Source organism: Hymenobacter sp. IS2118, assembly GCF_000715495.1.
In the GTDB taxonomy this organism is placed as follows: Bacteria; Bacteroidota; Bacteroidia; order Cytophagales; family Hymenobacteraceae; genus Hymenobacter.
The window spans coordinates 1-56262 of record NZ_JNLX01000149.1 but is presented as its reverse complement, the minus strand read 5'-3'; the positions used below and the strand labels follow the sequence as shown (position 1 = coordinate 56262).

General features: G+C 64.0%; 56 protein-coding genes and 1 tRNA gene. 25 read left to right on the top strand and 32 right to left on the bottom strand.

The window, feature by feature from the left end; all coding sequences use genetic code 11:
- Positions 1-57 precede the first annotated feature (57 nt).
- The 9 genes from GM79_RS15040 to GM79_RS15000 form a co-directional block, all read right to left on the bottom strand.
- Positions 58-666, bottom strand: a complete 609-nt coding sequence (locus tag GM79_RS15040; RefSeq protein WP_035565361.1) for a hypothetical protein — start codon at positions 664-666, stop codon at positions 58-60.
- The gene (locus GM79_RS15035; RefSeq protein WP_051718947.1) at positions 666-1493 is read right to left on the bottom strand and encodes a metallophosphoesterase family protein; all 828 of its coding nucleotides are present in this window, start codon (positions 1491-1493) and stop codon (positions 666-668) included. Before GM79_RS15035 ends, GM79_RS15040 begins: the two co-directional genes overlap by 1 nt.
- 150 nt (positions 1494-1643) lie before the next feature.
- Positions 1644-2432, bottom strand: a complete 789-nt coding sequence (locus tag GM79_RS15030; RefSeq protein ID WP_035565356.1) for an SIMPL domain-containing protein — start codon at positions 2430-2432, stop codon at positions 1644-1646.
- Between the two features lie 37 nt (positions 2433-2469).
- Positions 2470-3318, bottom strand: a complete 849-nt coding sequence (locus tag GM79_RS15025) for a maleylpyruvate isomerase N-terminal domain-containing protein (RefSeq protein WP_035565353.1) — start codon at positions 3316-3318, stop codon at positions 2470-2472.
- 48 nt (positions 3319-3366) lie between these two features.
- Positions 3367-4113 (bottom strand): LytR/AlgR family response regulator transcription factor, encoded by a 747-nt coding sequence (locus tag GM79_RS15020; protein WP_035565350.1) that lies wholly within the window; start codon positions 4111-4113, stop codon positions 3367-3369.
- Positions 4110-5267, bottom strand: coding sequence for a sensor histidine kinase (locus GM79_RS15015; RefSeq protein WP_051718933.1), 1158 nt, complete (start codon positions 5265-5267; stop codon positions 4110-4112). The genes GM79_RS15020 and GM79_RS15015 overlap by 4 nt, the downstream gene beginning before the upstream one ends.
- Entirely contained in the window at positions 5264-5851 is a 588-nt protein-coding gene (locus GM79_RS15010; protein WP_035565348.1) for a DUF7010 family protein, read from the bottom strand. The genes GM79_RS15015 and GM79_RS15010 overlap by 4 nt, the downstream gene beginning before the upstream one ends.
- 36 nt (positions 5852-5887) lie before the next feature.
- Positions 5888-6841: an alpha/beta fold hydrolase gene (locus tag GM79_RS15005; RefSeq protein ID WP_035565345.1), complete on the bottom strand. Its 954-nt coding sequence runs from the start codon at positions 6839-6841 to the stop codon at positions 5888-5890.
- A gap of 292 nt (positions 6842-7133) precedes the next feature.
- Positions 7134-8273 (bottom strand): cystathionine gamma-synthase, encoded by a 1140-nt coding sequence (locus GM79_RS15000; RefSeq protein WP_035565343.1) that lies wholly within the window; start codon positions 8271-8273, stop codon positions 7134-7136.
- Between the two features lie 289 nt (positions 8274-8562).
- On the opposite strand from GM79_RS15000, the gene GM79_RS14995 reads away from it, so the two are divergent.
- A complete protein-coding gene (locus GM79_RS14995; RefSeq protein ID WP_035565340.1) occupies positions 8563-9285 on the top strand; it encodes a TVP38/TMEM64 family protein in 723 nt (240 codons plus the stop codon).
- A gap of 108 nt (positions 9286-9393) precedes the next feature.
- Positions 9394-9467: transfer RNA gene (locus GM79_RS14990), tRNA-Arg, on the top strand.
- Between the two features lie 312 nt (positions 9468-9779).
- On the opposite strand, the gene GM79_RS14985 is transcribed toward GM79_RS14990, so the two are convergent.
- The gene (locus GM79_RS14985) at positions 9780-9974 is read right to left on the bottom strand and encodes a hypothetical protein (protein ID WP_035565337.1); all 195 of its coding nucleotides are present in this window, start codon (positions 9972-9974) and stop codon (positions 9780-9782) included.
- A 364-nt stretch (positions 9975-10338) separates the two neighbouring features.
- Between GM79_RS14985 and GM79_RS14980 the strand changes: the two genes are divergently transcribed.
- The gene (locus tag GM79_RS14980) at positions 10339-11085 is read left to right on the top strand and encodes a hypothetical protein (protein ID WP_035565335.1); all 747 of its coding nucleotides are present in this window, start codon (positions 10339-10341) and stop codon (positions 11083-11085) included.
- A 153-nt stretch (positions 11086-11238) separates the two neighbouring features.
- Entirely contained in the window at positions 11239-11685 is a 447-nt protein-coding gene (locus tag GM79_RS14975; protein ID WP_035565334.1) for a hypothetical protein, read from the top strand.
- Between the two features lie 81 nt (positions 11686-11766).
- Here GM79_RS14975 and GM79_RS14970 read toward each other — a convergent pair whose 3' ends face one another.
- The 9 genes from GM79_RS14970 to GM79_RS14930 form a co-directional block, all read right to left on the bottom strand.
- Complete coding sequence (locus GM79_RS14970; RefSeq protein WP_035565332.1) at positions 11767-12087, bottom strand: YegP family protein; 321 nt, start codon at positions 12085-12087, stop codon at positions 11767-11769.
- Between the two features lie 35 nt (positions 12088-12122).
- A complete protein-coding gene (locus GM79_RS14965) occupies positions 12123-12821 on the bottom strand; it encodes a PD-(D/E)XK nuclease-like domain-containing protein (protein ID WP_035565328.1) in 699 nt (232 codons plus the stop codon).
- Positions 12822-12852: 31 nt separating this feature from the next.
- Complete coding sequence (locus tag GM79_RS14960) at positions 12853-13101, bottom strand: hypothetical protein (RefSeq protein ID WP_035565325.1); 249 nt, start codon at positions 13099-13101, stop codon at positions 12853-12855.
- 63 nt (positions 13102-13164) lie between these two features.
- Entirely contained in the window at positions 13165-13884 is a 720-nt protein-coding gene (locus GM79_RS14955) for a hypothetical protein (RefSeq protein ID WP_035565323.1), read from the bottom strand.
- A 249-nt stretch (positions 13885-14133) separates the two neighbouring features.
- The gene (locus GM79_RS14950) at positions 14134-15198 is read right to left on the bottom strand and encodes an IS110 family transposase (protein ID WP_035565321.1); all 1065 of its coding nucleotides are present in this window, start codon (positions 15196-15198) and stop codon (positions 14134-14136) included.
- A 224-nt stretch (positions 15199-15422) separates the two neighbouring features.
- Positions 15423-15680, bottom strand: coding sequence for a hypothetical protein (locus tag GM79_RS14945; protein WP_081867791.1), 258 nt, complete (start codon positions 15678-15680; stop codon positions 15423-15425).
- 72 nt (positions 15681-15752) lie between these two features.
- Complete coding sequence (locus GM79_RS14940; protein ID WP_035565318.1) at positions 15753-15968, bottom strand: hypothetical protein; 216 nt, start codon at positions 15966-15968, stop codon at positions 15753-15755.
- 49 nt (positions 15969-16017) lie between these two features.
- Positions 16018-16413 carry a hypothetical protein gene (locus tag GM79_RS14935; RefSeq protein WP_035565316.1) on the bottom strand — a complete coding sequence of 132 codons (396 nt, stop codon included), beginning with the start codon at positions 16411-16413 and terminating at the stop codon, positions 16018-16020.
- On the bottom strand, positions 16406-16726 hold the full coding sequence (locus tag GM79_RS14930) for a hypothetical protein (RefSeq protein WP_152560014.1): 321 nt from the start codon (positions 16724-16726) through the stop codon (positions 16406-16408). The genes GM79_RS14935 and GM79_RS14930 overlap by 8 nt, the downstream gene beginning before the upstream one ends.
- 191 nt (positions 16727-16917) lie before the next feature.
- Between GM79_RS14930 and GM79_RS14925 the strand changes: the two genes are divergently transcribed.
- The 3 genes from GM79_RS14925 to GM79_RS23210 all read left to right on the top strand — a co-directional run bounded on the left by GM79_RS14925 (position 16918) and on the right by GM79_RS23210 (position 18967).
- On the top strand, positions 16918-17286 hold the full coding sequence (locus GM79_RS14925; protein WP_035565312.1) for an SLOG family protein: 369 nt from the start codon (positions 16918-16920) through the stop codon (positions 17284-17286).
- A 942-nt stretch (positions 17287-18228) separates the two neighbouring features.
- Complete coding sequence (locus tag GM79_RS14920; RefSeq protein ID WP_035565309.1) at positions 18229-18513, top strand: hypothetical protein; 285 nt, start codon at positions 18229-18231, stop codon at positions 18511-18513.
- Positions 18497-18967 (top strand): M15 family metallopeptidase, encoded by a 471-nt coding sequence (locus GM79_RS23210; protein WP_051718932.1) that lies wholly within the window; start codon positions 18497-18499, stop codon positions 18965-18967. The genes GM79_RS14920 and GM79_RS23210 overlap by 17 nt, the downstream gene beginning before the upstream one ends.
- Positions 18968-19040: 73 nt before the next feature.
- Here the strand turns inward: GM79_RS23210 and GM79_RS14910 are convergent, their stop codons facing one another.
- Positions 19041-19463 (bottom strand): response regulator, encoded by a 423-nt coding sequence (locus tag GM79_RS14910; protein ID WP_035565307.1) that lies wholly within the window; start codon positions 19461-19463, stop codon positions 19041-19043.
- 281 nt (positions 19464-19744) lie between these two features.
- Between GM79_RS14910 and GM79_RS14905 the strand changes: the two genes are divergently transcribed.
- The 12 genes from GM79_RS14905 (at position 19745) to GM79_RS14850 (ending at position 30315) form a co-directional block, all read left to right on the top strand.
- Entirely contained in the window at positions 19745-20968 is a 1224-nt protein-coding gene (locus tag GM79_RS14905; RefSeq protein ID WP_035565305.1) for a PAS domain-containing sensor histidine kinase, read from the top strand.
- A 285-nt stretch (positions 20969-21253) separates the two neighbouring features.
- Positions 21254-21445: a hypothetical protein gene (locus tag GM79_RS14900; protein ID WP_035565303.1), complete on the top strand. Its 192-nt coding sequence runs from the start codon at positions 21254-21256 to the stop codon at positions 21443-21445.
- A 133-nt stretch (positions 21446-21578) separates the two neighbouring features.
- Complete coding sequence (locus GM79_RS14895; RefSeq protein WP_035565300.1) at positions 21579-23525, top strand: PAS domain S-box protein; 1947 nt, start codon at positions 21579-21581, stop codon at positions 23523-23525.
- A gap of 2 nt (positions 23526-23527) precedes the next feature.
- Positions 23528-24175, top strand: a complete 648-nt coding sequence (locus GM79_RS14890) for a response regulator (protein WP_035565298.1) — start codon at positions 23528-23530, stop codon at positions 24173-24175.
- Positions 24176-24487: 312 nt separating this feature from the next.
- The gene (locus GM79_RS14885) at positions 24488-24790 is read left to right on the top strand and encodes an STAS domain-containing protein (RefSeq protein ID WP_152560013.1); all 303 of its coding nucleotides are present in this window, start codon (positions 24488-24490) and stop codon (positions 24788-24790) included.
- Between the two features lie 70 nt (positions 24791-24860).
- A complete protein-coding gene (locus tag GM79_RS14880; protein WP_035565291.1) occupies positions 24861-25919 on the top strand; it encodes a chemotaxis protein CheB in 1059 nt (352 codons plus the stop codon).
- Positions 25920-25959: 40 nt separating this feature from the next.
- Positions 25960-26223 carry a hypothetical protein gene (locus GM79_RS14875; protein WP_035565288.1) on the top strand — a complete coding sequence of 88 codons (264 nt, stop codon included), beginning with the start codon at positions 25960-25962 and terminating at the stop codon, positions 26221-26223.
- An 86-nt stretch (positions 26224-26309) separates the two neighbouring features.
- Positions 26310-27383, top strand: a complete 1074-nt coding sequence (locus GM79_RS14870; RefSeq protein ID WP_081867789.1) for a sensor histidine kinase — start codon at positions 26310-26312, stop codon at positions 27381-27383.
- An 11-nt stretch (positions 27384-27394) separates the two neighbouring features.
- Positions 27395-27790 carry a response regulator gene (locus GM79_RS14865; protein WP_051718931.1) on the top strand — a complete coding sequence of 132 codons (396 nt, stop codon included), beginning with the start codon at positions 27395-27397 and terminating at the stop codon, positions 27788-27790.
- A gap of 287 nt (positions 27791-28077) precedes the next feature.
- Complete coding sequence (locus GM79_RS14860; RefSeq protein ID WP_051718930.1) at positions 28078-28668, top strand: RNA polymerase sigma factor; 591 nt, start codon at positions 28078-28080, stop codon at positions 28666-28668.
- Positions 28669-28809: 141 nt separating this feature from the next.
- On the top strand, positions 28810-29487 hold the full coding sequence (locus tag GM79_RS14855; RefSeq protein ID WP_035565283.1) for a ferritin-like domain-containing protein: 678 nt from the start codon (positions 28810-28812) through the stop codon (positions 29485-29487).
- 15 nt (positions 29488-29502) lie between these two features.
- Complete coding sequence (locus GM79_RS14850; RefSeq protein ID WP_035565280.1) at positions 29503-30315, top strand: ferritin-like domain-containing protein; 813 nt, start codon at positions 29503-29505, stop codon at positions 30313-30315.
- Between the two features lie 356 nt (positions 30316-30671).
- Here the strand turns inward: GM79_RS14850 and GM79_RS14845 are convergent, their stop codons facing one another.
- From GM79_RS14845 to GM79_RS14835, 3 genes are all read right to left on the bottom strand, one after another.
- Positions 30672-31085 (bottom strand): response regulator, encoded by a 414-nt coding sequence (locus GM79_RS14845; RefSeq protein WP_035565278.1) that lies wholly within the window; start codon positions 31083-31085, stop codon positions 30672-30674.
- Between the two features lie 76 nt (positions 31086-31161).
- Complete coding sequence (locus tag GM79_RS23205) at positions 31162-34449, bottom strand: PAS domain-containing protein (protein WP_051718928.1); 3288 nt, start codon at positions 34447-34449, stop codon at positions 31162-31164.
- 508 nt (positions 34450-34957) lie between these two features.
- Positions 34958-35317 (bottom strand): hypothetical protein, encoded by a 360-nt coding sequence (locus tag GM79_RS14835; RefSeq protein WP_035565275.1) that lies wholly within the window; start codon positions 35315-35317, stop codon positions 34958-34960.
- Between the two features lie 300 nt (positions 35318-35617).
- Between GM79_RS14835 and GM79_RS14830 the strand changes: the two genes are divergently transcribed.
- The 3 genes from GM79_RS14830 (at position 35618) to GM79_RS14820 (ending at position 41085) form a co-directional block, all read left to right on the top strand.
- Positions 35618-39088: a class I SAM-dependent DNA methyltransferase gene (locus GM79_RS14830; protein WP_035565273.1), complete on the top strand. Its 3471-nt coding sequence runs from the start codon at positions 35618-35620 to the stop codon at positions 39086-39088.
- Between the two features lie 285 nt (positions 39089-39373).
- Positions 39374-40165 (top strand): HipA family kinase, encoded by a 792-nt coding sequence (locus GM79_RS14825; protein ID WP_161787187.1) that lies wholly within the window; start codon positions 39374-39376, stop codon positions 40163-40165.
- A 2-nt stretch (positions 40166-40167) separates the two neighbouring features.
- Positions 40168-41085: a hypothetical protein gene (locus GM79_RS14820; RefSeq protein WP_035565269.1), complete on the top strand. Its 918-nt coding sequence runs from the start codon at positions 40168-40170 to the stop codon at positions 41083-41085.
- 115 nt (positions 41086-41200) lie between these two features.
- On the opposite strand, the gene GM79_RS14815 is transcribed toward GM79_RS14820, so the two are convergent.
- The 5 genes from GM79_RS14815 to GM79_RS14790 form a co-directional block, all read right to left on the bottom strand.
- Positions 41201-41611: a VRR-NUC domain-containing protein gene (locus GM79_RS14815; protein WP_035565266.1), complete on the bottom strand. Its 411-nt coding sequence runs from the start codon at positions 41609-41611 to the stop codon at positions 41201-41203.
- On the bottom strand, positions 41608-42450 hold the full coding sequence (locus GM79_RS14810; protein WP_235184077.1) for a hypothetical protein: 843 nt from the start codon (positions 42448-42450) through the stop codon (positions 41608-41610). Before GM79_RS14810 ends, GM79_RS14815 begins: the two co-directional genes overlap by 4 nt.
- On the bottom strand, positions 42338-43369 hold the full coding sequence (locus GM79_RS24330) for a hypothetical protein (protein ID WP_081867788.1): 1032 nt from the start codon (positions 43367-43369) through the stop codon (positions 42338-42340). The genes GM79_RS14810 and GM79_RS24330 overlap by 113 nt, the downstream gene beginning before the upstream one ends.
- 9 nt (positions 43370-43378) lie before the next feature.
- Positions 43379-43966, bottom strand: coding sequence for a hypothetical protein (locus tag GM79_RS14795; RefSeq protein ID WP_035565256.1), 588 nt, complete (start codon positions 43964-43966; stop codon positions 43379-43381).
- Positions 43967-44061: 95 nt separating this feature from the next.
- On the bottom strand, positions 44062-44382 hold the full coding sequence (locus GM79_RS14790) for a hypothetical protein (protein WP_152560012.1): 321 nt from the start codon (positions 44380-44382) through the stop codon (positions 44062-44064).
- Positions 44383-44502: 120 nt separating this feature from the next.
- Between GM79_RS14790 and GM79_RS14785 the strand changes: the two genes are divergently transcribed.
- Positions 44503-45378, top strand: coding sequence for a S24 family peptidase (locus GM79_RS14785; RefSeq protein ID WP_035565252.1), 876 nt, complete (start codon positions 44503-44505; stop codon positions 45376-45378).
- A 2-nt stretch (positions 45379-45380) separates the two neighbouring features.
- Here GM79_RS14785 and GM79_RS14780 read toward each other — a convergent pair whose 3' ends face one another.
- The 4 genes from GM79_RS14780 to GM79_RS14765 all read right to left on the bottom strand — a co-directional run bounded on the left by GM79_RS14780 (position 45381) and on the right by GM79_RS14765 (position 50290).
- Positions 45381-45701 (bottom strand): helix-turn-helix domain-containing protein, encoded by a 321-nt coding sequence (locus tag GM79_RS14780; RefSeq protein ID WP_035565251.1) that lies wholly within the window; start codon positions 45699-45701, stop codon positions 45381-45383.
- Positions 45702-45827: 126 nt separating this feature from the next.
- The gene (locus tag GM79_RS14775; RefSeq protein ID WP_035565250.1) at positions 45828-46820 is read right to left on the bottom strand and encodes a hypothetical protein; all 993 of its coding nucleotides are present in this window, start codon (positions 46818-46820) and stop codon (positions 45828-45830) included.
- 48 nt (positions 46821-46868) lie between these two features.
- Positions 46869-48119 carry a site-specific integrase gene (locus GM79_RS14770; protein ID WP_035565248.1) on the bottom strand — a complete coding sequence of 417 codons (1251 nt, stop codon included), beginning with the start codon at positions 48117-48119 and terminating at the stop codon, positions 46869-46871.
- A 608-nt stretch (positions 48120-48727) separates the two neighbouring features.
- Complete coding sequence (locus GM79_RS14765; protein WP_035565246.1) at positions 48728-50290, bottom strand: FAD-dependent oxidoreductase; 1563 nt, start codon at positions 50288-50290, stop codon at positions 48728-48730.
- 708 nt (positions 50291-50998) lie between these two features.
- Between GM79_RS14765 and GM79_RS14760 the strand changes: the two genes are divergently transcribed.
- On the top strand, positions 50999-54478 hold the full coding sequence (locus GM79_RS14760; protein ID WP_200875616.1) for a class I SAM-dependent DNA methyltransferase: 3480 nt from the start codon (positions 50999-51001) through the stop codon (positions 54476-54478).
- Between the two features lie 165 nt (positions 54479-54643).
- Positions 54644-56262: DUF4011 domain-containing protein (locus tag GM79_RS14755; RefSeq protein ID WP_152560011.1), on the top strand; the 1619-nt coding region annotated here is incomplete at its 3' end.

Genomic DNA, 56262 nt, shown 5'->3' with positions numbered 1-56262 from the left:
GCCCCCGGCCGGACGCCAGCGGCCCAGACCGGTGGCCCCAAATGCCCGGCGCCAAAGCTAAAAATCCACCTTCACGCCCAGGGCCAGCGTTACGAGCTGGCCCACGCCAATGGCGCCGCCGCGGTTGGTGAGGTAGGTGGCCACGTACAGGTCATTGGTGCCCAGCTCGTAGCAGAAGGCCAGCTTGCGGGGCTGCCCGGTAGCCGCCAGCGGGGCCATCAGACAGGCCACCCGCCCGCCCAGCAGCGCCCCGTAGCGGGTGTCGGTCGAAAACCAGTAGTAGTCTCTCGGGTACTGGCCCTTTTGCCCGTCGTTGAGGGTGCCGTGGGTGTAGCTGAGGTAGCCGCCCAGCGTGACCGGTACCACCCGCACCCGTTCGGCCACGCGCAGCTGCCACGGCGAGTACATCACCTTCAGCGAGACCAGCGCGAGCGCGGAGCCGGCGTAGCGCCGGGGCACGTAGCCGATGAGCAGGTCGGTTTCGAGGCGGTTTTTGAGGAGGACGTAGCCCGCGCCGCCGGCCACCATGCCCAGGCCGCCGCCGGTTTGCAGCACCACGTGACGGGGGCGGAACCACGGGCGCGGCGGCCGGGCAGTGGTATCGGGCGGGGCGGCGTGGGCCGCGCCCGTGGCCAGCAGCAGGGCAGCAAGCAATGGCGCTTTCATTAAAAAGCGACTTGTTTGATGCGGAACTCCCGGTCGCCCCACACGGTGACCACCATGTAGCGACGCTCCGAAAACGCACTGGAATTGACGTAGGTCACGCCGTCGTTGAAGGGCTGGCCGATGGTGGACTGGTGGTTGTGGCCGTTCATCTCGAATACCAAACCCGGCGCGTCGCGCAGGGCCTGCGCGTAGGGCAGGCGCAGGGCGGGGTCGAAATCGGAATTGGTGGGCGGCACGTGCGAGACGACGACCTGCCGCCGGGCCCCGTCGAGGGTGGCCAGCTGGGGCCGCAGCCAGCCCAGGTCGGGCACCTGCCCGTTGAAATTATACTCGCGGCCGTTGGTATCGACTAGAATAAACTTGGTGTCGCCATACACGAACGAGTAATTCAGGGCGCCAAAAACGTGCTGATAGGCCGCGCGGCCGTTGCCCACCAAATCGTGGTTGCCCACCACGGTGAGATAGGGCACGGTTAGCTTCCGCAGCTTCTCGTCCACCCAGCGCATTTCGCGGGCCAGGCCAAAATCGGAAATATCGCCGGCCACCAGCAGCAGCGCGATGCCGGGCTGCTGGTTCACGCTGGCCACCAGGGCTTCGGCTTCGTCGTAAAATTGCTGCGAGTCGCCGGTGAACACGAACCGCAGGGTGTCGGCGGCGGCCAACGGCCGGGCTTGCAGCCGGGCCAGGTTTTTCTGGGTGAGGTCGGTGAATTCCTCTGGCACGCGGTGGTCGTTGGGGCTGAATTCCAGCCGGTCGCAGCCAGTTAGCAGCAAGGCCGCCACGGGCGCTACACGGCCCCAGTGCCATAGCTTAAATAGTGGTGACATGAATATCATTGGTGTGCGGCCGGCCTTAGCAAACAACCGTTAAACTGGTATCGATAACGGTTGGTTGGCTGGCACAGCCGGATTAGCACCGAAAGCGGCGGCAATATTCCGCCGAAAACTGACAACCGAATGTGCGAAAAATCAAAAGCGCTACTTCACTTCAAACACCACGTCGTACACCGCCTGCACCTTGATTTTGCGCAGGTTGGGAGTCGGTATTTGCGCCTGATTTTCAGACGCTTTGTACTTATCAGAACCCATTTTCCGATAGCCTTCCAGCAGCTCTTCACTCAGCGTCGTCCCCGGAATAACCTCCACGGCTGCTACCACGCTGCCCAGCTGCCCGCCGGCTTGCTTCACCACGATTTGCGCTTTCTGACGGGCGGCGGCGGCGGCCCGGCCGGCCACCTCCAGCCGGGTGGCGTCCATGCGGCTGCTTTCCAGGTTCACCACCCGCAGGTTATCAGCGCCGGTTTGCACCAGTCGGGGAATCAGGCTGTTCAGGATTTTGGGGTTATCGAGCGTCAGCCGGTACACTTTGGTGAGGGCTACGGTGGCGTTGACGGTTTTCGACATGCCGCCGTAGCCGCTGGCACTCAGGTCTTCGAGCACCAGTTTTTCGGGCGCGATGCCCGCCTGTTTCAGCACTTGCTGCAGGCCCAGTTCCTGCTCCTGCGTGCGGCCACTCTCCTTCACGTTGTCCGAAAACCGGTACGTGAGCAGCAAATCCAGCTTCTCAGGGTCCAGCTCCTGCTCGGCCGTGCCGCGTACTAAGATGGTATGAGCCAGCGAAGGCGCCACCGCCTGAGCGGCCGAAAGATGAGCGAGCGGCAGAAGCAGCAGAAAAAGGCAGCGCATGTCAAATGTGGAATTAGGCGTGAAGTCGGGGCCGAATATAAAAGCCAGGGCCGTTGACAACGGCAGCCCGGCGCGTTTCATATAAACCCGGTTCGCAAATCCCCCCTGATACCGCCGCTCAGGCCATCACAGCCAGCAAGTGCAGCGCGGCTTCACCGAGCCGAGGCTGGCCCCGAAGCTGAACCCGGCCGCGCGCCTGGTCCGGGTTCATTCCATTGGTAAACAGCTGCCAGGCCACCTCAGGAGGTAATATCACTTCGGCGGTGGCACCGGGGCCGGGGCCGGAGTCGCGCAGTCGCCACTCCTGGGCCGCGCGCTCCAGCTGCCACATGCCGCCCACGACTGTTTCTATTGTTACCTGAACCACCGTGCCCACCGGCGCCGCCACGTCGCGGTAAGCGTGGGGCAAGCCTTGCACGCACGTTGAGGCGAAAGGCCGAAACAGCTCTGGGGTCACCAGTCCCGGCCCACCCACTGCGGCGTGAATTTGCTGCTGGTGGTGCCACTTCTCGGTGTAGTCGCGGGCAATGTGGAACCAGTTCCGTGACTCCGTCTCGCCGGCCCAGGCCACGGCGAAGGCGGCCGGCGCCCACGGGTCGAGGGTATTGAGGTAGGCGGTGTACTCGGCCCCGGACTGCTCCAGCAGCTCGATGAGTACCGCCGGACTCAGACGACGGGCGGCGCGCACCCAGTCGGCGTTCAGGCGGTTGAGGTAGCTCACCAGCCCGCCGTAGGTGGCCGGGTCTTCGGGCGGGCTCTCCCCAAAATACCCGTCGCGCAGCATCGACAAGGTGCGCAGGTTGCCGTCGAGCAGGTGCGCGGCCACGTCCTTCACCGTCCAGAGCCGGGCCAGAGTGGGCCGCTGCCAGTCGGCAGGACTCAGGGAGCGCAACAGTTCCAGGAGGCGCTGGTCGAGCACCGGAAACAGCGGCAGGACTTCGATGGGTACGGGCGGCCGGGGCGTCATGCCCAATAATACTACGAAAGCCGGCCGCCGGCTGCACTCCTCCCAAGGCTACAGGCTCAGCAGCTCCCGGAAGCGCACCGACTGCTGGCGCGACACCTCCACCACTTCGGCGCCGCCGCGCAACGTCAGGCGCAGGCTGTGGCTGAACCAAGGCTCCACGCCGGCCACGAAGCTCAGGTTGATAATCTGCTGGCGGTTGGCCCGGAAGAATAATTTTGGGTCGAGGCGGGCTTCGAGCTGGGCCAGCGTGCGCGGAATGAGCGGGCGGTGCTGGTCGAAGTAAATCCGGGTGTAGCTGCCGTTGATTTCGAAGAGGCGCACCTCGCTCAGCCGCACAAACCAGCACCGCTCGCCATCCTTCACAAACACCTGGTCGTGCCCGCTGAGCGGAGCAACGGGCGCGGCCATGACGACAGGCGCGGCAACGGGAGCCTGCAGGTCACCCGGCAGTTGCGCGCGCACCTTGTCCAGGGCAGCGGTGAGGCGCGCCTCCTGCACGGGCTTCAGCAGGTAGTCAAGAGCGTTGACCTCGAAGGCGCGCAGGGCGTGGGCATCGTAGGCCGTGGTGAACACCACCGGGGGCGCGGCTTCCAGCGAGGCCAGCAGCTCAAAGCCGGTTTCGCCGGGCATGTGAATATCGAGCAGCAGCAAATCGACCGGCTGGGCCGCGAGCAGCGCCCGGGCCTCGTCGGCGTTGCGGGCTTCGCCGGCCACCACCACGTCGGGAAAAGCCGCCAGCAGGCGGCGCAGCTCGGCCCGGGCCAGGCGCGAATCATCAACGAGCAGCACTCTCATTGGGGAATGGATGAATGAGCGAATGGGTGAATGGAGGCCGCCGACAATTCGGCTTTGGGGGCGGGCAGGCGCAGGGTAGCCAGCACGGCATCAGGCGCGGCGGGGTCGTTGGCCAGCTCAAACTCAGCGGCCGGGCCAAAAGCCTGGGTGAGGCGCTCGCGCAAGCCGCGCAGGCCCAGGCCGCTGCCCGCCGCCGCCGAGGCGGGACTGAAGCGGCCGGGGCTGCGCACGACCAGGCAGAGCCAACCGGCCGCGTCGAGCTGCGCGGTGAGGGCCACCGAGCCGCCGGCCGGCCGCGGGGCCACGCCGTGCTTAATGGCGTTTTCGACCAGCAGCTGCACCGTGAGCGGCGGCAGCGGCACGGCCCGGGCGGCGGGGTCCACGTCGAGGGAATAGTGCAGCCGGTCTTCCAGCTGCAGGGCCTCCAGGGCCAGGTAATCGGCCACAATTTCCAGCTCCTGCCCCAGCGGCACGAGCGGCGTGGCGCTGTGCTGCATCACGTAGCGCAGCAGTTCGGCCAAGTGCGCCAGGGCCTGCCGGGCGCGGGCCGGGTCCTCGCTCACCAGCCCGCGAATGTTGTTGAGGCCATTGAAGAGAAAATGCGGGTTGAGCTGGGCGCGCAGCGTGTTCAGCTCGGCCTCGCGCACGGCCGCCGTCAGCCGCCACTTCTCTACCTCGGCCTGACGCGAGCGCTGCAGGTAGTGCCAGCCCACGTAGGCCGCCGCCCACAGCCAGAGCATGATGTTCATGTTCAGGGCGTAGCCCACGTACTGCAGCCAGCCCTGCGGGCTTTGGCTGGCCGCCGGCCGCGGCAGCAGCAGCCAGGCCAGCAGGCCAATAACCACCTCGCTGCCCACGGCCAGCAGCGCATTGGCCAGCAGCAGGCGGCCCAGCAGCGCCAGCGGCGGCTTGCTCAGCCAGCCCCGGCCCCGCACCAGCTGGCGCAGCAAGTGCGAGGCGCCCAGCAGCGCGGCGGCAATCACCCCGCTCATCACCCAGGCCCAGGCACCGGCCGCTTTGCCCGCGAATACCTTGAACAAAATCAGGTTGAACACCGCGTAGGCGCTCCAGCTCAGCAGCTGGGTGCGCCAGTAGTAGCGGCTGGGCGGTGGCACGGCCAGCGTGGGTTGGGGGCGGATTGGCTCTGTATTCATGAGGCCACGGGCTGATAGGCGCGCTGGTTCTGGCGGTAAGAATGCACGAGCAGCGCCGCCAGCACGGCCAGGCACGCGGCTACAAAAGCGGGAATCAGGTAGAGCTGGCCGGGCGCAAGCCGCAGCCCCAGCCCCAGGCAGCCCCCGCTGATTACCCCGGCCATGACGGCGAAGGCCGGAGCCCGGTAAAACCAGGCGTACGGGAAGAAATGCGCGCCAGTAATAATGCCGTAAGCCATGATGAAGTGCTGCGGATAACGCCCGAACATAAACATCAGCAGGGGAAAGTAGAAGAGCTGGGCAAAATTCAGCCACAGCCCCAACGGCTGCAGCGGGTTGTGCGGCAACGTCCAGGTGGTGCGCAGCGGCCGCGAGAGCAGCCGGGCCAGCGGCAGCATCAGCGCGCCCACGAAGAACGTGATGAAGCTATTGCGGCTGGCCGGGTTGGGCAGCAACCACACGCCCGCAATGGCCGACCACACCACCAGCGCGGCCAGAATAAAGTCAAGGCCATTCTTGGCCTTCACCGACAGCTCCAACCGGAGCTGATTCAAAAAATAGGCGGGCGTGGGGGCAGCAGACATAGCTTAGCAGAAAAGAAGTGAGAAAAGCAAAAGCAGTTACTTGCGGGCCGGGTAGTTAGCCTGTAAAAAGGCATCAGTCTGCTGAAAAAACCACGCCGTGTCGTCGTACATCAAAAAGTGCTTGCCCGCCTCCGACATCTCGATGCGATGCTGTGGCAGCCGGGCGTACTGCGCCGCGAAGATGGCGCGCGTCGATTCCATGGTGGAGCCGTAGGGTTTGTAGGCGGCCCAGGCCCCCAGCACCAACGCGGGCTGCTTGATGGTACTCAGGTCGGCGCGCAGGTCGGTGGTGTACATCTCGTACATGGCCTGCGCCACGCGGGCGGGCTCCGAGGCCTGGCCCCAGCGGGCCAGCAAGCGCTGGCAGGCCGTGTCGGTTGCCATGCCGGCCACCATCTGCTGCTGCTGGGCGGCGGGCATGCGGCCGGCGCTCATTTGCTGGCGCATGCCGTCGGCCATGGGTTTGGCGGCCTCGGCCGTCATGGTCGGGTTTTGAATGGCGGCCAGGAAAGGCAGCGAATCCACGATTACGAGCGGGCCGATGGCGTCGGGCTGCGCGGTGCTCAGCCACAGCCCCATAAAGCCGCCCAGGCTGTGGCCGATGATGGCGGGCCGGTCCAACCGCTGGGTTTTGATGTAGGCCAGTAGCTCGGCGCGCACTTCGGGTAGGAAATCGGCCCCGACGGTGGTACTGGCCGGGGCCGGCACCCCGCCAAAACCGGCCAGGCTTAGCACGTGGCACTGGTAGCGGCTGGCGTAGCGGGCCACGGTTTCGTCCCACACCGCGCCGGGGCAGGTCAGGCCCGGAATCAGAATCACCGGCCGGCCCTTGCCCACCACCCGCACCACGAAGCTGGGGTGAGCGGCGGGATTATCGGCGGTGAAAGTGGCGGGCGAAACGGCAGCCAGGGTATTGGCAGCAGCCGGCTGGGCCAGGGCGGTACCCAAGAGCAGGGCGGCAAAAGCACGGCGGAGGGCAGCGTATTTCATGGGGTTAGGGACGGTTAGGAGTGAATGATGGCTCAAACCTACCCCTCCCTTTTCCGGCCCCAAAGGCAATTCCTGCCAACGGGGATTCTGCCCCGCGAACGGGCGCAAACCCCGCCGAACCGGAAGGCCTAATGGCACAACCTGGTGCGGGACCCCATCCCCTAGCCCCTTCCCCTCCGGGTGAAGGGGGACTAGTTTTTATCCCTAGTTTTAAAGCAGACAGAGTTTTGAAGCTAAGAACTAGCTCTAGTTCCCCTTCCCCCGGAGGGGAAGGGGCTAGGGGATGGGGTAGCTACCCAATGGCCTGCGCCAAATCCTCAATCAGGTCTTCGGCGTCCTCAATGCCCACGCTCAGGCGGATGAGCGAGTCCGAGAGGCCGGACTTGCGGCGCTGCTCGGCCGGAATGCTGGCGTGCGTCATGCTGGCGGGGTGGCCGCTGAGGCTTTCCACGCCGCCCAGGCTTTCGGCCAGGGTGAAGTACTGGAACTTCTCGAGCACGGCAATGGCATCTTCTTTCTTGTCACCTTTGAGCACGAAGGAAATCATGCCGCCGAAGTCGCGCATCTGCTTGGCCGCGATGGCGTGATTGGGGTGGTTCTCGAAACCGGGCCAGTACACTTTTTCCACTTTGGGGTGCTGGCGCAGGTACTCGGCCACGGCGCGGCCGTTTTCGCAGTGTCGCTGCATCCGAATGTGCAGGGTTTTGAGGCCGCGCAGCACCAGGAAGCAGTCTTGGGGGCCGGGCGTGCCGCCGCAGGCGTTCTGGTAGAAGCTGAGGCGCTCGTGCAGCTCGTCGTCATTCACCACCAGGGCGCCCATCACGGTGTCGGAGTGGCCGGCCATGTACTTGGTCAGCGAGTACATCACGATGTCGGCGCCCAGGTCCATGGGGGTTTGCAGGTAGGGCGTGCTGAAGGTGTTGTCCACGGCCAGCAGGGCGCCGCACTCCTTAGCCACGGCCGCAGCGGCGGCAATGTCGATGACGTTGAGTAGCGGGTTGGTGGGGGTTTCCACCCAAATGAGCTTGGTTTTGGGGCCGGCCACGGCGCGCACGGCTTCCATGTCGTGCATGGGCACAAAGTGGAATTTGATGCCCAGCGGCTCGTACACTTTGGTAAAAATGCGGTAGCTGCCGCCGTACAGGTCGTTGGTCGAAATCACTTCGTCGCCGGGCTGCAGCAGCTTGGCCACGCAGTCGATGGCGGCCATGCCGGTGGCGAAGGCCAGGCCGTGCTTGCCGTTGTCGAGGGCCGCCACGGCGTTTTGCAGCTGGGTGCGGGTGGGGTTGTGGGTGCGCGAGTACTCGTAGCCTTTGTGCTGGCCGGGGGAAGTCTGCACGTAGGTCGAGGTCTGGTAAATGGGCGTCATGATGGCGCCGGTGGCGGGGTCGGGGTGCACGCCGGCGTGAATGGCTTTGGTGGCGAATTTCATAGGAAACGAAGCGGAAATTTGACAGGAAACAGCAGGGCGACCGGGCTGGGCCAGCCGCCTTGGGCCGGCAAGTTACGGCGGCCCGCTAAGGCAAAGCCCAAACGCGGGGCGAAGGTTATGCCCGGCCTCGGGGCTGGTGGCAGGGTGCGCCAACGCGCAGGTCGCCTTCCGCCTTTCCCCCCCCGCCAGGCAGCCAACAAGCCCCACGGTGCGTACAGGTCCGGGACGGGCCGCCCGCCGGGGCGCTTTCCGGCTCCGGTGGGGCGGCCCGCCCCTACTTTTGTTGCCTATGAAATTCCTGCGCGAGCTTTTCCAAAAGAACTTTTCCACCCTGCTGTCCATGCTGCTGCTGGTGGCGGTGCCCCTGGTGGGCAGCTCGTCGCTCACGTTCATCCTCTACCAGAACCAGCAGTTTCTCGAAAACCTCACCACCGGCCAGAGCCTGCTCTACTTCGTGCTGGTGGGCGTGGCCATGGCTTTTTCGCTGGTTAATACCACAGCCGTGGTGCTGGTGACGGGCTTTTACCTGGGCTGGAGCGGCTTTCCGGGCATGGTGGTGGCCTACGCCCTGGCGGCCCTCACCGGCTACCAGATTGCCACCCTGCTCGACCACGGCAAGATGCTGGGCTTCCTCAGCCACTTCCCCAAGGTAGACGCCGTGATGAAGGAGCTGAAAACCGACAGCTGGCAGCTCATCTTCCTCACCCGCGTGTCGCCCGTCACGCCGTTTGCCCTCATGACGTTCGTGCTGGCCATTATGCGGGTGCGGCGCGGGCCGTTTCTGCTGGCTTCCATTGCGGGCATGCTGCCGCGCAGCGTGTTTTTCTACTGGCTCGGCACCAAGGCGCAGGATGTGTTCACGCTGCTCAAAGACCCCGACACCGGCACCACCGGCAAGCTGCTGCTCATCGGGCTGGTGGCCGCCTCGTTCTTTGGGCTCTACTACTTATTCAACAAGGCCCTGAAACGCGCCCTGAGCAAAGGCGCCGCCAACGCGGCAGACCACGCCTGATTTAGAGGGCGTTGCGGGCTCCGTGAAAAAATATTCACGAAAAAGATGCTCCCAGCTTGCGTAGCCGCATTTTTGCCGCTTACCTTTGCACTCCCAACACGGGAAAATGGTTGTGTAGCTCAATTGGATAGAGCATCTGACTACGAATCAGAAGGTTTAAGGTTCGACTCCTTACACGACCACGAAAAACCCCATTCACAGCTTGTGAATGGGGTTTTTGCTTTTATATCGGACAGAATATCGGACAGTCGGGCTTGACCGGGCTAGAAAAGGAAAGATATTTCTGGCTTATTCTACGCTGATTATACTTTTGCTTTTGCCGAGGGACATCAGTTGCCAACCTATCTTTTCGGCACTTGGGGTCACTTCCTGGCTGGGAGTGGCTCTTTTTCGTGGGATTGGCTGCTAGCGCTTTCGCCAAAGGGCGGCGGGTGCGGCCTCGCTCCCACTGCTGATAGGCTTCCGCTACGGTCGCGCCCCGGTGCAGCGGCGGCTTATTTAGCGTTGAGGGCAGCGCGCACTTCTTGCTCGGGCAGGTGGGTGTAGGCGCAAAATTCCTGGATGGAAACCAGGGCGCGGGTGGGCTTGCCGAGTTGCACCCGGATGCGCTGCAAGAGGCGCTTGCCGGCCTGGTACCCGTTGCCGGTGACGGCCGCCGCTTCCTTGGGATAGATACAAACCTGGGGCATAGTGGGTACTAGTGGGGTATAGTTGGCTAGACAAATATACAACCCTCCTCGTGGGGCCGTAGGTTCGGGGCATGAAATTTTTACGGATTGCTCGGCTGATTGCGCGGGTGCTGCTCCTGCTGATGGGTAGCGGCGCAGCGGTGGTCGGCGTGGCCCAACTGGCCCCACGGGGCTGCACGGTGCGGGCACATGAGCGGCCGGATACGGAGCGTGCGGCGCGGCCAGCCGATAAGCCAGCGGCGCAAACTCAACGACAAAAACCAGCGGCGTTACGGGGTGGGCTGCACCTGGTAGCAAGGTCGCATAAGCGCAAGCAGCCAACGACGAAAACGAATCTATAACCTCTTAACAACGACCTTTTATAATGGCACGTCAGACAGGTATTTTAGGCATTCAGGGCACCGTGGGTGGCTTGGTGTTCAACAAAAATGGCAACATTTCGCAGAAGCCGCAAAGCAACAAAGCAGCTTTTGCCAGCGCCCCAAGCCGGGCCCGTACGCGTGAAAATGCGGCTGAATTTGGCTTGGCTGCCAAGTATAGCAAACTGCTCCGCGACTCGCTGCGCGTGGCCATTGCCTCGGCCAGCGACAGCCGCCTGGCCGCACGGCTCACGAAGGTGATGCGCGAAGTCATCGGTCTCGACGACACCAACGACCGGGGCCAGCGCGTCTTTGACGCCAGCAACTCGGCCCCGCTGCTCGGGTTTGACTTCAACGGGGCTTCGGGCATCGGCCAGACCATGTACTTCCCCTATGAAGTGACGGGGGCCGGCGCGGAGGTGACGATGAGCATTCCGGCGCTGAATCCGGCTTCGGACATTGCCGCTCCGCAGGGCGCTACCCACTTTGAGGTGGTGTTTGCCGCGTCGGAGCTGGACATGGAGACGCTGACTTACACCAACGCCGTGGTGGCCGCGCCGCTGGGCATTCTGCCCCTCAACAGCGTGCCGCTGGCCAACCAGGCGGTGGTGGCCACCTTCCCGGCGGCTCCGGCGGCCGCTTCGCTGGTAGTGGGTGTGGTGGGCATCAACTTCTACCAGCAGATTAACGGCAAGTTCTACGCTCTCAATAACAACAGCACGAACCCGCTGGCCATTGAGTACGTGGCCTAAACCGACCCGCGATTGAGAATGAGGAATTAGGAATGAAGAATTGCCGCTGGACAATCTAGGGCAACCGTTTCTAATTCCTCATTCTTCATTTCTCATTCTTTATTCAGCAATATCATGGCACTTACGGCCTATCAAACCCAATTTAAGCGGCGCATGAAGCGCGCTATTAAGCTGCGCGCCAAAGCCGACCAAAAGGCGCGGCGCTATACCCAACTGCTGGCCGATGCCATTGGCGCGGCCGAAGACGCGGCCACGCAGATGAACGCACTGAACCAGCTCTACAACGTGGACGTGAGCACCTACACGCTGCTCACGCAGGCGCTGCACGCCAACAGCGGGCAGGAGGTACTGGAGGACCATTTGGCGCAAAGCACGCCCGGTGAGGAAGTGGTACTGTTCAACCAGGTCCCGGATGGCAACGGCGGGCAGCCCCTGCCTAATGACCCACTTTTTGGGGAGTTGGTGATGGGTACGCCGATTGTGCTGCCCGCGCAGGCTGCAAAGGCACTGGTACCGAATGCTGCGCCCGCACAGGACGTGGCACCAGTGCCGAAGACGGTAACTAGCGCGTCGATGCTGCGTGAGGAAGCAAGCGAGTAGTACCCTAAAGGGATTTGTTTAGAGCCTAAAGAGCCCGCTGACAAGCTGTCAGCGGGCTCTTTTATGTGCAATGGCTTGGTATTAGGCTATGTCCTGAACGTGGGCCTCGGGAGCTTCGCGCATGACGACTTGGAGGCCGTGGTCGCGGGCCTGGGCGGTGGTGTACTTCTCGCTACGGCCGATGATTTCGCCATTGGCGGCTATCTGGTTGAAGCCGTACTGGCCAGCGTTGAAGAAAGAATCGAAGCGCTGGGGATGGCAGTTGGCTTTGACGCTCTGGATACCGGTTTCGCAGCTGACCTTGCTGGTGTAGCCCTCGCCGGATTGAACAATTTCGCCATTGTCAGCACGCAGGTGGTACCAGTACTGGCCGCTGGTGCGGGAAATTTGGAAAGTTGCCATTTAGAAAAAGAGTGGGTGAAATGAATAGCAGCAAGTTAAGCGGCCAGCGCCAACGGCGCGGGCGTTTCAAACGGCGCGGGGGCTTCGGGCAGCTGGTGGGCTTGCCGGGCGTGGTGGCGCAGCAGGGTGTTGTACTTCTTGCGGCCCTGCTCGATGAGGCCGGGCGTAGCGGTCAGCTCGACGCGCCACACTTCGTGCGGGGCCTTCTTCTGCACGCCGATGATGAGGAAGCGGGTGGCCCCAAGTACGTCCAGATACAGGGCGGCCTGGCGGTCGTAGTCGTACTTCTCGATGGTAGCCAGGAAGTGGGCCAGGTCGGGGCTGCTGGTGGTTTTGAAGTCGATGAGCGTGAGCTGGCGGCCGGCGCGGCTGCGTACCAGCAGGTCGGGGCGCAGCTTTACCCCTACCCCCGTGGCCGTGTGGGTGGCGGTGTAGGATTGTTCGGCTTGGCCCCGATACAGCAGGTCGCGGCAGTAGCGTTGGCGGCGTACCTGGCGGGCCAGCTGCTCCAGGTCGGCCCACTTGATGCCGCGCTCCTCGGTGCGGGCGTAGTGCAAGGGCTCCAGCACGGCGGTGTGGAAGTGGGAGCCGTAGGCCAGGGCCACGGGGTTGAGCCGGCGGGTGAGGCCTAACAGCTCGTTTTTTAGGTTGCTCAGGTCCGTGTTGCTGACGTGGGGTAAGGCGCGGTGCTGGGCCTGGGTCAGGGCGGGGTGGTGCTGGACATTGGTAAACATGAGACGGGGCGTTTAATGGCGGCAAAAGGATTTACTGATGGCGGTCGAGGACGCAGGCCAGGCGCTGGGGCTCGTCGGCGCGGTGCAGCCAGATGTGGGAGCCGCCGCAGCCGACTTCATAGGCTGGTTCGGGGAAGAGCTGGCGCACAGCGGGCACGAGGTCGCGCAGGTCGGCCAGCGGGGCGGTGGTGGCGAGGAGTTGGGCCAGCTCGGTCAGGCGGGCGGCTTCTTCGGGCGTGCCGGCGGGCAGTTCCTGGCGGAGTTCGGGGAGTTGCAGCATGGAGTGGGATAAATGGCTAGCCCGCCCGCCACGAAGCGCGGCGGGCGGGCGGCCGGTGATTGATTAGGCGGCTTGGCTGATGCTTTCCTTGAGTTCGGTTTCCTGCCCCAAGCGCGGGGCCGGCGCGTCGGGTTGGGGCACGGTGTAGCCCTGGGCCAGCTTCACATCGGCCAGGCCGGTGTAGGTTTCGGCGCGCCACAGCTCAAAGTCGCGGGCAAAGTCCTTGCGGGCTTGGGCCTCGGCGGCGTCGGCGGCGGTGTAGCTGAATCCGGCGATGAAATAGGTGGCTTTCTTGCCTTCTTTGGTCGTCTCCTTCTTGGCGGCCGTGACGGTTACCACCACGTCGGCCAGGGTCAGGTCGTCGTAAAACAGCGGCTCAATCAGGCGGTACAGGTTTTCAACCGAGTAACCGTGGAACAGCACGGCGCAAACCGCGCCTTTGTCGTCGGCGAAATACAGCTCGGCCCACGTCTTGCGGCCCATGTTCAGAATGTCGTCCTGAAAAATGCGCCACGCCAAGGGAATGAAGCTAATCGAGCTGCCCAACGGCACGGTGCCGTTGATGTTGAACTGGCCGGCCTTCGCGTCGAAACGCACTTGGCGGGGGTGGCCGGGCAGGTAGCGGAAGCGGTTCGACCAGGTTTCTTCGCCGGTGCTTTCGTCCACGCTGGCCACGAGGTAGGCCGGACGGGCGCTGGCGGTGAGGGTAGCGGCCGACTCGGTAACGAGGGCGGCGGGAGCGGCCTTGGCGGCCTGTTTGGGGGTTGTGGTGGCGGTTGCCATAATGAGAAATGGGTTGGGGAGTGAAAAAAGTGGGGCCAGTTGGCGGCCGGCCCCGTCGCCGTTGGGGTTTAGCGGAATTGCTTGTCGTGGCAGACGATGGCGCGGCCCACGATGCTATCGTGGCCACGGGCGGCAGGCTGGTGCTGGTACCAGATACTGTGATAAAAAGCAAGACTTCGGAGGACGTTTCTTACTTTTGGACCTCCTCAAGGAGGGCCCGGTGGGTTCATCCTGCGTAGCCTCGGCCGGTCAAGCGGCTGGGGCTACTTCATTTTTGACCAGGTGGGCCGGGTGGAACCGCGGGTCGTAAGGCCGGTCGTTTTTCCAGAGTGAATAGCAGAGCAGCAACAGCTTGCGCATCACGGCAATCACGCCGGGCTTGCCGTTGGGCTGGCGGGCCCGCAACCGGGCGTAAAAGGCTATTTGCTGCGGATTATAGCGCAGGCTGCTCATGGCCGGCATGTACAGGGCAGTGCGCAGGCGCACGTTGCCCCGGTGCGAGATGCGCGTTGCGCGCGCAAGGCTGCCGCTTTGCCGCTGGGCCACGTCCAACCCGGCGTAAGAGGCCAGCTGGCGCTCGTTCTCCACTAAGACGAAGCCATTCGTTTCGGCCACAATCACAATGGCCGTCGCCGGGCCAATGCCTGGCACACTCGTCAAGTGCGCCAGCTTGCGGGCCAGTTCGGGTTCGTCGGCCAGCAGCGTGGCCAGGTCCTGGTCCACCCCGCGCTGCTGGTCCTTGAGCAGGGCTTGCTGGGCGACCAGGCGTTCCATCGTGCGCGCCTCGGGCGCGTAGCTGTGGCGGTAGGCGTGCAGCCGCGCTTTGAGCCGGGTCGCCTGCTCGGTCAGCGTCTGCCGCTCCCGCGCCAGGGCCCGCAAGCGCCGCAGCGCCGGCGTCGGAGGCTGCCAGGCCGGCAACTGCCGTTCCAGGCCCAAGCGGCAGAGCAGGCGGGCATCGAGCTGGTCCGTCTTGCTCTTTAGCTCGGTGCTTTGGGCGAAATGCTTCGCCTTGTTGGGCAAAAGCACGCTCAGGGCCTGCTGCTGGTCGGCCAGAAAGTACGCCAATCCTTCGTAATAAACGCCCGTGGCCTCCACTACGAACCACAGGGGCACTTCTTCCTGCTGCTGCTGGGCCGTCCAGTGGAGCAGGCCCGCGAAACCCGCGGGCGTGTTGTCGAACGTGGTCTGTTTGCCGAAGCGCAGCTGCTGCTGGGCATCGAGCTGGCCAAAGCAGGCCACGAAGGTGTCCTTGGCGATGTCAATGCCAACGACGTATTTTAAGGATGGGTAATGGGGACGGGGGCTTGGGCGCATAACCGACAAGAAAAAAGGGTGGACAAAACAGCCAGTCAGGCTTTTACCGCAACTAGTCTCGTACAATGCGGGATGCCGGCGGCCCGGGGCCGGGGCTCCCTCCATACTGTGCAGTCTTCGGGCAAAAACGGGAGGCAGGTCACCGTATCTGGTACTCAAGGTCAGCGCCGTAGGGGCCGCCTTTAGAGGTAAGTGGTGCCCCTGCCTCCTTTTCTGGCTGCCTTTCACGGAAAGGCGCTGCAATCATACGAGAGGTAGGTGGCCAGCAGATTGAGGTAGGCCGGGTGCTTGAACTTGCCCTCGTCGTCGATTATCAAAATCAGCTCCTCGGTGAGGCGCACCACGTCGACGGTCTGGCAATCCAGCAGGGCGTACAACTCGGCCAGCTTGAAGCTGCGGCCGTTTTTGGGCGTGACCGGCTGCGGGTTGCCGCTGTGCGGGTCGAGCAAATGCGGCTGGTAGGAAGTAGCGGTTTTAGGCATGATGGAGGCTTGTCTGTGGGGCCACCCGGCGGGGCGGCCTCTGGTGAAGGAATGGGTTGGGTAAGGCGGGCGCTAATAGCCTTCGACCTCGAAAATCATCTGCTCGTATTCGCCCTCTTCCCACGCTTCCTGCTCTTGCTCGTGGTGGTAGTGGGCCTGGCGCTCCCACTCCTCCTGCTGCTCGTAGAAAGCGGCCTGGCCTTCATCAGCGGCCATTTCATCGCCGCTGAGGCCGTTTAGCTCGGCCTCGGTTGATTGGCTTGCGCCGTCCTTCGGGTCGTATTGCATTGCTGGCGGGGCTTAGTGACCCGCGCCGATGTGGGCGCGGGCCGGGTGGCTAAAAGCGGGGGTATTTGGCGCGGGCGGCCTGCAAAGCGGCTCCGGCGGGGCTGGCGTGGAAAGCGGCGGCAGCGGTTGCGTATGCGGCGCGGGCCTGCTGGTAGCGGATGATGGCAGCGCGCAACCGGGCAAAGCGGCCGGGCTGAGGGCGGTAATCATCCCGAAGGGCATACTTGGCAGCGCGGGCGTCGAACATGGTGGAGTGGGCACGGGCCAGCGCGTGGCGGGCAGCAACGGCTGCCGGGTCGATGGGCGTGGGTGCGGGCTGGAGTGCTGGCCGGGGGCGGGGCGGAAACATGGCCTCCAGCCGGGCAAGAGTGGCGTGCAGGGTGGCCAGCTTGCCGGCAGCCGCGCCCACCATGGGCGCGGCTGGGGCAGTGGCGACGCTAGGCATGAGTGGGGATGCCGGCAAAATCATCCTCGGCCTTGATAACCTGCCACACGGCCGCGAAGGCAAAGCCGGGGTGCGCGGCCCGCATGGCGCGGAAAGCCAGGCGCAGCGCCTCAAACGGGCAGGGCGAAGAGCCGGCGAAGCCCCCCGAGGGCTGGCACTCCGGCCGTTGGGCCAGGCTGAGCATGACGTGCCAGCTGGTGCCGCCCTTGCCATAGGTGGTGGCGGACTGCGCAATGTAAATGCCCGAGAACGAGCATAGGGCGGGGCCTTTCCAGGCGGCAGCGGCGAGCTGCAAAAGTTGGTTGGGTTGCATGGCTGTATGTGTTAGCCGTGGGGGTGCTGTGTGACCGGGCCCTGCCGCACTGCGGGCGTCCGGGCCTATCCCGGACTACTATACAAATATACGTTATAACGCTTGAATTGCTGTACATATAAGCAACATATTTTCTTTTATTTTGCGCAGGTTGTTGTTCTTTTATACGCTAATTATTCGTATCTTTAAGCATGGAAAAAGATAAAAAGCACAGCGTGGCAGTAGTAGGCAGCCGAAGCGTAGCCAGCTGCCCCGCCCTACTGGTGCGCCTGGATGCGCTGCTGGCGGCTGGGGAACTGGACCAGGTGGTGAGCGGCGGGGCGGCGGGCGTGGACACGCTGGCGGCCGGGTGGGCGCGGCGGGCCGGCGTGGCGCTGCTGGAACTACGGCCCGACTATGCCGCCCACGGGGCCGCTGCGCCGCATGTGCGCAACGCCGAAATAGTGAGCCGGGCCGGCCGGGTGCTGCTGGTGTGGGACTGGCGCAGCAAGGGCACCCTGAGCGCCTACCGGGCAGCGCGGCGGCTGGGGCGGCCCTGCGAGCTGCTGCCGCTGAACTGAGGCGGCACTAAGCGGGATAGAGTTGGCGGCCAGCGCGGGCGACCTGACAGAACACCCTATATGCCTCGGCCAAGGGGTTTGGGGGGCGGCCTGAGGCCCCCATTAGTTACTCGGCGAAGCCGACCTTATGAGGGTGTAGCGGCCTTTTTTCAGGCTGCGGAACCTGAGGCAGATGACCGGGCTTCTTCAGCCTGGGCATGGCGGCGGGGGTTTGGGGCTCTCCCCAACCGAAGGACAGCGAAGCTAATGAAACCCTCCGCGAAGCGGGCCTTGCTTCTGCCTGCGTGGCCTGAACGCAAACTTTACTAGGTGGCAGGCTTTTTCGGCCTGCGGCCTGCAACCAAATTTGGAGGGGCTGACGTGCGGCGTGGGGCCTTTTCCTGGCCCGGCGCGGCATGGCGGCGGTGCGGTGGGCTGGCGGTGGGGTGTTGCTGAAGCATCCTGGCTACTGCTGATGCGGGGGGCTGAGCGCTGCCCCGGAGGGGTCCCCGATGCGCAGCGAAGGATGCCTGCAAGCGTAGGGCGCGATGGCGCGGAGGAACGCAGCGCCTGAGCGACCGTAGCGCGGCGTGGCACCCTGAGCGAAGCAGTGGCCGGCGCGGGTGGGCGGGCTTGCATCTGGGCCTGGAACGGCGGTATCGGGCCGGCGCTGCCTGACGAGACGCTAGGAGCGGCGGGCTACGCCGGATGAAAGCGGTGGCATCGGGGGTAGTGCGCTAAGGATAGGAAGGGAGTGACCAGCGGGAACTGTGCGCAGCACCGAAGCATTCTGCGCATCAAGCAGAGACGAAGCCCTGGATAGCCTGGCCCGAAGGGAGTGCCCAAATAAAGTGCAATTATCAAATTATAAATCACGGGCAACTGAGGAAGCACATTTAGCGTATAAATGTGTAATAAAGCAATTATATTTGGGTTGAATTTACCCAAATTAGTACGCTACTCATGGACCGCCTCATGTTATTCAGCAGCACCAAAACCGGGCACCTGGCCCACATTTTTACAACGGCCGTGCTCGGTCAGGTAGCCAGTCAGGGCCTGGTGCCGCCGGACCCGACGACGATTGAGAACTACGGGCACCTGATTATTCAGGCGCTGGTGGCCATCGTGACCATCTGGGCGACGGTACGGAAGGCGCTGCAAAGGCCCGAATCGGTGGTGAAGGTGCCGGCAGCTTCGGTACCTGTTCCGGCTCCTACCCTGCCTGCGTCCGATGCTCAGGCGGAGTAACGCGCCGGTGGCGAAGCAGTTGGCGCGGCTTGCACCGCAGCTGAGCGGGGTGCAGCAGCGGATAGAGGCGGCGCGGCTGGGGCAGGCGGTGCCGAGCCTCGGGGCGGCGTATGCGCACGCGCTAGCCCGGTGGGCGGGCGACCCGGTGCTGCGGCTGCTGGGGCGGCCTTTTATTACGGAATGCTACCGCTCGCCGGAGCGGCAGGACGAGCTGTATGAGCGAGGCCGAAGTAAGCCGGGGCCGGTGGTAACATACAAGCGGGGCGGGGAATCGAAGCACAACCGGCTGCCCGCGCTGGCTTTGGATGTGGCGTTTCTGCTGGCCGACGGGGAGGTGTCGTGGTCGGGGCTGCTGCTGAGCAAGTTTGCGCGGCTGATGAAGGCAACCGATGCGCGGGTGCATTGGGGCGGCGACTGGCCGGGGTTTAAGGACCGGCCGCATTTTGAGGTGTAGGATGGAAATGAAACGAGCGGGCCAGGTGGTCCGCTCGTTTTGGTTTTAGCATTGCAGATGGTTCGGCGCGCCACTACGCGACCGGAAAGCGGCGCTGGAAGTGGAGCTTGAGGATGGTGTCGAGCTTTTCCTTGGTGAGCGGCTTGCTGACCAGGCCGGCGATGGGCAGGGACTCGACGCGGCCGAGGTCGTCCGAGTTCATGAAGGCGGTGTGCATGACGATGACCACGGCTTGTTGTTGGTTTTCGGGCAGCTGCTGGTAGGCGTCGACAAAGGCCATGCCGTCCATACGGGGCATCTTCACGTCGAGCAGCACGAGGACCGGGCTGGTGGGGTTGGCATCCAACGCGAGCTGCTCCAGGGCCGCAAGGGCTTGCACGCCGTCGTTGGCCGAGAGGTACTGGTCGGCGACGCCAAGCTCTTGCAGCAGGCGTTTATTCAGGTCGTTGGTGAGCTGGTCGTCGTCGACCAGCAGCACACTGGAAAGTTTTATCATAAAAAGAGCAGGCCCGTGGGAAAGCCGGGCGTGAACGGGGCCTGTTGCGGTTAAACCGGCGCTGAACAAAAGTAGTGCCGGGGTGCCTCGCGAAGCCAGCATAATAAAAAATGTGGCACCTTCCAGTTGTCGGCTTTCGAGCCCGATGGGCAGGTGCTGCATCTGCACCCGCCGCATGGACGAGGGCGCGGCTTTTGGCGTATACCTTGAGTCGCACGCCGCCTCAACCCCTCCCCTGGCGGCGCAGGCCGGCACTTTCCCTTCGTTATTCCCTTCGCTTTATGGCTTCCCCCTCGTCAACCCCGGCTTCGGCCGCCCCCGAAAAGAAGCAGGTTAAGTCCCTGCAGAAAAAGAATACCCACCTGCGGGAGCAGAAAGTAGTCGCCGACGAGCAAAAAGTGGTGGATGAGCGGTACCAGCGCAGCCAGGACCGGTTTCGGACCGTGTTCGAGAACTCGCCGATGGGCCAGAAAATCATTGACCCGGACCTGTGCATCCGCCAGGCCAACCAGGCGCTGGCCACCATGCTGGGCCTGAAAAGCGTGAAGAAGGTGGTGGGACGCAAAATCATCGACTTTGCCCACCCCGACTTTGTGAAGGACTGGGAGCGGCTGCAGGAGCAGCTCTGGGACCACAAAAAGCCGAGCTTCGTGCTGGAAACCTGCCTGGTGCGTCAGGACAAGTCCTCGTTCTGGTGCCGGGTCACGTCGGTGCTCTTTCCCGACGACGAGGCCGAGGACGGGGAGCTGGGCTATACCACGCTGGAAGACATCACCGGGCGCAAGCAGCTGGAGCTGGCCAACCAGCACCTCTACGACACGCAGGAAACCATCCTGCAGCTGGCCGCCCACGACCTCAAAGCGCCCATCGCCAACATCCGCATGATAATGACCATGCTACGGGGCCACGCCGGAGTGCTCAGCATCGACTCGGCCAAGGCCCGGCAGGACGTGGAGGAGCTGCTGGGCATGGTGGAGCAAGCGTGCGGCCAAGCCGATGCGCTGCTGCGCGACGTGCTGTTTCTGGGCCAGCTGGAGGCCACCCGCGCAAAAAAACACCGCACCAACCTGGGGACCTTCCTGGACAAGCGCATGGCCCTGTTCCGCCTCTCGGCACAGGATAAAGGCATCCACCTGCGCCTGGAGCTGCCCAAAACCCCCATTCACGCCAACATCCACGCCGACAAGTTTGGCCGCATCCTCGACAACCTGCTCTCCAACGCCCTCAACTTTACGCCCGCCGGCGGGAAGATTCGCGTGGGGCTGCGCCAGCTCAAAGGCCGCGTCCGCCTCGTGGTGCACGACACCGGCCTGGGCATCCCGGAAGCGCTACAGCCCCATGTGTTCGACAAGTTCACCTCGGCCGCACGGCCGGGCCTGTACGGCGACACCACCACGGGCCTGGGCTTGTTCATCACCAAGCAGATTGTGGAAATGCACCAGGGCAAAATCTGGCTCGAGAGCAAGGAAAACGAGGGCACGACCTTTTTCATTGACCTGGAATAAGGACCCGGGCGCATCCTGAGGTGTGGAGTGGAAACGAAGCGAGTGGGCCATATTATCCGCTTGCTTTGGTTTATGTAACGGTTGGTTTGCTCATTACGAAATGGGTTGCCAACTTTAAGCGCGTGTGGCGACGCAAACCACTGCGCGACGGGTTTGCACCATCCTTCCTTGCGCAAAATCTAGGTATAATCCGCAACTGCATTCTGGTATTGGCCGTAGCGCATGGCAAACTTCCAGGTCGGACCTTTGTGTGAGCGTACCCCTGCGCTCCCTTTTGGTCCTTTTATGGCATACGACGCCCGCTTTGGCCCCACTGCCCAAACCCCGGCGCAACGTGCGCGGGTGTTGGAGCAGCTGCAGGCCGCCCTGCCCTACTTGAAAACCAAGGCCACGCCGTCCGCCCGACAGCTGTACGCCCGCTACGTGGCCGGCGAATTGACGTGGGTGGACGTACACCAGGCGCTCAACGCCGCCTAACGGCTCAAAAGCAGGGGGTTAACATCTGATACCGCTCTTCCCCCTGGTGCTTTCACCGCTAACCTGAAACGGAAATTCTTACGTAAGCCTTTCCAGTAGGCAATTAGCGGCTCACTGTTGCCCACCGACGTGCATGCGCAAACCTAACTCTCTCGGTTCTCAGCCCCTGGGCTCCTCCGCTCCTTCGTCCGATGGCAACGCCGCCGGCAGTGGAGCCGACGCGGAAGCCCTGCGCGAATCGGACGCGAGCCTGCGGCAGGCCGTGGAGCTGGCCCACCTGGGCATCTGCCACTGGGATTACCAGACGGACCTGATGCGGGGCAACGACGAGCGGTTCCTGATGCTGGGGCTGGAGCCCGCCCAGGAAGTAATTACGGTGGCCCAGGCCATGGCCCTGACGCACCCCGACGACCGCCCGGCCTGGGCCGGCATCCGGGAGCAGCTGGAAGCGCAGGGCGAATTCCGGGCCGATTACCGCATCGTGCGGGCCGGCGACGGGGCCGTGCGCTGGCTGTCGGAGGTGGGGCGCGTGGTGGAATGGCACCGGAAGAAGCCGGCCCGCATCAGCAGCGTGCTGCTCGATGTGACGGCGAACCACGAAGCCTCCGAAGCCCTGCGCCAGTCCGAAGGCCGCTACCGCTCCCTGTTCACTAACATGGAACAGGGCTTTTGCCTGCTGGAACAAGTGGCGACGGCCCCGGCCGAGCCCAACGACTACCGGTACCTGGTCGTGAACCTGGCGTTTGAGCGGCACTCCGGCCTGGCCGACGTGGTTGGCCGCACGATTCGGGAGCTGGTGCCCGGCATCGAGCCCCACCTGATGGCCATCTACGACGAGGCGGTGGCTAGCGGCGAATCCCGCCGGTTTGGCGGCTACGTGGCCGAGCTGGACCGGTGGGTGGAAGTGGAAGCCGTGCCGGAGGTGCAACCCGGCCACCTGGCGGTGCTGTTCAGCGACGTGTCGGCGCGCCACCGGGCCGAGCAAACCCTGCGGGAAAGCGAGGCCCGGCAAGCGGATGTGCTCGCCTCGCAGGCGCAGGCCAAGAGCCTGGCCCTACTCCAGGAATCGGAAGCGGTGGCCGCGATGGGCAGCTGGGACTACGACCTGGGCAACCAGGAGCTGACCTGGTCCGACGGCCTGTACCACCTCTTCGGCCGGCCCGTGGGCAGCCCCGTCGAGCTCCAGGTCTTTCTCGATGCCGTGGTGGACGACGACCGGCCCGCCGCCGCCCGCCTGCTGCGCACCCTCGCCGCCGGCAGCAGCCGCTTCGACGCGTCCCTGCGCCTGCGGGTGGGCGACGCGGTGAAGACCGTGCGCTTCAAGGCCGTGCCCGTGCCCGACGTGCCGGGCGAGGCCGTGCGGGTGCTGGGCGTGTGCCTGGACGTGAGCGACGTGCAGCGCCTGGAGGCCGAGAACCTGGCCCTGAAGCTGGACCACCACAAGGAGCTGCTGCTGGCCATTCTGCAGGCCCGGGAAAACGAGCGGCAGCGCCTGGGCGAAGTGCTGCACAACGGCCTGGGCCAGGTGCTCTACGCCACCAAGCTGCGCCTCGACCAGCTCGACACGCCCGCCCTGCACGCGCTGCCCGCCCTGGCCGCCCTGCACCAGCAAACCGCCAGCCTGCTGGCCGAGGCCATGCGCCAGAACCGCACGCTGGCCCACGAGCTGGTGCCCACCTCGCTCATTGACTTTGGCCTCGCGGCCGCCGTGCGCGACGTGTGCCGCGATTTATCGACGCCGCAGCTGCGCATCCAGTGCCACACCCTGGGCGAGGAGCCCGCGCTGCCGCAGCCGGTGCAGGTCACCCTCTTTCGGCTGGCCCAGGAGCTGGCCCTCAACATCGTGCGGCACGCCGGGGCCACGGAGGCCCTGCTGGAGCTGGAAACCCTGCCCGGCGGCGTCAGCCTGCGGGCCGAAGACAACGGCCACGGATTCGACCCGCAGACCGTGGCCGAAGGCCTGGGCCTGCGCACCGTGCGCAACGCCGTGGCCCTGCTCGGCGGCACCGTGGCCGTGGACTCCTCCCCCGCCTTCGGCACCCACATCCGCCTGCGCATTCCCCTGCCCTTATTCTCCTAGCCATGATTCGCGTTTTTATCGTCGACGACCACACCCTTATCCGCGACGGGCTGCGCACCCTGCTCTCGGCCGACCCGCTGTTTGCCGTGGTGGGCGAAGCCGGCAACGGGCAGGAGCTGCTCGACCAGCTGCCCACCGTGGCCGCCGACGTGGTGCTGCTGGACCTGAACATGCCCGTGCTCGACGGGCTGGCCACCACCCACCGCCTGCGGGCCGAATACCCGGACCTGCGCATCCTGCTGCTTTCGATGATGACCCACGAGCGCACCATCGGCGAAGCCCTGGCGGCGGGGGCCCACGGCTACGTGCTCAAAAACGCCGATAAGTACGAGGTGGTGGCGGCGCTGCAGGGCGTGGCTTCGGGTAAGCGGTTTCTGTGCTCGGAAATCGGCCTGGGGTTGTTGGAAAAACTATTGCTCCAGGAATCCCGCAACCCGGCCCCGGACCCTGGCGTGGCCCTCACGCACCGGGAGCGGGAAATTCTCCAGCTGGTGGCCACCGGGCTCACGAACCAGGAAATCGCCGACCAGCTCTTCACCAGCAAGCGGACGGTCGAGTCGCACCGCCAGAACCTGCTGGAAAAAACCGGGGTGAAAAATACCCCGGCGCTGGTGAAATACGCCATGGAGCGGGGCCTGCTCCAGCCCTAAGGGGCGCGTGCCTCGGGCGTGGTATCAGGGAAGGAACAAGTAAGGTAGCCGCCTCGGCAGCCACATTGGGTTTCGGGCAACCGGATGGCATCACCGTATTTATACGGGGACACAAATGGGTATTCACCTTATGCGAATGGGGTACATATGCTGTAGCCTGCTGGATTGAGGGCCTGTTCCTTTGTATCAGTGCTAGACAAGCCTGTGTCAACAGGGTAGCACGACCGCAAGTATGCCCTTTGGTTTCTCACGCCGTGTTCCGGCCGTGGCCCGCCATTTTGGTGGTTCACCCGGCGCTTTTCCCTGGTGCTTATGTCCATTCACTTTCCTGAATTGCTTGCCGGAACAGCCGCCGCTCCGGCGCTAATGCCCGTAAACCTGGCCAACATAACGGCGAAGCAGCTGGCTTGTCTGGTGGTCGCGCCGCCGGCGCACCTGCTGATTGACTGTGGTGGCCTGCTGATGCCGCACCCGCTGGGGGTGGGCCGCTTTGTGGCGCTACTGCTGCAAATGCGCCAACGGGGCACGTGCCTGCGGCTGTGCAACGTGCACCCGGGGCTGCGCCGCTACTTGCAGCAGCTGGGGCTGGAGGCCGTGTTCTACCTAAACGGGTAAGTGCAGCTGCGAACCTAACCCGCCCGCCGGCCTGGAGCCAGGCCGTGTGACTTTACCCTAAAAAAAACCTATGAAAACGCCCAAAAAGACCCAAAAGCCTTACCGGGACATCATCGTCATCGGTGCTTCCACCGGCGGGGTGGAGGCCCTGATGGAACTGGTAAAAGCGCTGCCGGCCGACTTTCCGGCCCCCATTTTTGTGGTGATGCACGTGCCGGCCGATTCGCCGAGCATTCTGCCGCAGCTGCTCAGCTCGGTGTCGGCCCTGGAGGCCCGGCACCCGCAGGACGGGGAAGCGGTCGAGGCGGGCGTCATCTACGTGGCCCGGCCCGACCACCACTTGCTGCTCGAAGGCGACCGGGTGCTGGTGACGCGGGGCCCGAAGGAAAACCGCTTCCGGCCGTCGATTGACGCGCTGTTCCGCTCAGCCGCGTACACCTACGGCCCCCGGGTAACCGGCGTGGTGCTCACCGGCTACCTCGACGACGGCACGTCCGGCCTGTGGAGCGTGCAGCGCATGGGCGGGGTGGCCGTGGTGCAGGAACCCCTCGACGCCGTGCAACCGTCGATGCCCACCAACGCCCTGGAATTTGTGGCGGCCGACCATGTGGTGCCGCTGGCCCAAATGGCCACGCTGCTGGTGCGCCTCACCCAGGAGCCCGCGCGCGCCAAAACCCGCCTGCCCGCCGCCGAGCTCGACCTGCTCAAAGTTGAGCTCACCATCGCCAAGCAGGGCGGGGGCTTCGAGCTGGGCATCATCGACAAAGGCAAGCTCACGCCTTTTACCTGCCCCGATTGTCACGGGGCCCTCACCCAACTCATTGAAGGCAAGCTGATTCGCTACCGCTGCCACACGGGCCACGCCTACACCGTCAGCGCCTTGCTCAGCGAAGTCACGGAATCGGTCGAGAGCATGCTCTACCAATCGATGCGCGGGCTGGAAGAAACCAAGATGCTGCTGCTAAACCTGGGCCGCCACTTCGCCGACGACCTGCAGGAGGCCGTGGCCGAGCTGTTTTTCCGCAAAGCCGACGTAACCGGTCAGCAGGCCCGCGTCATCCACGAATCCATCCTGAAGCACGAGTCGCTCAGCGGCGACCTACAGTTTGAACGCAAGAAGCTGGCCTAGGCCGGCTGCTCCATAATCGTATCCTTATTCCCATTGTCCGATGGTGCTGCTAGTCGTGTTGTTATTCTGCTCGTGCCTGGGCTGCCTACGGGAAGGGGTGTGGACCACCTACACGCCCGCCGACGTGGCCCGGTGGCACGCCCACGCGGCGGACGAAACGGCGGTTCCTCGCCACCCGCTCCCGCCACAGCCGCTCGCCGCGCCGCGCCTGGCCCGTGGTTTTTCCGGCCCTGCCGAAAACGCTGCGCTACGCCGCGAAGCTGCGGCTACCCCTGCCAAAGAGTTCAGCGCCTGGCTCGCGTGAGGTGGCTACCGACGAAGCCTGGTGGGACTGCCCGCTTGCCGGGTGCTCCGCTGCGGAAGTTGACGCGCTTTTAATCTGCTAAACCCATGATGACCCTTGCGCCCGTCGCGGATACCGATGCCCGGTTTCGCTCGTTGTTTGAGAATACGCCCGAACTCATTCTCTATCAGAATGAAGCGTCCATCATCCTGGATGCCAACCCGGCCTTTCTCACCTTGGTGGGAAAGCCGAAAGAGCAGGTGGTGAACCATCCGTACGACGAGTTTCTGCCCGCGGACGTCCGGGGCCTGTTCCGGGAGAAACTGGCAGAAGCCTTCACCGGCAAAATCGTCCGCTTCGAAGTGTACGCCGCACAGGGGAACTCCGCGCCCCGGCACTGGGACGTGGTGAAGGTGCCGGTGCGGGAAGACAACCGGGTGGTGGGGGTGCACATGGTGGCGCGGGACATCACCGAAAAAAACCAGCATGAGCAGGAGATATTCGCGCAGAACAAAGACTTACAGCAGTTCACCTACATCGTGTCGCACAACCTGCGCGCGCCGCTGGCCAACGCGCTTGGGATGGTGGACCTGCTGGCCCTGGAGCAAGCGGATACCCCGAAATTTGAACAGGCTCAGGCTTACCTGAAAACCAGCCTGCACCAGCTCGACCAGGTGCTGCTCGACATCAACACCATCCTGGCCATTCGCGACAAGGTGGGGTTGGCCAACTCCGAAGCGGTGCCCCTGGCCGAGGTGGTGGAGCAAGTGCGGCAAAGCCTGCAAGACGTGCTGCACGACTGCGGCGGCACCCTGCGCACCACTATTCCCACCGGCTTTCAGGTGCGCGGGAACCGGGCCTACCTCTACAGCATCGTTTTCAACCTGTTGTCCAACGCCATCAAATACCGCGACGCCCACCGGCCGCTGCTCGTGGAGCTGACGGCGACGGAGGGAGCCGGGCAAAGCCAGGAAATCGTCGTGGCCGACAGCGGTTTGGGCATCGACCTGGCGCACGCCGGCGCCGACGTGTTCAAACTCTACCAGCGGTTTCATCCGCAGCACCCCGGCCGCGGCGTGGGCCTGTACCTCACCAAAACCCACGTCGAGAGCATGGGCGGGCACATCGCGGTGAGCAGTGAGGTAGGCAAAGGCACCCAATTTACCATCACACTCCCTTGAGCCCGCGCCCCATGCACACCCTGTTGATTGACGACGACCCGATTACCACGTTTTTAACGGAACGGCTCCTCCACCACGAAGGCTTGTCGGACACGGCCGCCTCGTTCCAATCCCCAACCGAAGCCCTGGCCTTTCTGCTGCGGCAGATACCCGCCGGCCTGGTGCCGCAGGTCATTTTGCTGGACCTGAACATGCCGGTGGTAAGCGGGTGGGACTTTCTGGACCTGCTCAGGCTCCACGAGGTGCAGCTGCAAGACCAGTGCTTCGTGTACCTGCTCACGTCCTCCATGGCCCCTTCCGATAGGGTCCGTGCCGCGGCGTACCCGTTGGTCGCGGGGGTCCTGCTCAAGCCGCTCGACCAGCATAAAATTCAACAAATCCGCGACCATGTGCTGCCCGCCGCTTAGCGCCTATCCAAATAGGCCGTCATGCTGAACGCAGTGAAGCATCTCTATCGCATCAGTAAACCTTTTGATTGAGTTAGTTACGCAGTAGAGATGCTTCACTGCGTTCAGCATGACCGGTCTTTTCCAAGCCTATTTGGATAGGCTCCTAGTGCCTACCCGAATTGACAAAAAAGAATGTCATGCTTCATCTGGTGTCCGCTTGCCGAAACATGACGTTCAATTTATTCTTCGGATAGGCTATTTACCCTATCCCTTGTGTCTGAATCCAACTTGCCATTATACACGCTATGAATCCAGTGCCCGCGCCGCGTGAAGCGTCCCCTGACGAAACCCTGCTTATTGAGCGCCTGCTGGCGCGCGACGAGCAGGCCCTGCGCCTGTTGCACGCGCGGTACGCCAAAAGCCTGTTGGCGGTGGTGTTGCGCCTGGTGCGCGACGAGGCCCTGGCGCAGGATGTGCTGCAGGAAGCCTGGCTCAAAGTCTGGCTCAGCTTTGCCAGCTACGATGCCGGGCGGGGCCGGCTCTTCACGTGGCTGGCGCGGGTGTGCTCCAACCACGCCGTGGATGTGATGCGCAGCCCCCGCTACCGGTTCCACCGTCAAAACCGGTCGCTGGAAGGGGCCGGCGCGGAGTGGGTTCCCGCGCCGGCCTCCTTCCAGCCCGAACACATTGGGGTGCGGGAGCTCGCCGGGCAGCTCAAGCCCCGGCAACGCGAAGTCATCGACCTGCTGTACTTCGGCGGCTGCACGCAGGTCGAAGCCGCCGAAGAGCTCGGCATTCCGCTGTCTACGGTGAAAACCCGGGCGCGAGCCGCTATTCAGGCGCTGGCGGTGCTGGCCCACGACGGCCACCCGGTGGGGCCAATGTTGCGGGCCTAAATCCGGCCCGGCTTTTTCGCAATACCCGCATTATCAAAAGGTATTTGCGGTCAATTCTTCTCAGCCGCCCCATTGCCCACCATCCTTCATTTTTAACCCAAAACCCAAATGCGTAGTCCCGCACCAATCGCCTCACCACCCTTGGGATTTAATCCCGGCCCGCGGCTCCTCCAATCCGCCCCGCGCCGCTCCTTCCTGAAGTTCACGGGGCTTGGCTTGGCGGGGGTGGCCCTGGCCTCGGCGGGTTGCCATATTCAGAAAGAAACGCCCTCGGGTCGCCTCGATATCGGCGAGCACGATTTGGCCGTGCTTAACTACGCCTATGCTTTGGAGCAGTTGGAAGGCGCTTTTTATGAAAAAGTAGTGGCCGGCTTTTACGGCGGGGCAAGCGCGCTGGAAAAAGACCTGCTCACCGACATCCGCAACGACGAAATCGCGCACCGCGAATGGTTCAGCGATGTATTGGTTTTGAAAAAAGTGCCCCGGCTGCAGTTTGACTTTTCCTCCATCAATTTCGCCGACCGCAAAAGCGTGCTGACGACGGCCCGCACCTTTGAGGACCTCGGGGTATCGGCCTACAACGGGGCGGGCCAGCTGCTGGCCCTGTCGCCGTTTCTGAACCACGCCGGCAAGATTGTGTCGGTGGAGGCCCGCCACGCCGCCACCATCCGCAACCTGCTCAACTTTGGCAGCTTTGCCGACAGCGACGTGATAGATGCCAACGGCCTGGACGGCGCGCGCACCCCCGCGCAGGTAATGGCGCTGGCCGACAAATACTTCGTCACCAAAATATCGGTTGCCGATTTACCCACCCACTAAATACCCCCGTTCCTTATGAACCTTTCAACTATTTTCACCGAAATCGAGCGGGTGGACCCCGAGATTTATGACCGGGTGGACGAGCGCCGCGGGGTCATCAAAAACTTCCTGCGGGGCACTACCCGCTTGGCCGCTGCCGCCGTGCCCGTGGCGTTGGGCGGCCTGTTCAACAAGGCCTACGGCCAGAAGGTATCCGGCGATGTGCTGGGCGTGCTCAACTTCGCCCTGACCCTGGAGCACCTCGAAAGCCGGTTTTACCAAACCGCTTTGGGCACCGCGGGGCTGACGCCGGCCAAGGATAAAATCAACGTTATCCGCGACCACGAAATGGCCCACGTGAAGTTTTTGCAGCAAGCCATTGCGTCGGCCGGCGGCACCGCCGTAGCCGAAGGCAAATACGATTTTACGGCCAAAGGCTTGTATCCGAACGTGTTCAAGGACTACAAGCAGTTTTTGGGGGTGGCCCAAGCGTTTGAAGACACCGGCGTGGGCGCCTACAAAGGGCAGGCCAGCGAGCTGAAATCCTCGAACGACATCCTCACCGCGGCCCTGCAAATTCACTCCGTGGAAGCCCGCCACGCCGCCCACATTCGGTTTATCCGCATGGTGAACGGCTATGCCAAGGTGAAACCGTGGATTATCGGCGATGACAACACGAAAGGAACTCCGCTGGAGCCCATCTACAAGCGGGAGTCCGACCACCGCCAGGTGCTTATCAACCTCGAAGGCATTGGGGGCTACGACGTTGGCAACGCGGCCACCGCCAGCTTTGACGAGCCCCTGCACAAAGACGAAGTGCTGGCCATTGTCAAGCCCTTTATGGCTTAAACCGGAGGCCGTTCAGGAAAGGCTCAACCCGCTGAACGCGGCAGGCGACTATGCAGGCGCTGGCGGTACTGGCGCGCTCGGAGTCGTTGCCGCTGCTGCGGCCGGACAGCGCCTGAGCCGGCCGGCGGCGGAAGAAAAAAAGTCCGGGTTCGCGCAAGCGGCCCGGCGCTACAAAAGTCCGGGCCGTGCGAGCGGTTCGGCGCTACTGGAGAGGCCCCGGCGGCGTTAGTGGCATTGCGGGGCAAACGAAACGAGCGGGCCAGATGGTCCGCTCGTTTTGGTTTGGGGTGGGGTTTCGTAGCCACTATCCCGTAGGTGGAGAACCCGAATAATTCCGGGGTGGCGAGCCAGGGGGGTTAAAGATGCGGGGGCAGGTTGAAATGGACCCGCAGCACGGTGGCCATGTTCTCGCGGGTGAGCGGCTTGGTGAGGTAGCCGGCGATGGGCAGCTGTTGGGCCCTGGCCTGGTCGGCATCGAGGGTGGAGGTGGTGAGCATGACGATGACCGTGTGCTGGCGCGGGGCAGCGGGCAGCTGCTGGTAGGCTTCGAGGAATTCGAAGCCGTTCATCACGGGCATGTTCAGGTCGAGCAGAATGAGGGCCGGGAAGGCATCGGGCCCCTCCTGGCAGCAAGCCTGCAGCAGGGCGAGGGCTTCGGCGCCGTTGAGAGCCACGCGCACCTCGCGGCTTACCTGGAGGTTCCGCAACAGGCGCTGGTTGAGGAAATTGGTGGTGGCGTCGTCGTCGACGAGCAGGATGGCGGGCAACATGTAGGGGGCAGTTAGCAATGAGCAAAAACCGGCAGAAACCAGAAACTACGTTCCTACCTGGTGCCAACTGCGGGGCTTAACGAAAAAGGGGGAAATACAGCCGGAAAGTAGAGCCGATACCGGGCTGGCTGTCTACTTCGATGCGGCCGCCGGCATTCTCGACCATCTTTTTGACCATGTAGAGGCCAATGCCGGAGCCCTCGACGTGCACGTGCAGGCGCTGGAACAGGCCGAAGAGCTTTTTTTGCTGGGCCGGGTCGAGGCCGAGGCCGTTGTCCTGCAATTCGAGCACAGTAAAGGCCTCGGCAGTATGGCAGCGCAGCCGGAGCTGGGGCACGCGGTCGGGGTGGCGGTACTTGAGGGCGTTGCTGAGCAGGTTGAACACCACGCTGCGCAGGTTTTTTTCGGCGAAGGCCAGGGTGGGGCAACCGGTCACGTCCACGGTCAGCGCCGCGCCGATGGCCTGGAACTCGGGGCGTAGGTCTTGGCGCACGTCGGCCACCAGGGCGGCCAGGTCAACCTCGGTGGGGGGCTGGGGGTCGTGGGCGGCCTGCAGCTTGGCAATGTCGGTGAGCTGGGCAATGGTGCGCTTGAAGCGCTCCACCGCGCCCTGCATCCGGTCGAGCAGCGGGTTGATGGCGGCTTGCGCGGGGGGCAAGACCAGCTCTTCGCGCAGGGCGGTGAGCAGCCCTTCGATGTTGGCAATGGGCTGCTTGAGGTCGTGGGAGGCGGTGTAGACGAAGTTGTCGAGGTCCAGGTTGGTGCGGGTGAGCTGGCTATTAGCGGCCGTGAGCTGCTCATTGGCCTGGGCAAGCTGCTGGCGGGCCAGCACCTGGGCGGTGACGTCGGTGGCCACGGCGGCTACGCTGTCGATGCGGCCCTGGGCGTCGCGCAGGGGCTGATACACGAAGTTGAGGTACACCGTTTCGAGCTGCCCGGCGCGGGGCAGCTGGGCCGGCACCTCCTGGGCCACGAAGGCCTCGCCGCTGGCCACCACCTGGTCGAGCAGTTCCTTGAAACCCTGGTCGCGTACTTCGGGCAGGGCGTCGTAGAGGGCCTTGCCCCGCACCTGCTCGGGGGTGCGGCCCCAGAGCTGGGCCACGAGCGGGTTGGCCACCTCGATAACGTACTGCGGCCCCCGCAGCACGGTGATGGCCACCGGGGCCTGCTCGAACAGCTCGGCCAGCTGCACCTGCTGAGCCTCGCGCTGGCGGCGGGCCAACACCCGCTCGGTGACGTCGGTGGCAAAGATGGAGATGCCCACGATGTGCCCGGCTTCGCGCAGGGCCTGGTAGGTGAAATCGAAGTAGGCGTCCTGGGGCGGCTGGCCGTCGGTCAAGGTCACGGGCAGGAGCATCTGCTGCCCGAAATACGTTTCACCGGTCTGAAACACCCCGTCGAGCAGGGCCAGAAAACCATGCTCCACGACTTCGGGCAGGGCCTCGGCTACGGTACGGCCCACCAGCTGGCGGCCGGGAAAGAGCTGCTGGTAAGCGGGGTTGACATATTCGAAGCGGTGGCTGGGCTCGCGTAGCAGGGCAATGCAGGCGGGGGTTTGCTCAAACACCTGGTAAAACGCTTCGCGCTGAGCCACGGCCTGCTCGGCGGCGGCCAGGGCCTGCCCCTGGGCGGTTTCGGCCTGCCGGCGGGCCAGCACGCGGTCCGTCACGTCAACGGTGAAGCCGAGCACGGCGTGGGGCGGCTGCTGGCCGTGGCGCAGGGGTAGGTAGGTCCGGTCCACGTACATGTCCTGCTGCTGCCCAGTGTGTGGGTCGCGGATGTAGGCGGGCACCTCCTGCCCCTGGTAGGGCTCGCCGGTGTGCAGCACCCGGCGCAGCAAGGCCAGAAAGCCCTGCTGTTCGGCTTCGGGAAAGACCTCCCCCGCCGGCCGGCCCAGCACGACCCGGCCCTGCCCCTGGCGCTGATAGGACTCGTTGAAGAAGCCGAAGCGCAGGTCTTCGCCCTCGAAGGTGACCACGCTGGCCGGCAGCGAGGAGAGGATGCTGGTCAGCAGCTGGTCTTTTTCTTCAATCTGCTGCTGGGCCCGCTTCAAATCGTCGATGTCGAGGTTGGAGCCGAACCACTGGCGGGGCCGGCCGGCGGCTTCGGCGTCGGCCAGCAGCTCGGGCACGCCCTGGTTGGTAAACCACCGGTACTGCCCATCGGCCCCGCGTAAGCGAAACTCGTAGCGCCAGGGGCCGCCGCCGGCCAGGGCCGCGCCGTACTGCTCGGCTACCAGGGGCAGGTCGTCGGGGTGGATGAGCTGCGGCCAGGCCTCGGTAACGTCCGCGCTGGGCTCCATACCCGTGTAGGCGTACCACTGGGGGCTGATGTAGAGCACCTGCCCGCTCTGGTCCACGGTGAAACTGATGCCGGGCTGGCTTTCGGTCACGCGCAGCAGCTTTTGGGCCGTGGCCTCAGTTTCGGCCCGGGCATGGCGCAGGGCCTGGGTGCGCTCGAACACGCGGGCTTCCAGCTCCTGGTTGAGCTGGGCCAGCTGGCGGGCCTGCTCCTCCAGCAGCTGCCGGGCTAGCACCGGCTCGGTGACTTCGTGGCCCACCACCAGCACCCCGTCGATGCAGCCAGCGGCATCGCGGGTGGCCTGGTAAATAAAGTCGAAGTAGCGGAGCACGAGCGGGCCGGGTCCGGCCGGGCGCAGGTACACCGGGGCCTCGGTGGCCGTGTAGGTTTCGCCGGTGCGGTACACGGCATCGAGCAGCTCGAAAAAGCCCTGCTCCACCAGCTCGGGCGCGGCCTCGCGGTAGGGCCGGCCGGTCAGGTGCCGGGCGCCAAACAGCTGCCGGTACCCCTCGTTGGCCAGCTCCACCACGTAGTCGGGGCCGCTGAGGCGGGTCATGAGCACAGGGGCCTGGGCGAAGACGTTGAGCAGGCGCTGGCGCTGGGCCTCGGCCTCGGCGTGGGCGGCCCGCTCGCGGGCCTGGCTCTGGCGCAGGGCCACTTCCACGGCGGTGCGGGGCTGGTCGGCGGTGTCGGTGACGCACACGAGCAGGCCCTCGCCCACGCGGCGGGCCGTGGCCCGGAAGTAGTTATCGTACCCGTCGTTCTGGTAGTTGAGCTCGAACTGCGCGGCCTGGCCCGACAGGTAGGCGTCGCGCTGGAAAACAAAGGCCCCGTTTGCGGGGTCGGTGCTGTGCGGAAACTGCTGCAGATAGCTGACGGCGGGCTGGGGGGGCAGGCCCAAAATGCGCTGCGCGGCGGGGTTTAAATAGGCAAAGCTGAAGTCCACCAGCTCACCGGCCGGGCCGTAAACGGGCACGAACAGCACGACCCCGGTGAGCGAGGCATCGAGCAGGGCGGGCAGCAGCTCAGCAGGCGGAAACTGCGCGGGTAAGGCTTCGGACATAAGCAAAAGGCAGAATGGAGAACGAGGCTTAAAACCGCGCCGGGCACCGGTCAAATGCACCCCCTCGGCCCGAATACGGGGAAACCAGTCTCGCGACTGGTTTGGAGGCCGACTTGCCGTTCTGACAACCCTGCAACTGACGTGATACAGGTGGTGGTGGCGTGGACGTTGGCTTCGCGGACCTTGAATAGTGACCCGTAAAGCCGGTGGGGAATCGAAGCACAACTTTCTGCCGGGCCGGGCACTGGACGTGGCGTTTCGGCTGGCCGATGGGACGGTGTTGTGGTCGGGGGTGCTGCTGCGTCCGGCTGTTGCGCGGCGGATGAAGGCGGCCGATGCACGGGTGCGCTCGTCCCGGAGGGGTTTCCGGCGACTAGCTGCGGTTTAAGGACTGGCCGCATTTTGAGGTGTGAGGGCGAAACAGAACGAGCGGACCTGGTGGCCCGCTCGTTCTGTTTTGGCGTGAAATGCGGCGGTTGAATCCGGCGCGGACGGGGAAGCACCGGCTTTAGTTATTGCGGTCGGTGTCGGTGACGGTGATGACGTTGCTGCGGTCGATGGCAATGGTGTATTCGTGGCACTTGCTCACGTCGGTGGTTTTGACGTAGTCGACGTTGTTGACCTTGAGCGTGAACGTGGTGGTGCCGGCCGCATAGTTGGCGTAATCGGACGAGGCCCCGGCGGCCACGTTGTTGATGTTGACGGTGCTGCCGCCGGAGGTCTTTATCTGTACGCTGGCGTTTTGGGTGCCGTTGTTGGTGATGCGGGCGCGGGGGTCTTCGTTGCTGCACTTCTTGCCGCAGCCGCTGGCCGCGAAGGTGAGCACGCCGGCGAAGAGCAGGGATGCGAAGGGGGTAAGAACTTTCATGGGGTTGGGAAATGGGGTACGGATGCCCCCGGCGGGGTGCGGGAGGCGATGCAAATTGCCCAAGGCGAAGATGGTGCCACGGTTCCCGCTGGGTTTCGGGATTTTGCGGTCTATCAGGAATAGAAAGGTATTTTCTGCCTGGCTGACAGCAAGCAGAGCTAGTCAGCAGGAAAACAGACTTTCGGTAAATCAGGCCAACTGTTTAGCAACCGTTGGCAATGAAAGCTACCTTCGTCCTGCTACCCATCCGCCGGCTTTCTTCGGAAAGCCGCCCTACGCCGCAAGGACTACTTCCCCCCCGTGCTATACACCGACTTTGAAACCCGCTGGCTGAAATCCGGCGGTGCGGAACGGGCCAACTATGGCCTGTTTCTGACTGACCTCTGCGACCTGCTGGGCGTGGCCCGGCCCGATGCCACTTCCGACGACCCCGCGCAGGATGCCTACGTGCTGGAGCGGGCCGTGACGTTCGGCAACAGCGGCGGCAAGGCCAGCACCGGGCGCATTGACCTCTACAAGCGCGGCTGCTTCGTGCTGGAAACCAAGCAGGGCACCGACACGCCCGACCAGCAGGCCAAGGCGGCCAAAACCGAGCTGGGCCTGCCCGCCGACAAGCGCCGCAAGGGCCACGCCGTGCGCGGCACCGCCAAGTGGGGCCAGATGATGGAAGCCGCCCGCCAGCAGGCGCTGGGCTACGTGCGGGCCCTGCCCGGCTCGGAACCCCGGCCACCGTTTGTGGTGGTGGTCGACGTGGGCTACTGCATCGACCTGTACAGCAACTTCGCCGGCGTGGGCGACAACTACGTGCCCTTTCCCGACTCGCAGACCTACCGGCTGCGGCTGGCCGACCTGGCCGACGAGAAAGTACTGGCCCGGCTGACGCAGCTCTTCACCGACCCGCAGCAGCTGGACCCGAGCCGGCGGGCGGCGCAGGTGACGCGGCAGCTGGCCGGGCAGCTGGCGGCCCTCTCGGCGCAGCTGGAGCGGGCCGGGCACGCCTCCGACGTGGTGGCGCAGTTTCTGATGCGCTGCCTGTTCACGATGTTTGCCGAGGACGTGGCGTTGATTCCCAAAGACTCGTTTTCGGGGCTACTGGCCTCGTACGCGGCCACGGCGGAGCTGCGGGCGCTGCTGCCTGATGCGCTGCAAAGCCTGTGGCACACCATGGATAAAGGCGGCTTCGCGCCGGACCTGCGGGCCAAGCTGCGGCGCTTCAACGGGCAGCTGTTTCATGATGCCTCGGCGCTGCCGCTGAATGCCGACCAGCTGACGCTGCTGCGTGAGGCGGCGAAGGCGGACTGGGCGGAAGTGGAGCCGGCCATCTTCGGCACGCTGCTGGAACGGGCCCTGGACCCCAAGGAGCGGCACAGCCTGGGGGCGCACTACACCCCGCGCCGCTACGTGGAGCGCCTGGTGGTGCCGGCCGTGGTGGCGCCGCTGCGCCGGGAGTGGGCGGCGGCGCAGGCGGCCAGCGCCCGGCGTCTGGAGGAGAACAAGCCCCGGGAAGCCCGCGAGGAGCTGCTCACGTTTCTGCGGCGCCTCACCTCGGTGCGGGTGCTGGACCCGGCCTGCGGCTCGGGCAATTTCCTGTACGTGACGCTGGAGCACCTCAAGCGGCTGGAGGGCGAAGTGCTGACGGCCATCAACAGCTACGGCCAAACGGGCCTGCTCGACCTGGGCGGCGGCACGACGGTGAGCCCGCGCCAGCTGCTGGGCCTGGAGCTGAACCCGCGCGCGGCGGCCATTGCCGACGTGGTGCTGAAAATCGGCTACCTGCAATGGCACCTGCGCACCAACGGCATCACGCAGCTGGCCGAGCCGCTGCTCGATGAGTACCGCAACATCCGCCAGCAGGATGCCGCCCTGCGCCACGACGCGCCCACGCCCCGCCTCGATGCCCACGGCCAGCCCGTGACCCGCTGGGACGGCACCACCCGCCCCCACCCCACCACGGGCCAGCCCGTGCCCGACGAAACCGCCCGCACGCCCGTATTCGACTACCCCAACCCCCGGCCCGCCGAGTGGCCCGAAGCCGATTTCATCGTGGGCAACCCGCCGTTTGTGGGGCCGGCCCGGATGCGCGACGCCCTCGGCGACGGCTACACCGAAGCCCTGCGCCGCGCCTACAAAGGCAAGGTGCCCGACTCGGCCGACCTCGTGATGTACTGGTGGTACAACGCCGCCGCCGCCGTGCAGCGCGGCCCCGCCGAGCGGTTCGGCTTCATCACCACCAACAGCCTCAAGCAAACCTTCAACCGCCGCGTGATGCAGCCCTTCCTGGAAGGCGAACCGGCCCCGCTCACCCTCACCTTCGCCATTCCCGACCACCCCTGGGTAGATGCCGCCCAGGGCGCCGCCGTGCGCATCGCCATGACGGTAGCCGAACGCACCACCGCCGGTTCCGCCGGCCAGCTGCTGGTGCTGAAAACGGAAGCCGTGGCCGAAGGAGAAGAAGCGGCTGAAGTGACGTTTGATGTCCAAGAAGGACAGATTTTATCTGACCTGTCTATTGGAGCAAAACTAGATTCTGCCGATGCGCTGCAAGCCAATATTGGGCTGGGAAATCGTGGCATTTGTCTAGTGGGCAGCGGTTTCGTTGTAGAACCCGAAATGGCACAAGAGCTTGGATTAGGAAGCGTTACCGGTGTTGAGAACCATATTAAGCCCTATCTAAACGGTAAGGATATTACAGCGAAGTCCAGAGGAGTATTTGTTATTGACTTTCTAGGTTTTCAGGAGAACGAAGTGCTTTCAAGTCACCCAAAGATTTATCAGCATTTATTAGAAACAGTAAAACCAGAGCGGGCAACAAATCAACGTGCCAGTTACCGGGATTTTTGGTGGATTCATGCTGAAGCAAGGTCAAGCTTTCGTCCTGCACTTGATGAATTAGCTCGTTACATAGTCACTCCAATGACCGCCAAGCACAGATTTTTTGTGTTTGTTGATGGCGATGTTTTACCAGACCAAGGGCTTGTAGCAATTGCTTCTGATGACGCTTATCATTTAGGCATTCTTTCAAGTCGAATACATAAGATTTGGGCGTCAGCAACAGGTGGCACATTGGAAGACAGGCCACGTTACAACAACTCCCGCTGCTTCGACCCCTTCCCTTTCCCTGCCGCCACCGAAGCCCAACAAGCGGAAATCCGCGAGCTGGCCGAACAGCTCGACGGCCACCGCAAGCGCCAGCAGGCGCAACACCCCACGCTCACCCTCACCGACCTCTACAACGTGGTGGAGAAGCTGCGAGCCGGGCTGCCCCTCACGGCCAAGGAGCAAGTGACCCACGAAAACGGGCTGGCGGCCGTGGTGCTGGAGCTGCACAAGCAGCTCGATGCGGCCGTGGCGGCGGCCTACGGCTGGCCCTCCACCCTGCCCGATGCCGAGCTGCTCACGCGGCTGGTGCAGCTAAACCAGCAGCGGGCGGCGGAAGAAGCAGCGGGCACGGTGCGCTACCTGCGGCCGGCCTACCAGGCCCCGGCGGGCGCGGGCAGCGAGCAGCTGTCGATGCGCCAGGGGCTGACCACCGAAGTGGTGGGCAGCGAGGTAACGGCCGTGCGGCGCGAGTGGCCGGCGGGCCTGGCGCAGCAGATGCGGGCCGTGCGCGAGGTGGTGGAAGGCAGCGCGGGCGGGGCGCTGACGGCCGCGGGCGTGGCCGGCTGCTTTGCGGGCAAGGTGCGGGCCGGGCAGGTGCAGCCGCTGCTGGAGTCGCTGGCGGAGCTGGCGCTGGTGCGGCACGTGCCGGAAATGGATGGGTATGCTGTTTAGAGTGCGCTTGAGGGCGGCCGCTGGCAACTGCACTGAACAAGGGTCTCTCGCTTTCGCTCAGTGGCTGGTTCGCCTCGCCTTGATGTCGTATGGAGTAGTAGCCTGCCATTGCACAATACGTGTAACTTCGCGGCCCGCCAATCGAGTGTTTGGCTTGTGGGGCAACATCGACTTTATGCAGGACGTCCGCTTGATTTGCTTGCAGCCCCCCGGAACAGCCGATTTGCACGCAGCCGTATGCTGACTCCGATTGCGCAACAACGGGTACGCCTGGTACTGGACGTGATGCCCACGGCCCACAAACCCTTGCTCGTGCTGGCGGATAATGGGGAGCAGTACTACCTGAAATACGTGCAGCACCAAGCCTACGAGCTGAAATGCGAGTGGTTATGCCATTTTCTGCTACGCTGCTGGGGGGTGGAAACGCCCGAAGTGGCGCTGCTCTTGGTACCAGAAGCAGTGCGGCAAAACCTACCGGTGGCGGCCCGGTCAGCCGCACGGCACTTGGGGGAGCCGTGTTTTGGGTCGCAAGCGGTACCCGATGCATTGGACAGCAGTGATTTTATCCAACAAGGAAATTTGTCGGAGCTGGACCTGTTGACCAATCCGGAGGACTTGCTGTGGACGGCTTTATTTGATGCCTGGGTATCGAACGACGACCGGCGAGCCAGCCACCACAACCTAATCCTAGCGCCGGACCCTGGCCCGGCGGGGGCACGGGGCCGGCTGCGGTGTTGGGCCATCGACCACGCCTATACCTTTACTTCGGACCGGTTTGAAAATCTTGACTTTCGTCAGACCTACTTCAGCTACAATGCGAACCTGGTTCAGGCTGCCGCTGCACAGGCCGTGTTGCGGCGGTGGCAGCGGCGCAACCCGCTGCTGTGGGCCGAAGAGCTGAAAGAAGGCTACTATCTTCGCATCGAAAAGTGCCGGGCGCAGTTTTTAGCCGTATGTGCGTTGATGCCTGCACCTTATCAATTAAGTGAGGCGGAACAAACCAGTTTGTTTTATTTTCTGTTCTGTCAGAACCGTTTAGCTAATTTGTGGGCGGAATTTTTGGACTCCCTTTCTTAACCATGAACCCTACTGACCAGCCCTTTTATACCCTGCTGCGCGTGGTGCCCAATCCGGCATCGGGCGAAGCCGTGGTTGTGGGGCTGGTGTTGTTTGACGGGGAGCGGTACTGGCACGAAGTGTCGGCCCGGAAGCTGAAGCTCTCGTTTTTGCTGGCTCGTCGGGCCGAGGCGACGCTACAGTACGCGGTGCGGCAACTGATTGCCCGGCTGGAGGCGGATACGGATGTGCGCCGTGCGGCGGCGGCTGTTGAGGAAGTGCCCGACGCGACGCTGCTCCTGAACCGGGCTAATTGGGAATACCTGAGCCGCTACTCAAACGGCATTCTGCGAATTGACACCCCGGCGGCCGTGGCGGTGTTTGCGGACGACAGTCCGGAAAACTTATTCCGGGTGCTGTTCAGCAACCTGGTGGATTCGACTGAACAAGCCAAACGCAGCCGCCAGCGGGTGCTGGTGTCGCAGCCAGTGAAGCAATTGATTCAGCGAGTGGAGCGGCAGGTGCACACCAATGTGCTACTTACGCCCAAGGTGCTGCCCGACATATTTTTCAATCTGCGACTGGATTGCATCGGGATGAATGGCGCGCTTATTGGCGCGCACAGCCTGCCGCTGGAGCAGTACACGATAAATACGCTGCAGCAGCACGCCAATGAATGTCGGATTGCCCTGAAAAGTCTGAGTGAGCACTACAAGCCGAAGAAGCCAGCGGAGAACGTGCTGTACATCATCGCCGACGAACCGGACGCCTTTACCGACGCGGATAAGCACAAATTTTGGCGGGCCATACGCAAGGAGTCGCTGTTTCGGGTGATTGCCACCGAAGAGGCAGCTTTGGTGGCCGACCGAATAGAGCAGACAAATGCTACCACCTTCCTGGCACCGGCAGCAGCGCAAGCAGAATTCGACCAGTTGACTTAATCATCTCGTGCTGCAAGCTGCTCACAGCTGCGTACCAGAAAAAAACAACAACCCCGGGTACAGAAGTGCTCGGGGCTTTTTGTCAGTTGAGAAAAACGGCGAGGGTTGGGCTTAGTCAGGCGGCTTGGCGGTGGAGGCCGCGCCGCTCGAACGACTGCTGAAACTGCACAAAGCTATGTGCGACAAAGGCCAGACCGTTAGCGGCTTTCAACTCATCGAGAAACTGCTTCTGGTCGTCGCGGAGCTGGTCGCGGCCGGTTTTGACTTCGACGCCGATAAACACGCCGTCGCGGTTGCGGAAGCCGATGATATCGGGCACTCCTCTCCTACCCTGGGGGTTGACGCGCCAGCGGGCTTTGGCGGCGTCGTAGATGCCGGTGGTGTTCTGGCGCCAGGCGGTGTAGCCGTGGTGGGTGAGGAAGGCCAGGATGGCACCGGTAATGTCGGCGGCGTAGAGCTGGCCGAGGTCGAGGGGCAGCTGGTCGTGCTTTTTGGCGAGGGCCATGGTGGGGGGTTCGGGGTTCATGAGCGGACACGGTATTTGTCGGCCAGGGCCTGGTCTTCGGTGCGGTGGCGGGCGTTGATGGCGGCCTGGGCCTCGGGGCGGGGCTGCCAGTCGGCGCGGGCTTTGCGGACGTTGGCGGCGGCCACGTCGGCGCGGCTTTGGGCGGCCTGGGCGGGGGTGATGAGGCCGCGGCGCTCCCGGGCGGCGGTGAGGCTGAGTTTGCGGCGGAGCTGGTCGGCGTTGGGGTGGTCGGGGGCGATGCGCAGCTGCAGGTGCTGCGTCAGCTGCGGGCCGAACTGGCGGAGCTGGGCCACGGCGCTGTGCTCCAGGCTACTGCCCTGGGCCTTGCGGTCGTGGTGTTGGCTTTCGAGCCAAGTGGATTTCTTGTCGAAATAGGCGTTGATGATGGCGTAAATCTGGCTGGCATCCAGGGCCTGGTAGAAGATGGTGCCGCTCGTGCGGGCTTCTTTGAGGGCCAGCAGAATGTCCTTGATGCTGTCGTGGGTGTAGGTTTGGGCCAGGGTGTCGGCCACTTCGATGATGTCGGCCGGGCCGAGCTTGTCGGGTACGCGCACCGAGTCGACGAAGCATTTGAGGAGAAGTACCAGCAGCTTGACCACGGTGGCCTCGCCGAGCCGGTGGTTGAGCTGGAAGATTTTGGGGGCGGCGAGGGCCACGGTGCGGTTGAGGCCCACCGACATTTCGGCCACGATTTCACGGGCCTCCTCGTTGGGAGTGTGGGCCAGCTCACGAATCGTAGCGGCTGCTGCGGTAGCCAGTAGGGCGTGCTCCGGCGTGGCCGGCTGCGGGGTCGTGGCGGTGGACGCCGGGAGCGAGTTTGAGGCGGTTATCGCGAGCATCGTTGAGCATGAAGCGTTTGGCGGTGGCTACCCAATCTTTGCGGCGGGGGGCTTCGCCGGTGGTTTTGTCGCGCCAGCTGGCGACCAACTCGTGGTAGAAAGGCAGGTCAGCCAGGGCGTAATCGGTGCCGGCAAATGCGGCGGTGAAGTCTTCGAGCGAGGCTATCACCGATTGAGCGAAGGGCAGGTCAGGGGCTGGGCCGCGCCGGGCCGATTGATTGGGCGGGGCGGTGGCCGCAGCGCGGATGGTGTCGGCGTGTACCCCCTTCTTTTTTTGCGCAACTTTTTTCTTGGGGGCTGCGCCTGGCGGCGGCTGGGAATCGTCGGACAGTTCCGGCTTTTTTGAATGCCCGTCGTCTGGGGGTGAAGCCCCTCCCCTATTTTTTTGCGCAGCGGCAGCGCTGTTTACTACTACACTGTTTAAGAGTATTGTTTTACTTACTATAGTGTCTTGGGCCACTTCTGGCCCACATGAAGCCTTCATCGGGGCCACTTCTGGCCTAAGTGCTTGGGTCAGTTCTGGCCCCGATGCGGCGGTTTTATGTGGGCCAGAAGTGGCCTCGGTGCGGGGGTTCATCGGGGCCACTTCTGGCCCTGGTGCGGCGGGTCTGGGTTGTGCCACGTCGGGACAGGACAAGTCGCGCAGGAGGCAACGGCTTTGGTCGTAGCGGGACTGGCTGGGGTGGTAGGTAAGCAGGCTCCAAGTGTCGAGGTCGCGCAGTACGGCGCGGTAGGTATGGCGGCTGCCGATGCGGGCAGCCTGCATGGTGGCGGCATGGTCGAGGTCGAGGGCTGCGGGGAAGCGGGCGGCGTTCCACTGGAAAAACAGGGCCCAATACAGGCTGACGTGGTGCGGGGTGGCCCCGGCCTGGGCGCGTAGCCACTCGTGGGCGGCGCGGGTGTGCTGCACATAATTCACGGCGGCGGGCTACTGGGCCCCGCCAAGCTGCGCGGCGGCGGGCTGCTCGAACAAATCGAGTTGGCGGAATTCGGTGCATTTGCCCCGTAGCGCGGCCTCTACCTCGGCTAAGGCCTCCAACAGCTCGGTTTCGAGCAGGGGAGCGTAGAGGTAGCTGCCCTGCTCGTCATCGAAGGACTGGTAGGGCGTGGTCAGGTTGAGCACCCGGCCACCGATTAGCTCGCGCTGGCCGATGAGCGTGACTCCGCTTTGGTTGCGGCCCATCGAGAAGCCGGTGACGGTGAATTGCTCGAATAGCGCGGGTAACTCTTCGGATTCGTCGGGCCAGTAGTCGGGGCCTTCGGTCAGTTGCTCGGTGAGCAGGCAGAGGTGCGGCACCAGGCGGCTGAGACGATGGGTGAGGTCAGGGTGAACCTGTTCGGCACAGGTCAGGGCGAAGCTGCGCGGGGGCGCGTCCTGGGTGCGCTGCTCGGTGAACTCGCACGTTAGGTGCTGGTCCTTGAGTTTGGCCTTCTGGATGGTGATGATGGAGGCAGCGGCCTCAGGATTGTCTGGGACGGACCCGGCTGGGCCGACGACAGGTAATAGCTGGGACATGGTTGGCGAGAATTAGGGATGGAATGGGCAAAGCGGTGCCAGCAATGCCTTTTTTAGGGCATTGTGCGCAAGGAGAATCAGGAAGAGGGCTATGCTTAGGCGGCCAGGGCCTGGCGGCGGGCGTCGAACGCAGCGCGGGCCTGCTTCTCGGCTTCGATGGCGTCGAGCACGGCGGTGGCGATGATGGGGTTGTTGCGGCCGTCGCGCTGGATGGTGGTGTAGATGGCAGAGCGCGTATAGGTGTGGCCCTGCTCGATGAGGCGGCGCAGGGCGTCGCCCACTACATTGGTGCGGTCGCCGAGAGCCTTAATCAGCTCGTGCAGGGTGGGTGGCTTGTCCATTTTGTTATCCCTGTCTTCCATTTTATTATCCTTGTTTTCCATTTTGTTATCCGTGACGTACATTTTGTTATTCATGACGTACATTTGTAAGAATTACTAAGGCAATTAACGCATAAATGCGTAAATACACTGCCTAATGTGCACTAAACGAGGCCCACATTTATGGAATCTGTTGAGCAACAACCCAAAAAAGAAATGTCAGCCGGTGTAGATGGGGACACCGGTGGCCGCATCAAGCAGCTTTTTGAGCACTACCGCCTTAGCACCTATGAAGCGAACCAGAAACTGGGCTACGCCCGGTCCTCGAAGCTGTACAAAGTGCTCAGCGGAGACGTGAAGCCGTCGTATGAAACGACGACGGATTTGCTGTCGGCCTTTCCGGATGTATCGGCCGAGTGGCTGCTGATGGGCAAGGGGCCGATGCTGCACAGCGCGCAGCCGGCCGCTATTGAAATGCCTAAACCAGCGGCTCAACTACCGCGGGCGGTGTTCAGCAGCGCACAGGTGTTGACCGTAACGCTGGACCGGACGGGCAACGAAACCACGATGCTGGTGCCGCTGTCGGTGCAGGCGGGTTATCCGACGCTGTGCAATGAGGCGGTGTACCTGCAGGACATGAAATCGTACCACCTGCCGGGTTTCGAGTACGGCGAGTACCGGGCGTTTGAGGTGGACGGGGACAGCATGTACCCGACCTTTCGGCACCGCGACATCGTGGTGTGCAAGAGCGTGGACCGGCTGGACCTGCTCAAACCGGATGAGTGCTACGTGGTGGTAACCCATGAAAACCTGTTGCTCAAGCGCATTCCGGCCGTGATTACCGACCGGCGCGGGACGTTCGAGCTGCACTCGGACAACCCCGCTTTCAAGCCCTACAAGCTGCCGGTGGAGGATTTGCAGCAGCTGTGGATGGTGCGGGGCTACCTCTCGTCGAACATTCCGGGCAAGCCCGATTACACGGCGGCCCGCTTGATGGAGCGGCTGCAGGAAGTGATTGAGCTGCTGGGCCACGATTACAACGAAGTGCGCCAGTTCCTAAACCAGGGGACCGCGGCCACGGCGCGGAAATAGCGCTACGCACGGCCGGTCCCCTTTCCGGTTTTGACGGTGCGCTTTTCCGACTTGAGCGCGGCCAGTACCTCGGCGCGTTTGAGGTAGGTGCGGCGGCCCATCTTGTGGTAGGTGAGCAGGCCGCGCCGCTTCCACTCGTGGACGGTCTGGGGGCACACGTCGAGCATCTCGGCGGCCTCCTGCACGGTCAGCAGGTCGGTGGCCGGGGTGTCAGACGTGCCCTGGGCCGTGGCGGGACGCTGGTTGGTTTCGTGCCGGAAGATGGCCCGCAGGTCTTCGAGCAGCTGAGCATAGGGAACGGGGCTTAGGATGAAGGGCTCCATGTGCGGGTGCCGCTGGGGGTGTTGGCCAGCGACGGCACAAAGGGAGCCTGTTTTTCATGCGGGGTCAATCGTCCGCATGAAGTCCGCACGAATCCCGCACGAACGCACGTAAGGTCTGCACGAAAATCAATGTTCTGCTTTCCAGATGGTAATCCAACGCAGAGACTCGGCGTAGTAATCGTGAAAGGCGTTGCTGGCTTGGCCTTTCGTGTCGTAGTTAGCCATGCGCAGGCTGATGTCAGCCTTGAACTCGGTTACGAAGATTTGTCGCCACGTTGGTCCTTCCAGCTTCAGCAGTAGCCCTTTATCGGCCAAGGCCCGATAGGCGGCGGGGAAGGCGCTTTTTACTTTGCCGGGCTTGCCGGTCAGTTCGCCCAAGTGCCAGTGGCCGGTTTGGGCGTCGATGGCACCGAGCTGTGCGAGCAGGTCGCGGACGTTGGCCGGAGTAAGCCCGTTTTGGCACAGCATTTCCAGGTTTTGCGGCTTGGCATCGGGCGGGGGCAGTGGCGGCTTGGCGGCGGGAGTTGGCCGCGGCACTGACTGCCGAAACTGTTCGGCCACGTTGCCGAGGCTCTGGGTGCGGCTGCGCCCGGCAAAGGGTATCAGCACCCCAAACAAGTAGCGGAGCAGCTGCCGGGTGCTGTGGTCGTCCGTGCGGTACATCACCCGGCGTTGCGCCGTAGCCTCCCATTCGGCCCACAGGCTGGCCCTGGCCCCGCGCAGCCGGGAGCTGCCGGCGTACTCGCAAACTGCTTCGGTGAGCCGCACGGCCAACCAGGAGAAAAAGTATGTGTCGATGAACAGCGTGCGGTTGTAGTCCTCCTCGTAGGCGCGGATGGGTGACGTGCCCTGCACCCGCTTGAGGTCATCGGCTGCTTCGGGGTATCCCTCCCTGTTTGTGCCCCCTCCCATCGTCAACCGGCACAGGTACCTGATTCGGGTTTCGGGGGTGCCGCATTGGGCCAGGTGTTCTTCGAAATAGTCGACCAGGTTATCGGAAGAAAACGGGCTGGGTGCGCTCAGCCAGTCGCTCAGGTCTAATGCCAGGCTTTCGTAAGCGTCGCCTACTTCCAGCGGAAGTGCGTCGACTGGAATCGGGTATTGGCGAATAACGGCCACGAATGCCTGTTTGGAGAGGTAGAAAATAGAGGGCTAGTGCGGGCACGGCTATGCGAAGGCGCGGGAAAACTCACTCAGCATCGTGTCTTCGCTAACATTGACGTAGCGCCGGAAGGCGGCCAAGCTTTTGTGGCCGGTAATGCGCATCACCACTTCGGGCCGTACCCCGGCCTCCAGGGCCAGCGTGACGAAGGTGCGGCGGGCCGTGTGCGTGGTCACGAACTCATACTTTGGGGCGGTGTGGGCGCGGCGCTGGCCGCCGGCGTAGCGCACCCGCTCGGTGGGGGCCTCGATGCCGGCCAGCTGCGCCAGCTCCTTGAGGTGGCCGTTGAGCTTCTGGTTGGCAATGGGGCGCAGGGTGCCGGCGGTCACGCGGGCCAGCAGCGGCTGAGCCTCAGGGCGCACCGGTACGGTGAGGGTGGTGCGGGTTTTCTGGGTGGTGAGGCGCAGGCGGTCGGGCTGGATGTGCTCGGGCTTCAACGCGGCCACGTCGGAGAAGCGCAGGCCGGTGTACACGCCAATCAGGAACAGGGCGCGGGCGTTGTCGAGGGCGGGGTGACTGTTCAGGTCGAGGTCGGCCAGGCGTTGCACCTCGGCGCGGGTGAGGGTCAGAATTTCCGGCTCCTGGTGCTGCCAGCGAAACTGCTTGGGCTCGACGACGACGGGGTAGCCGTTTTCCTGAGCCCACACCAAAAAGTGCTTGATGCGAAACAGGTTTTTGTTGATGACGCTGTCGATGAGGTTGCGCTTGGTGAGCAGGTAACGGGCGAACTTTTCGCCGAAGCCGTGGCTCACGGTGTCGAAATCGATGGCGTAGCGTTCGATGCGCTGCATGTCGCGCAGGTGCCGGAGGCAGGTGCGGTACGTGCGGACGGTGTTGGGGCTTTGCGTGAGGCCGCGGTTCTCAATCCAGTTGGAGAAGGTGGTGAGCAGGTCCGGACGGGCGGGGGCTTCAGCCTCGGCGCTGTCGGGAACAGGTTCCGGCTCCGACGCACTTTCTACGGGCTCGGCCACGGTCTTCAGGGTGGCCAGCGTTGGCAGGGTGCCCACGGCGCGGTGGTCGTCGTAGCACTTGAGCAGCCGGGTCTTGGTGTCCTCTAAAGTATCGTTGATGCTGCTGTTGTTGGTATGCGAATAGCCGCGCGTCAATGCCTTTTGGTCTTCCTTGTTCCAGTGCTGCGGAATGATGGAAATGCCAACGTAAACCTTGTGGCGCTGGCCGTCGAAAGTGACGGATGCAATGATAGGCGTGGGCTTGTCGGCGGCCGGATTATAGAGCAAAAATGTTACCTTAGCCATGCTTTAGAGGGGTTTTAGTTGCCACTCTAAAGATACAAACGGCTGTCCGATATCGGACAGGAAATCGGACAGTTTGGACTTTATTAACGGATTTAATCGGACACTAACCGATGCTGAAATTTTGACAAAGGCGTTTTCAGTCGATTTGAGAGGGTTTTAGCACGTGTAGCGTCGGGTGGGGTCGGGGTGCTTTATTCCTTACACGACCACGAAAAACCCCATTCACAGCTTGTGAATGGGGTTTTTGCTTTTATATCGATGCCGTACTGGCGAGCTGGCCGCTACCGGGCCGGCAGGTGGTCTTAAGCAGTGTGGCAAAAGTAACCGTAGCAAAAAAGCGGGTCATGCTGAGCTTGTCGAAGCATCTCTACCGCACCGTTGGAGTTGTTCAACGAGGCGGTAGAGATGCTTCGACAAGCTCAGCATGACGGTTAAAATCCAATACGATTACTTATGCACACCTGCTTAAGCACCCGCGTAAAAGGTAAGTGTAGCAAAAAGCTGTCATGCTTCGACAAGCTCAGCATGACAACGCAAATAGAGTACGGTCACTTATGCTCCATTGCTTAACGGCACGGATTGGTGGGGCGGGCTTACTGCAGAGAGGCTTAGGAGCGCAGCAGCTTTGCCAGGGCGGCCTCGTCATTGGCTTCCAGGGCTACTTCGGCTTTCAGGTTGTCCAGGTCGCGCTGCACGCTGGCCACGGCCAGGGTGTGGCCGTTTTGGCGGAACGCTACGCTGCCTTCGCGCTCGGTCAGGGGGCCGTTGGTGGTCAGCTCGTCCCACTTTTCGGCGTGGCCCACATAGCGCACCGACAGCTTGTAGTGCTTGCTCCAGAAGAAGGGCACCGCGTCGAATTTCTCCCGCTGGCCCAGCATGTTGCGGGCGGCCGTCTGGCCCTGGCGCTGCGCCACCACCCAGTGCTCCACCCGAATGGCCGCGCCGGTGTGGGCATCGGGCCAGCGGGCAATGTCGCCGGCGGCGTAGATACCGGGGCTGCTGGTTTGCAGGAATTCGTCTACCAGCACGCCTTTGTCCATGGTCAGGCCGGCCGCTTCGGCCAGGGCCAGCCGGGGCCGCACCCCAATGCCCACCACCACCAGGTCGGCGGGCAGCCGCTCGCCGTTTTTCAGCACCACGGCTTCGGCCTCAATGGCAGTGGCCTTTTGCTGCAAATGGAAATGAATGCCTTTTTCCTGGTGCAGCCGGTGCACCATGGCGCCCAGCTCCGGGCCCAGCACCTTGGCCAACGGCACGTCATCGGGGGCCACCACGTGCACTTCCAGCCCCAGTTCGTGCAACGCGGCGGCGGCTTCCAGCCCAATAAAGCTAGCGCCCAGCACCACGGCTTTTTTCGCCTGGGCCGCCCCGGCCACAATGGCGCGGTGGTCGGCCAGGGAGCGCAGCACGTGCACGTGGGGCAGGTCGTGGCCGGGAATATCGAGGCGTACCGGTTCGGCGCCGGTGGCCAGCAGCAGCGCATCGTAGGCGTGGGTGGCGCCGTCGGCCAGCTGCACACGGCGGCCGCTCACGTCCAGCGCGGCTACTTTGCCCCGAATGATAGTGATGTTGTGTTCGGCATAAAAGCCCGCCGGACGCAGGGCGGCTTTCGGGGCGCTGTCGGGGCCGAAGCTTTTGGATAGCGCGGTGCGGTCGTAGGGCACGTCGGCTTCCTCGTCGAGCAGGGTAATGCTACCCTCGTAGCCTTCGCGGCGCAGCATCTCGGCGGCCGCGCTGCCCGCCCCGCCGGCGCCGACAATTACTATCTGCTTCGGATGAGCATCGGTTTTGGGGCTGGCCGGGGGCGAATCGGGGGCCAGCGGGCCTTGCTCCTGCTTGCCGGTGACGTAGGCGCGGCCCTCGCGCTGCGCCACCGTCCAGCGGGGCAGCGGGTCGAGGGCCGGGGCCCGGAGCGCGGCTCCGGTGCGCAGGCTGAAGCAGGCGTGGTGCCAGGGGCAGCGCACGGTGTCGCCCACCAGCAGGCCCGTATCCAGCGGCGCGCCGGCGTGGGGGCACAATGCTCCCACGGCCAGCAGCTCGGCACCGCGCCGCACCAGCAGCACGGGCTCGCCATGGGCGTGGCCGCGGAGCATGGCGCCGTCGGCCAGGTCGGTTAGCGCAATGCCGGTGGTTGCCAGGTCGGGGCCGGTAAGAGTGTCGGGAGTAGCCATGTAGTGAAGGTGGTTATGGTTTTAGAAAGGCTGTCAGCCTGCGCGGAACGATGGATGACGGGTAACGAAAAAACGAAACCCCGTACGAGTCTGGCGTTTCCGGTTAGGTAGTCGCGCCCAGGCAACTTGGACTTGTTCCTACAATACAGAAAAGTGTGACCTTGTTGGGGAACAAGCCTACTTTAAGTAAGCACGCACGAGTAAGCGTGGGTCATGCCGAGCGCAGCCGAGGCATCTCGCTTCGTTGAATGGTGCGGATGAAGCGAGCGAGATGCCTCGGCTGCGCTCGGCATGACCAAACGTAATACGGTTGCTTATTCCCGAATAAACAAAAAAGCAAAAAACCCGTCATGCTGAGCTTGTCGAAGCATCTCGCTCGCATCGTCAGACGCGTTCAACGGGGCGGTAGAGATGCTTCGACAAGCTCAGCATGACAGACCAACTGAAATACGGTTGCTTGTGCGCGGCGGCTACTTGTGCGCGACTACGTTAGTACACGGCTTTAGCGGCTAAAGGTTGAGCGCTGAGACTTAACCTACTAACCGGCTAATATTTAACCCTGGACGCGCAATTCGTCGCCCTGTTTGCCGGGACCAGGCGGGCGCGGAACCGGGCGCGGCTGACGGGGCGCACGCAAGCCCGGCCCCTCCCCAATCCCGCCCCGCCGCCGTAAGTTCGGGCCGCATTCCCCATCTGCCCACTTCCCCCGTGACCTACCCCGACTTTTTGGCCCGCTGGCAGACCGCCGGCGGGGCCGAGCGCGCCAACTACGGCCTGTTTTTGCAGGACCTCTGCGACTTGCTGGGCGTGCCCCGCCCCGACCCCACCACCGACGACCCCGCCCACGATGCCTACGTGCTCGAACGCGCCGTGACCTTTGCCGGCGGCGGCGCGGGCGGCAAGGGCAGCACCGGCCGCATCGACCTCTACAAGCGCGGCTGCTTCGTGCTCGAAACCAAGCAGGGCACCGACAGCCCCGACCAGCAGGCCCGCGCCGCCAAAGCCGAGCTGGGCCTGCCGGCGGACCGGCGACGCAAAGGCCACGCCGTGCGCGGCACCGCCAAATGGGGCCAGATGATGGAAGCCGCCCGCCAGCAAGCCCTGGGCTACGTGCGCGCCCTGCCCGCCACCGAAGCCCGGCCCCCGTTTGTGGTGGTCGTGGACGTGGGCTTCTGCCTCGACCTCTACAGCAACTTTGCCGGCGTGGGCGACAACTACGTGCCCTTCCCCGACTCGCAAACCTACCGGCTGCGGCTGGCCGACCTGGCCGACGAGGCCGTGCGCGCCCGCCTGGCCCAACTCTTTCGGGACCCGCAGGCGCTGGACCCCGGCCGGCGGGCGGCGCAGGTGACGCGGCAGCTGGCCGGGCAGCTCGCCGCCCTCTCGGCGCAGCTGGAACGGGCCGGGCACGCCTCGGAAGTGGTGGCCCAGTTTCTGATGCGCTGCCTGTTCACGATGTTTGCCGAGGACGTGGCGCTGATTCCGAAAGAGTCGTTTTCGGGCATGCTGGCGGCTTATGCGGCCACGGCGGAGCTGCGGGCGCTGCTGCCCGACGCCCTGCAAAGCCTCTGGCACACGATGGACACCGGCGGCTTCGCGCCCGACCTGCGGGCCCGGCTGCGGCGCTTCAACGGGCAGCTGTTTCATGAGGCTTCGGCCCTGCCGCTCAATGCCGACCAGCTGACTTTGCTGCGCGAAGCTGCCAAGGCCGACTGGGCCGAGGTGGAGCCGGCCATCTTCGGCACGCTGCTGGAACGGGCGCTGGACCCCAAAGAGCGGCACAGCCTGGGCGCCCACTACACCCCGCGCCGCTACGTGGAGCGCCTGGTGGTGCCCGCCGTGGTGGCCCCACTGCGCCGCGAGTGGGCCGCGGCCCAGGCCGCCAGCGCCCGCCGCCTCGACGAGAACCGGCCCAAAGAAGCCCGCGAGGAGCTGCTCACGTTTCTGCGGCGCCTCACCTCAGTGCGGGTGCTGGACCCGGCCTGCGGCTCGGGCAATTTCCTGTACGTGACGCTGGAGCACCTCAAGCGGCTGGAGGGCGAGGTGCTCACTGCCATTAACAGCTACGGGCAGACCGGCCTGCTCGACCTGGGCAGCGGCACCACCGTGAGCCCGCGCCAGCTGCTGGGCCTGGAGCTGAACCCGCGCGCCGCCGCCATTGCCGACGTGGTGCTGAAAATCGGCTACCTGCAATGGCACCTGCGCACCAACGGCATCACGCAGCTGGCCGAGCCGCTGCTGGACGAGTACCGCAACATCGTGCAGCAGGACGCCGCCCTGCGCCACGACGCGCCCACGCCCCGCCTCGACGCCCACGGCCAGCCCGTGACCCGCTGGGACGGCACCACCCGCCCCCACCCCAGCACCGGCCAGCCCGTGCCCGACGAAACCGCCCGCACGCCGGTGCTCGACTACCCCAACCCCCGGCCCGCCGAGTGGCCCGAAGCCGATTTCATCGTGGGCAACCCGCCGTTTGTGGGGCCGGCCCGCATGCGCGAGGCCCTCGGCGATGGCTACACAGAAGCCCTGCGGCGCGCCTACAAGGGCCGCGTGCCCGATTCGGCCGACCTCGTGATGTATTGGTGGTACAACGCCGCCGCCGCCGTGCAGCGCGGCCCCGCCGAGCGGTTCGGCTTCATCACCACCAACAGCCTCAAGCAAACCTTCAACCGGCGCGTGATGCAGCCGTTTCTGGAAGGCGACCCGGCCCCGCTCACCCTCACCTTCGCCATTCCCGACCACCCCTGGGTGGATGCCGCCCAGGGCGCCGCCGTCCGCATCGCCATGACGGTGGCCGAACGCACCGCCGCCGGTTCCACGGGCCAGCTGCTGACGCTGAAAACCGAAGCCGTGGCCGAAGGCGAAGAAGCCGCCGAAGTGACTTTTGAAGAACAAAAGGGCCAGATTCTTTCCGATTTGAGCGTTGGCGCGGCGTTAGATAGTGCGAAGTCTTTGAAGTCAAATGCAGGCTTGGGCAACCGAGGTGTGCAATTGATGGGAGCCGGGTTTATTGTCGAACCTGAGAAAGCAAAAGAGCTAGGCTTAGATTCTGTCAGCGGCTTAGAAAATCATATTCGTCCATACCGCAACGGCCGTGACCTGACTGATAAGCCTCGCGGCGTAATGGTTATTGATTTCTTCGGTCTGAAATCTGATGAAGTACTGGCTCAATATCCTGCAGCTTATCAACATCTCTTAGAAAATGTTAAACCGGAACGCGACCAGAACAACCGTGCTTCCTACCGCAATAACTGGTGGTTTTTTGGCGAGCCGAGAGGAAATTTTCGTCCTGCGCTGAGAGGATTAACTCGTTTCATTGCTACTCCAGAAACTGCTAAGCATCGAGTGTTTCAGTTTCTCGAATCCGAGATTTTACCTGATAATAAGCTGGTGGCAATTGCTCTTGATGACGCTTATTTTCTCGGCGTTTTATCAAGTCGAATTCATACAACTTGGGCTTTCGCAACTGGTAGCTTTTTAGGAGTTGGCAACGACTCGGTGTATGCTAAATCCCGCTGTTTCGACCCCTTCCCCTTCCCGGCCGCCACGCCGGCCCAGGAGGCCGAAATCCGCCAGCTGGCCGAACAGCTCGACGCCCACCGCAAGCGCCAGCAGGCCCAGCACCCCAGCCTCACCCTCACCGACCTCTACAACGTGGTGGAGAAGCTGCGGGCCGGCCAGCCGCTGTCGGCCAAGGAGCAGGTGACCCACGAAACCGGGCTGGCCGCCGTGGTGCTGGCCCTGCACCAGCAGCTCGATGCGGCCGTGGCCGCCGCCTACGGCTGGCCCCCCGCCCTGCCCGCCGCCGAGCTGCTCCTGCGCCTGGTGCACCTCAACCAGCAGCGCGCCGCCGAAGAAGCCGCCGGCACCGTCCGCTACCTGCGCCCCGCCTACCAGGGGAAATCAATTAGCAATGAGCAATTAACAATGAGCAGTGGCCTGGCTACGGCGGCGCTGAGCAGCGAGGCCCCGGCCGCCCGCCGCGAGTGGCCCACCGCCCTGGCCCAGCAGATGCGCGCCGTGCGCGAAGCCGTGGAAGCCGGCGCCGGCGCGGCACTGTCCGCCCCGGCAGTCGCCGCCAGCTTCGCGGGCAAGGTGCGGGCCGCGCAGGTCCAGCCCCTGCTGGAGTCGCTGGCCGAGCTGGCGCTGCTGCGGGTGGATGCCGAGGGGCAGGCGTTCAGCGCGTGAGGGCGCGGGGCACCCCATCCCCTAACCCCTTCCCCTCCGGGGGAAGGGGGACTAGTTTTTAGTTTTTAGCATTCTGATAGCCCGGTTCTAGAACTAGCTCTAGTTCCCCTTCCCCCGGAGGGGAAGGGGTTAGGGGATGGGGTGCCACCATCCCCCCCAAACCCCATGCTCGCTTCCGAAGAATCCCCGGCCCTGGCGGCCCGCCTCGATGCCTCCCGCCAGGAATTGCTGGACCTGGGCATGCGCAATCCGCTGCTCAACTTCCGGCTCTCGAAAGCCCAGGGCGTGGCCGTGGTGCGCGAAGAAGCCGCGCCGGCCTACGACGTGCTGGTGCGCCAGGGCAAAACCATGTATTTCCAGGCCGCCCCCGAACCCAACCAGAACGCCGCGCCCGAAACCCCGCCGCTCCCACCCACTGCGGCCGAGCGCCAGGCCCTGCTCAGCGACAACAAGCTGCAGACCGCCGAGCCCCTGGCCAAGCTGGAAAGCCGCCTGCTCAACACCTACTACACCGCCCGCACCAGCCTCGAAGAGCAGGGCGTGAATATTCTCTACCTGGCCCTGGGCATGCTCACCTGGTACGAGGCCGAGAGCAGCGACGAGCCCCGGCAGGCGCCGCTGGTGCTGGTGCCCGTGCTGCTGGAGCGCGGCACCGCCGCCGAGCGGTTCAAGCTGCGCCACACCGGCGCCGAGGTCGAAGGCAATTTGTCGCTGCAAGCCAAGCTGAAGGCCAGTTTCGGGCTGGTGCTGCCGCTGCCCGAGCTGGACGAGGACGGCCAGGTGGCGGAGTACTACGCCGCCGTGGCCGCCGCCATTGCGGGCCTGCCGCGCTGGCGCGTCGAGGTCGATAGCATCGCGCTGGGCTTCTTCTCGTTCGGTAAGTTCATGCTCTACCGCGACCTGGACCCCGCCAACTGGCCCGCCGGCCACGGCCTGCTCGCGCACCCGGCCATCGCGGCGCTGCTGGGCACCGATACCGGCTTCCGCGACGCCCCGCCCACCGTGGGCGACACCGCTTTTCTGGACACCGAAAGCCCCGCCGCCGAGCTGCACCAGGTGCTGGACGCGGATTCGTCGCAGCTGCTGGCGCTGCTGGCCGTGCACGAGGGGCGCAACCTCGTCATTCAGGGGCCGCCCGGCACCGGCAAGTCGCAAACCATTGCCAACCTGCTGGCCGAGGCCATCGGGGCGGGCAAGAAAGTACTGTTCGTGGCCGAGAAAATGGCCGCGTTGGAAGTGGTGAAGCGCCGGCTCGACACCCTGGGTCTGGGCGCCGCCTGCCTGGAGCTGCACAGCCACAAAGCCAACAAAAAAGCCCTGCACGACGAGCTGCGCCACACCCTGAGCCTGGGCCGTCCCGCCGACGCAACCGTCGTGGCCGACCAGATGGCCCAACTCCCGCGCTACCGCCAGGCCCTCAACGACTACGCCCTGGCCGTGAACGCGCCCCTGGGCCACAGCCGCCGCACGGCCCAGCAGGTGGCCGGCGAGCTGCTGCGCCTGGCCGAAGAGCGCGGCCCCGTGGCCCTGCCCCGCCTCGCCTTACCCCGCCTCAGCACCTGGACCGATGCCGACGCCGCCCACGCCGAAGCCCTGGCCACCCGCCTGCAAGCCACCTTGCAAAAAACCGGCGTGCCCAACGAGCTGCTGTTTTGGGGCAGCGAGCTGCTGGTGCTGCTGCCCGCCGCCCAGGACGCCCTGGCCAACCACCTGCGCGCCGCCGCCGAAGCCGTGCCGGCCCTGCCCGCCGCCGCCGAAGCCCTGGCCACCCCGCTGGGCCTACC

Coding starts and splice junctions, on each gene's coding strand:
- GM79_RS15040 (WP_035565361.1), bottom strand. CDS start 666: ATGAAAGCGCCATTGCTTGCTGCCCTGCTGCTGGCCACGGGCGCGGCC.
- GM79_RS15035 (WP_051718947.1), bottom strand. CDS start 1,493: ATGTCACCACTATTTAAGCTATGGCACTGGGGCCGTGTAGCGCCCGTG.
- GM79_RS15030 (WP_035565356.1), bottom strand. CDS start 2,432: ATGAAACGCGCCGGGCTGCCGTTGTCAACGGCCCTGGCTTTTATATTC.
- GM79_RS15025 (WP_035565353.1), bottom strand. CDS start 3,318: ATGACGCCCCGGCCGCCCGTACCCATCGAAGTCCTGCCGCTGTTTCCG.
- GM79_RS15020 (WP_035565350.1), bottom strand. CDS start 4,113: ATGAGAGTGCTGCTCGTTGATGATTCGCGCCTGGCCCGGGCCGAGCTG.
- GM79_RS15015 (WP_051718933.1), bottom strand. CDS start 5,267: ATGAATACAGAGCCAATCCGCCCCCAACCCACGCTGGCCGTGCCACCG.
- GM79_RS15010 (WP_035565348.1), bottom strand. CDS start 5,851: ATGTCTGCTGCCCCCACGCCCGCCTATTTTTTGAATCAGCTCCGGTTG.
- GM79_RS15005 (WP_035565345.1), bottom strand. CDS start 6,841: ATGAAATACGCTGCCCTCCGCCGTGCTTTTGCCGCCCTGCTCTTGGGT.
- GM79_RS15000 (WP_035565343.1), bottom strand. CDS start 8,273: ATGAAATTCGCCACCAAAGCCATTCACGCCGGCGTGCACCCCGACCCC.
- GM79_RS14995 (WP_035565340.1), top strand. CDS start 8,563: ATGAAATTCCTGCGCGAGCTTTTCCAAAAGAACTTTTCCACCCTGCTG.
- GM79_RS14985 (WP_035565337.1), bottom strand. CDS start 9,974: ATGCCCCAGGTTTGTATCTATCCCAAGGAAGCGGCGGCCGTCACCGGC.
- GM79_RS14980 (WP_035565335.1), top strand. CDS start 10,339: ATGGCACGTCAGACAGGTATTTTAGGCATTCAGGGCACCGTGGGTGGC.
- GM79_RS14975 (WP_035565334.1), top strand. CDS start 11,239: ATGAAGCGCGCTATTAAGCTGCGCGCCAAAGCCGACCAAAAGGCGCGG.
- GM79_RS14970 (WP_035565332.1), bottom strand. CDS start 12,087: ATGGCAACTTTCCAAATTTCCCGCACCAGCGGCCAGTACTGGTACCAC.
- GM79_RS14965 (WP_035565328.1), bottom strand. CDS start 12,821: ATGTTTACCAATGTCCAGCACCACCCCGCCCTGACCCAGGCCCAGCAC.
- GM79_RS14960 (WP_035565325.1), bottom strand. CDS start 13,101: ATGCTGCAACTCCCCGAACTCCGCCAGGAACTGCCCGCCGGCACGCCC.
- GM79_RS14955 (WP_035565323.1), bottom strand. CDS start 13,884: ATGGCAACCGCCACCACAACCCCCAAACAGGCCGCCAAGGCCGCTCCC.
- GM79_RS14950 (WP_035565321.1), bottom strand. CDS start 15,198: ATGCGCCCAAGCCCCCGTCCCCATTACCCATCCTTAAAATACGTCGTT.
- GM79_RS14945 (WP_081867791.1), bottom strand. CDS start 15,680: ATGCCTAAAACCGCTACTTCCTACCAGCCGCATTTGCTCGACCCGCAC.
- GM79_RS14940 (WP_035565318.1), bottom strand. CDS start 15,968: ATGCAATACGACCCGAAGGACGGCGCAAGCCAATCAACCGAGGCCGAG.
- GM79_RS14935 (WP_035565316.1), bottom strand. CDS start 16,413: ATGCCTAGCGTCGCCACTGCCCCAGCCGCGCCCATGGTGGGCGCGGCT.
- GM79_RS14930 (WP_152560014.1), bottom strand. CDS start 16,726: ATGCAACCCAACCAACTTTTGCAGCTCGCCGCTGCCGCCTGGAAAGGC.
- GM79_RS14925 (WP_035565312.1), top strand. CDS start 16,918: ATGGAAAAAGATAAAAAGCACAGCGTGGCAGTAGTAGGCAGCCGAAGC.
- GM79_RS14920 (WP_035565309.1), top strand. CDS start 18,229: ATGGACCGCCTCATGTTATTCAGCAGCACCAAAACCGGGCACCTGGCC.
- GM79_RS23210 (WP_051718932.1), top strand. CDS start 18,497: ATGCTCAGGCGGAGTAACGCGCCGGTGGCGAAGCAGTTGGCGCGGCTT.
- GM79_RS14910 (WP_035565307.1), bottom strand. CDS start 19,463: ATGATAAAACTTTCCAGTGTGCTGCTGGTCGACGACGACCAGCTCACC.
- GM79_RS14905 (WP_035565305.1), top strand. CDS start 19,745: ATGGCTTCCCCCTCGTCAACCCCGGCTTCGGCCGCCCCCGAAAAGAAG.
- GM79_RS14900 (WP_035565303.1), top strand. CDS start 21,254: ATGGCATACGACGCCCGCTTTGGCCCCACTGCCCAAACCCCGGCGCAA.
- GM79_RS14895 (WP_035565300.1), top strand. CDS start 21,579: ATGCGCAAACCTAACTCTCTCGGTTCTCAGCCCCTGGGCTCCTCCGCT.
- GM79_RS14890 (WP_035565298.1), top strand. CDS start 23,528: ATGATTCGCGTTTTTATCGTCGACGACCACACCCTTATCCGCGACGGG.
- GM79_RS14885 (WP_152560013.1), top strand. CDS start 24,488: ATGTCCATTCACTTTCCTGAATTGCTTGCCGGAACAGCCGCCGCTCCG.
- GM79_RS14880 (WP_035565291.1), top strand. CDS start 24,861: ATGAAAACGCCCAAAAAGACCCAAAAGCCTTACCGGGACATCATCGTC.
- GM79_RS14875 (WP_035565288.1), top strand. CDS start 25,960: ATGGTGCTGCTAGTCGTGTTGTTATTCTGCTCGTGCCTGGGCTGCCTA.
- GM79_RS14870 (WP_081867789.1), top strand. CDS start 26,310: ATGATGACCCTTGCGCCCGTCGCGGATACCGATGCCCGGTTTCGCTCG.
- GM79_RS14865 (WP_051718931.1), top strand. CDS start 27,395: ATGCACACCCTGTTGATTGACGACGACCCGATTACCACGTTTTTAACG.
- GM79_RS14860 (WP_051718930.1), top strand. CDS start 28,078: ATGAATCCAGTGCCCGCGCCGCGTGAAGCGTCCCCTGACGAAACCCTG.
- GM79_RS14850 (WP_035565280.1), top strand. CDS start 29,503: ATGAACCTTTCAACTATTTTCACCGAAATCGAGCGGGTGGACCCCGAG.
- GM79_RS14845 (WP_035565278.1), bottom strand. CDS start 31,085: ATGTTGCCCGCCATCCTGCTCGTCGACGACGACGCCACCACCAATTTC.
- GM79_RS23205 (WP_051718928.1), bottom strand. CDS start 34,449: ATGTCCGAAGCCTTACCCGCGCAGTTTCCGCCTGCTGAGCTGCTGCCC.
- GM79_RS14835 (WP_035565275.1), bottom strand. CDS start 35,317: ATGAAAGTTCTTACCCCCTTCGCATCCCTGCTCTTCGCCGGCGTGCTC.
- GM79_RS14825 (WP_161787187.1), top strand. CDS start 39,374: ATGCCCACGGCCCACAAACCCTTGCTCGTGCTGGCGGATAATGGGGAG.
- GM79_RS14820 (WP_035565269.1), top strand. CDS start 40,168: ATGAACCCTACTGACCAGCCCTTTTATACCCTGCTGCGCGTGGTGCCC.
- GM79_RS14815 (WP_035565266.1), bottom strand. CDS start 41,611: ATGAACCCCGAACCCCCCACCATGGCCCTCGCCAAAAAGCACGACCAG.
- GM79_RS14810 (WP_235184077.1), bottom strand. CDS start 42,450: ATGCTCGCGATAACCGCCTCAAACTCGCTCCCGGCGTCCACCGCCACG.
- GM79_RS14795 (WP_035565256.1), bottom strand. CDS start 43,966: ATGTCCCAGCTATTACCTGTCGTCGGCCCAGCCGGGTCCGTCCCAGAC.
- GM79_RS14790 (WP_152560012.1), bottom strand. CDS start 44,382: ATGAATAACAAAATGTACGTCACGGATAACAAAATGGAAAACAAGGAT.
- GM79_RS14785 (WP_035565252.1), top strand. CDS start 44,503: ATGTCAGCCGGTGTAGATGGGGACACCGGTGGCCGCATCAAGCAGCTT.
- GM79_RS14780 (WP_035565251.1), bottom strand. CDS start 45,701: ATGGAGCCCTTCATCCTAAGCCCCGTTCCCTATGCTCAGCTGCTCGAA.
- GM79_RS14770 (WP_035565248.1), bottom strand. CDS start 48,119: ATGGCTAAGGTAACATTTTTGCTCTATAATCCGGCCGCCGACAAGCCC.
- GM79_RS14765 (WP_035565246.1), bottom strand. CDS start 50,290: ATGGCTACTCCCGACACTCTTACCGGCCCCGACCTGGCAACCACCGGC.